A 52,764-nucleotide genomic window follows, 5' to 3' on the forward strand; every position below is an offset into this window, starting at 1 on the left:
CGGAGGCAAACGGCACGACAAAATGGCTTTCGCTGCCGTCGGTCTCTTTCACGGTAACCTGCAGGTCGCCGCTGCTGCCGGTGGGGTAGAGATCGTTAATTTCGAAGGCGCCCGGCGCGACCGTGTTCTGATAAATGACGTAGCCGTTCTGGCGAACCACCACCAGCGCGTTGCTGTGGGCCGTGCCGCGGATAATCGGCGCGTAGCCTTTCTCGCTGTCCGGCAGCATGTCGCTGTCGGATTTCAGCTCCACCCCGGTGTAGGGAACGCTGTCAAACACGTCGGCAGGGGATGAGCTCTGGCCGACGGTGATGTCGCTTTTCATTGCCACGATATCGCGTTGCGCATAGGTATAAACGGAGGTGAATTTCTGCTCCTCCTCATGGCCCGTGGTGCTGCGATTCCAGGTGGAATAGTTGCGAATGCGCCATGCGCCAACGTTCAGGCCTGGGCGCAGGTTTACGTACTGGCTGCTGTTATCCTGCTCACCGTGCTGTCGCGCGCGGCTGTGGCTGGCATTGGCGCTGTAATTAAGCAGGCCCGCAGCGATCCCTTCGTCAAACTCTTTCGGGTCAATGTAACCGCGAGGCACCTGGCCCAGCGCCGTTTGAGGGATGCTCATCAGCAGCTGCTGGTTGCGAACGCGAAAGGTGGCGGATGCCGAAGGAATGACATGTAAATCAGCACACTGGCCTTTGGCCATCAGCTGCGGAAATTTTTTGGTTTTGATGCCGAGGCTTTTTAATTCCTCAAGGCTAAAGCAAGGCTGCAGCGTGCTGTTGCCCTGCGAATCTTTCTGAAGCGTAAAGGTTACGTTGCGGGTATCAATTTTATTATTATTGATAAATACCGCGACCTCATATTTCCCCGGCGCCTGACCTGGCCCTTTTTCATAGATGGACAGATCGGTTTTACCCTGCTGGGGATTATCAATATCCAGCAGGGCAGGGTTAAAATAATCATCAGCCATAACCTGCTGCGCAAAGATCGCCATTGCCAGGCCGCAGAGAATGACCAGCAATGAAGACAATCGGCAGGTGAACGGCTTTTTATGGCTGTACATAATTATTTTATTACCGGGAAAAAATTAATGAACGGATTTCGACCAGGTATGGCTGATGCTGCCGTAGTCGGTAATAATGGAATACGTCAAGTCCGCGCCCCCGACATTACCCGGTAAGGCAAAATGCGTTTCCGTTTTCGGAACAGCCCAGGTGGCTTTCGCGACTTTATGACCATTCAGCGTAACGGTCTGGAAATTCATATAGAACGGAGTGGGGTTATTCACCACCAGATCGTTCCCTTCGCGGCGCCATTCAAGCTTATCCGCCACATCTTCTGGGCGGCCTTTTACTGCAGACGGGCGATAGAGCAATTTAATGCGGGTATTGATAGCAATTTGCAGCGTATTCACCCCCTCAACGTGCTTTGAGGAAGGGATCGCTTTAATGTTCAGCCAGTACAGGGATTCCCTGTCTTCCGGTAAATTTCCGCCCGTACGTACCACGCGCAGAACGTTATCTTCGTGCGCATCCAGACGGAAAAGCGGCGGGGTGATCAGGAACGGGGCTTTAGCCAGGTTTTTACCGCCGGAATCAACCCAGGACTGTACCAGATAATCCGTCGCATCTGGATTTGAAAGACCAAGAGAAGATTCCTTTTTATCTCCCTGATAGACCAGGCGGGTGCCGTTAATAATGACCCCAGCATGTGAAGCAGTTGCTACCAGTAAAAGCGTGCTCAGTAAATAACCGTGGCGCATAAAGATTTCTCAATGAATAGAGAAGATATTAATGCTCGCGAAAGCATTAATATCTCCGGATTGATAAGATCAGTTATAAATAACGGTGAAGGTTGAAACGGAGTTAGCGGGGCCAGCGGTAATTGCCGGGCCGGTTTGGATATAGCGTGCGCCGAACTCCAGATCGTTAACCGCCGTGCCGGAGGTTAACTGATACTGCTGAGACGGCGTATACAGGCTGACAGGCTGCTGCGAGGCATCCACCAGCTGAATCGCCACCCCTGTCGCCGCATCGGTATCTGGCGTTAAGGCAAGCGTTGAATTGTTATTCGCATCCGGTGTTCCGCCGAAGTTAATGGCGGCGGAGGTGACCGTGTCAGGACAATTCGTTAACTGAATATCAAACTTCGTTAAGGTGCTGGTAGAGCCTGCACCGGTAAATACCGTTTTAGACACTTTCCCCAGCTGTACATTTAATGGATTACTTAATCCATTTACGACCTGACAAGCAGAATCGATAATTTCGCCGGTGAAGTTTATTTGCCCTTCACCGTTCGTTGCCGCAAACGTGGATGCAGAACATCCCACCGCTGCGGCGATGATTAAACCTAAAGCAACCTTGTTCATAGCAAATCCTGATATGTTTCGGGTGAGAGCGTTGCCTGGACGTTTTCACCGTTGACCCTTAATGACTTTCCGCTGGTTATTTAATCAAAAAATGTATGAATACGAATCTGCTATAGAAATCACAAATAATTGAAAAAAAGCTTGTGTTTATTTTTTGCCATCAAAACAGAAGGTTGTCTCAAGGGATAAAAAACTAACGGCCAGCCATTCATCAGGGCTATAGTGTTAACAAGATAGGCTGTCAGGAGGAATGTCGTGGATTATCGCAAAATTATCAAAGAGGTAGGACGTGGGAAAAACCACGCCCGCGACCTGGACTATGAAACCGGTCGCGCGCTTTACACCCGTATGCTCAACGGCGAGGTACCGGACCTGGAGATGGGCGGCATCCTGATTGCGCTGCGTATCAAAGGCGAAGGCGAAGCGGAGATGCGTGGTTTCTACGAGGCGATGCAGGCGCAAACGCTGCGCTTAACGCCGCCGGTGGCAAAACCGATGCCGATTGTGATCCCGAGCTATAACGGGGCGCGCAAGCAGGCAAACCTGACGCCGCTGCTGGCGATATTGTTACATAAGCTGGGGTTCCCGGTGGTGGTACATGGGGTCAGCGAAGATCCCACGCGCGTGCTGACAGAAACCATCTTTGAACTGCTGGGCATTGAACCGACCCTCCATGCCGGCCAGGCGCAGGCAAAGCTGGAGGGGAACCAGCCGGTCTATATTCCCGTTCGTGCGCTCTGCCCGCCTTTGGAAAAGCAGCTGGACATGCGCTGGCGCATGGGCGTGCGTAACAGTGCGCACACCCTGGCGAAGCTGGCAACGCCGTTTGCTGAGGATGACGCACTGCGCCTTTCCAGTGTTTCTCATCCGGAGTACGTGACGCGCGTCGGTCAGTTCTTTGCCGAAATCGGTGGACGCGCACTGCTGATGCACGGAACAGAAGGGGAGGTGTACGCCAACCCGCAGCGTTGCCCACAGCTGATGCTGATCGATTCTGCCGGTACGCGCGTTGTGCTTGAACGCGGGGAAGAAAACAGCGATGTGATTCTGCCAGAGTCAAAAGATCCGCAGGTTACCGCGCACTGGATTACGCAGTGCCTGGCCGGGAATGTGCCGGTCCCACAGTCGATCAAGCTGCAAATGGCCTGCTGCTTGCTGGCGACAGGGGAGGTAGAGACGGTGGAAGCGGGGTTACAGCGGGTGGCACAGTCGTTTTAAGCAAAAAAAGCCCGTCCAGTGGCGGACGGGCAAGCAAGGGTAACAAACAACAGGGTCAATGAGGGTTGGAGCAGCTCACCAGAGGGTTTGGCGAGTGTACAGCATTCATTTCAGGCGATTATTTGTAGATAACCGCAGTACCGCTCAGCTTGTTATTGGTGTTAGCGGAGGTGATGGTGTATCCGCTTGCACCGGCAGCAGCGGCTTTCTCAGCCAGCTTGGCTTCCAGACCGTCCAGCGTGGTCGCGCCTTCTGCACTTACCACACCGATTTTATTCATGCTCTGGGCCTGAGTGGATGAAACAGGCTCTACGGCGAATGCGCCGAAAGACAGAGCGGACAGGGCAACAGCAGCTACAGCATATTTGATGGTTTTCATAATTAATCTCTCGCAGGTGTTTTCTGTTAAGGGGACGATGTTCCGTCGATGTGATAAGTATCACGTTTTTTCCTGAGGGATAAAATCGAAGAGAATTGACGTGGTCAGTCAAAAAAATTGAATGACAAATAACTTATTGAATATTAATAAATTCAAACCAGCGCTTTACACTTCTTGTGGATGCGCTTTACAGAAGAAAGATGAAGGGCACATTTTGCTACGCGGTTCGCTAAAAACCGTGAGCGTAAAGGTAAGTGCAGGCAGGGTTAACTTAGGTAAAGGAGAGTCAGCGTAACTGGCTATCTTTCGATCCTCTGCGATTATAACCTGAATGTGAGGCATTTTTTGAATCTTTATCCTGCTGGCAGGCAATGCATAACCTTACGCCTGGAATGGCTTTACGCCGCGCCTCCGGGATCGGCTCTCCGCATTCTTCGCACTCCTTCAAACTTTCGCCGCGCGGAATCTCACCGCGAGCGCGCGCAACCGCATCTTCAATGGTACTGTTGATCTGTTCGTTAACGGCGTCGTCATTCGCCCAACCGGAAGCCATGGCATCCTCCTTAAATCGGTTTAGACCCTGCTTTTAATATGGGGTTAAAAAATGAACAATCAAGATGAAGCGGAAATGAACTGCATCCGGCAGGCAGATGCAGTCTGGTTGTGGAGGAAAAAATTATTTATAGATGGTTGCTGTGCCGTACATATGGTTATCTCCGCCAGCGGAGTTCACGACAAAGCCTTTCGCACCTTCCTGGCGGGCTTTTTCGGCCAGTTTATTCTGCAGATCGTCCAGGTTACTTGCGCGACTTACCGAGACGGTGCCCGCCGGACGCAGTTGGCTAGTATCGGTACTTTCATTCAGTGACTGAACGGCCATCGCAGAAAATGAAGCCGTTGCCAGGGCGCCGGCGATAACAGCAAGGGTCAGGTACTTTTTCATAATCACATCCTCATGAGGAAACAACAGGTGATTCCCTTTAAGTTTAGAAGCCTGACGAGTGTGACTTAGCGCAAATATTTGATGATGATCTGCTTATTTTTTGAACGATAAAAACTGACAATTCGCTGACAGATCATAGACGTAGAGGTGTTTGATTTACGGTGTTTTTTTAAGCGCCGCAGAGAAAGATTTACCGCTGGGCCAGCACAGGGTATCTTACGCCGCTGTTTAAAGGAGAACGCCATGACTTCCCAAAAGCCGGGATTGCACCCACGAAATCGCCACCGCAGCCGCTACGACATGAACGCCCTGTGCCAGAGCTGCCCTGCGCTGCAGGACTATATTGTCCAAAACCCAGCGGGTGAGCCGACCGTCAACTTTGCCGATCCGCAGGCGGTGAAAACGCTGAACAAAGCCCTGCTGGCGCATTTTTACGGTGTGGCTCACTGGGATATTCCGGAAGGCTTTCTCTGCCCCCCTGTGCCGGGCCGTGCTGATTACGTTCATCACCTTGCCGATCTGCTTGCCGAAGATCGTGACGGCGCTGTACCGCAGCAGGCTTCCATCCTGGATATAGGCACCGGGGCAAACCTGATTTACCCGCTGATTGGCGTACATGAATATCACTGGCGCTTTACCGGGAGTGAAATCGGCGCCGAGGCCTTTGCCAGCGCGCAGGCGATTATCAGCGCGAACCCTGGCCTGAGCCGTTCCATTCGTCTGCGTCGTCAGAAAGAGGCGGCTTCCATCTTCAACGGCATAATTCATAAAAACGAAAGCTATGACGCTACGATGTGCAACCCGCCGTTTCATGATTCGGCGGCAGCGGCTCGCGCGGGCAGCGAGCGTAAACGCCGCAATCTCGGTCAGGCGGAAGACGCCGCGCTGAACTTCGGCGGGCAGCAGCAGGAGCTGTGGTGCGAGGGCGGTGAAGTTGCCTTCATCCTGCGCATGATTGCGGAAAGCCAACAGTTTGGCCGTCAGGTGAAGTGGTTCACGACGCTGGTTTCCCGCGGGGATAACCTGCCGCCGCTCTACCGCGCGCTGAGCGAAGCGGGTGCCGTAAAAGTAGTGAAAAAAGAGATGGCGCAGGGCCAGAAGCAGAGCCGCTTTATCGCCTGGTCGTTTATGGACGATAACAAACGCCGCAAATAAGGTGTTTCGTAGGCCCGGTAAGCGCAGCGCCACCGGGCATCCCGGCTACAGCGTCGGCTCCTGCGGTGGGAGCGGCGCTGCGGGCGGCGGCAGTACCTGATACGTTTGTACCGGCATCCGCACGTTCGCCAGATCGAAGTGCTTTTTCACCATGCTGTCGAGGGCAAAACGCACCGTCCATTGCTTCAGCGGCTGGGTGGTGAACGACACGCGCAGGGTAAATGCCGTGTTCGTCAGCCCGACAATCCCGGCAAATGACGGCTCGCCAATCACCAGTCCGCGAATATCCTCCATCTGCATCAGCTCTTCTACCGCATCGCGCAGCGCCTGCTTCGCTTTGTCGGCATCCTCATGACGGTCCACGTCGTAGTTCGCCACCACGGAACCTATCCCGCGCACAAAGTTGGCGAAGGTAGTGATGGATGACCACGGAATGATGTGATATGCCCCGGTATCCTGACGCACGCCTACCGAGCGAATCGACATCCTCTCCACGGTACCGGTCAGCGGCCCGATGGTCACCAGATCCCCTGTGTTCATCCCGTTCTCAAACTGGATAAAGATGCCGGTAATAATATCCTTCACCAGCGTTTGCGAGCCGAAGGAGATCGCCAGCCCCAGCGCGCCTGCACCCGCCAGCAGCGGGGCGATATTCACGCCGATTTCCGATAGCACAATCATGATGGTGATGGTGCTGATGATCACCGCCAGCGCGTTGCGGAACAGCGTCAGCAATGTGCGGGCCCGTGCGCTGGGCAGGGGCCTGCCGTGAATATCCGACACCAGACGGTTCTCGATAAGGCTCGCCAGCAGCGTCCAGCCGACGGCGGAGAAGAACAGAATCAGCGCGATACGAATTAAAATATCGACGGTCTTCTCGCCTGCACCGTTATGCAGCCAGTTCCAGAAATCAAACAGGCTCCACGCATTCAGCAGCAGCATGATCGCCACGCAGACGGTCAGAATGCGCGCCACCTTAAGCGATACCGACATCCAGCCGTTCACCCGTTTTTGCAGTTCCGGGTAACTACGCTGCACCTGCGGCGACAGGGTGATGGTTTTCGAGATCCAGCGGGACAGCAGCCCGGACACAAACGCCGCGATGCCGATAATCGCCAGGCTTTTAAACGTCGCCCCCATCATAAATTTCAGGCTGTTTCCCGGGTCGAACAGCGAGAAGAAGCACAGCACAATAAAATACGCGCTTGCCAGCCAGTGCCACACCAGCGCGAAGGCGCGGATAAACAGACTGAAGAAAGAGAGGGAACGGTCGGCCAGATGCAGCAGGCTCTCGGTGATCGCCCTTTTATTGTGAAAGATAAGGTACAGAGACCAGACGGTTATACAGAGCATAATCAGCACGTTCGCCAGCGCGCCAAACTGCACGTTAACCTGGTTGGAGATAATCGGCACGGCAACCAGCAGGCCGTATCCTATCAGCCCGCTGAGCACGCTTAGCCGCACGGCCCAGTATTTCGCGCTGTCGTCGTTGATGTTGAAAGGGCGAAGTTCAGGCACGCGCGGGCAAAAGATGACGCGCAGCACCGCTTTAAAAAATTCGATGAGGGCAAACGCATTCAGGAAGAGCGCCTGCTGGAAGGCAATGGTTTTGTTGCCCGTATTGAGGCGGTCCGCCAGCACCTGACCGACAAACAGCGTCAGGGCCAGCAGCAGTAAATCGATGATAAACGCCCCGGTAATCATGGCCGGGAGGTGCAGCCAGCTGCTTTTATGCTGATTTTTTTTCCGTCCCCAGTGGCCCATCTTCCGGTAGAGCGGCCAGGCACACAGGCGCAGCAGCCAGTAAAAAATGAATACGGCACCCGCCAGAATTGCAAACTGCGTGGCGGCTGCGGTGAAGGTGTGTGGATTAAAAGGTTTATGCGAGGTGCCAACAAGATTTCGATAGAGCTGGGCAAAACGCGACGACAGGGCTTCCCCGTAGCGGCGGCTGATGTCGGTGACGTTTTCCAGTACCGTCTTTTCCTCTTCGACCTGTGGTGGCGTAATGGTCGGAACCGGATCCTGAGGCGGCGTGGCGGCCACCTTCCTCAACTGATCGATCAGCTCCTGCCGGGAGGTGTCATTCTCAAGGACGTCGGCAAGTGCGCCATAGGCCGCTTTTTTTTGTTCTGCATCCGGCTCCGGAGGCGGCGTATTTTGCTGAGTAGCAGTTGCTCCGGTGGTGACGCCGGGGATTGCCACGGCAAGCGATGGCGTACTAAACAGGCTTATCAACAGCAGCAGGATCCACGGCACGGCGTCCTCCGACAAAAATATCGTGCAAAATGATAAGTATAGAGGGCGAGAGGTGGAGGGGAGTTTTTGGGAACAATCTGGCGTAAAAAAGCCGGGCAAGCCCGGCTCGGTATGTAGCGAGGGATCAGGAGACGTGCTGCAGGAACTCCTGCAGACGCTGGCTAGGCGGATTCGCGATCAATTCCTGCGGGTTACCGTCTTCGGCGATGCGGCCTTTATCAATAAAGATCAGGCGGGAAGCCACTTTCTCAGCAAAGCCGATTTCGTGGGTCACGATCACCATCGTCATCCCTTCTTCCGCCAGATCCTGCATGACTTTCAGCACCTCGTGGCGCAGCTCCGGGTCGAGTGCGGACGTCGGCTCATCAAACAGCATCATCTTCGGTTTCACCGCCAGCGCGCGGGCAATCGCCACGCGCTGCTGCTGGCCACCGGAGAGCTCGGAAGGGTAGTGGTGCGCACGCTCCGCCAGGCCAACCTTCGCCAGCAGATCTTTTGCCAGCGCTTCCGCCGCCGCTTTGTTGGCACCGCGCACGCGCAGTGGGCCAAACATCACGTTTTCCAGCGCCGTCAGGTGCGGGAACAGGTAGAACTGCTGGAACACCATGCCCGCTTCCTGACGAATCAGACGCTCGTCCACTTTCGGGTCGTTTACCTTCAGACCGTCAACGATCAAATCGCCGCTGGTGATCTCTTCCAGCTTGTTGATGCAGCGCAGCAGGGTCGATTTACCGGAACCGGAAGGCCCGATAATCACCACCACTTCACCCTGCTTGATATTCAGATCGATATTGTGCAGCACCTGGGTTGGGCCAAAGTGCTTGGAGACGTTTTTAAATTCAATCACAGGATTTTCATCCTTCTTTCAAGACGGCGCAGAACGAAGCTCAGTACCAGCGTAATGATCAGATAAACGACGGCGACCGCACTCCAGATTTCCAGCGCGCGGAAGTTGCCCGCAATAATTTCCTGGCCCTGACGGGTCAGTTCGGCCACGCCGATAACGATGAACAGCGATGTATCTTTAATGCTGATGATCCACTGGTTACCCAGCGGCGGCAGCATGCGGCGCAGCGCCAGCGGGAGAATAACGTGGCGGATCGTTTCGCGACGAGAAAGACCTAATGCCAGACCGGCTTCGCTGAAACCTTTATGAATCGACAGCACCGCCCCGCGGGTGATTTCCGCGATGTAGGCGCCCGAGTTGATCATAATGGTCACGACGGCCGCGCTGAACGGATCGATGCGCAGGTCGGTAAATGCCATTGGCAGGGCGAAGTAGATAAACATGACCTGCACGACAATCGGCGTGCCGCGGATCACTTCGATGAAAACCAGTGCGATGTGGTTTGCAATCCAGCCACCGTAGGTGCGGGCGAAACCGGCGACAAGACCGATAATCAACCCACCTACCAGACCCAGGACCGAAATCCACAGGGTCATTTTAGCGCCTTCAAGCAAGAGTGGAATGGCAGGCCAGATGGCGCTCCAGTCAAACTGCATGATGTATTCCTGTATACCGTGGTGAAAAACGAAAAATGTAGGCCCGGCAAGCGTGAGCGCCGCCGGGCGCTATAAACCTGAATTCAGGTAAAATTATTTAGGCTCAGTACCGAACCATTTTTTATAGATTTCGTTGTAAGTGCCGTTCTCTTTCAGCGTTTTCAGCGCGCCGTTAACTTTCGTGCGCAGATCGTCGCTGCCTTTCGGGAACGCGATACCGTACTGCTGAGCTTCCAGAGAGTCGCCTACGGCTTTGAACTTGCCGTTACCAGCCGTTTTAATGAAGTACAGGATGTTCGGCGTGTCGTGCAGAACAGCGTCAGCACGGTTGGTGCCGAGTTCCATATACGCGTTGTCAATGTTCGGGAACTGGCGCAGGTCTTTGGTTTTGATGTTCGCTTTCGCGTAATCCACGGAACCGGTGCCGCTCTTCACTGCCACCACTTTACCGTCGAGGTCTTTCACGCTTTTTACGTCGTTATTATCCGCTTTGACCATCACCAGCAGGCCGCTTTTGTAGTAGCCGTCAGAGAAGTCGATCGCTTTTTTACGTTCTTCGGTAATGGTGATGCCCGCCAGCGCCAGATCGACGTTTTTGGTTTGCAGCGCCGGGATGATGCCGCTGAAGTCCATCGGCTTCAGGGTGTAGTCCAGTTTGAGTTCTTTGGCGATAGCGGCCCACAGATCAACATCAAAACCAACGTATTTGTCACCCTGTTTGAATTCAAACGGAACGAACGCCGTGTCGGTCGCCACAACCAGTTTGTCGGCAGCCTGAGAGGACACCGCAAAAGCCAGGGTAAGTGCAGCCAGTGAAACTTTTAATACAGACTTCATAGCATTTCCTTTTATATCCACGGGGCGATCCCCTGCGAGAACGACTGGCACAATGAAAAAATCGTGCCAACTTTACAAGGTGTTGTTTTACAAAGGGGATGAAATCATACATTGCACAAAAAGCGTGGCAATGATGTCGTGTTGCACCAGCATGGAGCACCATTTTGGTGCGCTTCGTTTGGGTCAACTGACGGGGAGATATTAAGCGTAAATTCTGACGAAAAAACAATCTTCCATTAACGGTTGTGTGAGGTGATTATTACAATTTATTCACTTTTGCACCGTCTCAGGTAAAAACTGTGCACCATAAATGTGCAAAACCCTCACCAGAGGCGAGGGTTTGACAGGAAAGTCTTATGGATTACTCGATGTTAGATTCGATAAACCACAGGAACTGATCCAGGTCGCGGGACGCGGCGGTGAAGATGTCTGCGGTATCTTCATCCTTGGCTTCGCTAATCGCTTTGCGCACGTCATTGGCCACAATCGCGTAGCGGTCCGCCAGCTCTTTCAGGTGATCCTGAACGGTGTGGATATCCAGCGGGTAGCTTTTCAGCGGCGTTTTGCTGTTGATCACCTGCGTGGTCCCAAGCGCGACACCACCCAGCTGAACGGCACGTTCAGCCATCGTATCGAGGTGTGTCACCAGTGCTGTGCGGAAGCCATCCAGCATTTCATGGACGGCAATAAAGTTTGCACCGCGCATATTCCAGTGGGCCTGTTTGGTGATCAGCGAAAGATCGATGAACTGGATCACCTGGCGATTCAGCAACTCAATGGTCGCTTTTTTGTCGCTATCCGATACATCGTTACGGGTATAAAGCAGATTAGACGCTTTCGTTTTCACCAGTTTAGCGGTACTCATAATCTCATATCCTCTTGATGTTTATGTCCCAGGTAATTACGGAACTAAGTATAGCACCGGATTTTTTCTCTGCGGTCTGGCTGTGCCTATCGGTTTAATAGTAAGAAGGAGATTGATAATTTAATTTATTGAAATTAAAGGATAATTTTAAAATTGATACAGATCAATCTTAATTCGCCTGGAGGGGAATGGGTGGAGAAGGATATTTCGGTTATATGACAAACTATGTAAGAAATTATAACGGATGGCATTCTGGCCTTTATTCTGCATGGCCATGAAGCCATGCAGAATATATGGCATTAGCCGATGTCGATTTTCTCAACTTTAGGTTCAGGGCGCATGGTGAGCGTTGACCCCATTGACGCCGCGATAATTGAGCATAGCGCCAGCGTCTGGGTTAACGTCAGCGTTTCGCCCAGGAACACCATCCCGGAGATCGCCGCAAGGGCGGGCTCCATGCTCATCAGAGTGCCAAATATGCGCGTCGGCAGACGCGTCAGGGCAATCATCTCCAGAGAATAGGGGAGAGCCGTTGAAAGAATAGCGACCGCCAGCCCGATTGGCATGACTGACCATTGCCAGATAGACTCCGTGGCCTGCGCCATACCGATCGGCACAAAAACGATAGCCGCAATCACGGAACCCAGGGCGACCGTTGCCGGGCCATGCTCTTCACCCGCTCGCTGCCCGGTGAGTATATAGACAGCCCAGCAGGCTCCTGCTCCCAGCGCCAGCGCTGCGCCCGTCAGATCAATCTCAGAGACATTCTGGCCGAGCGGCAGCAGGAACCATAAACCCAGAACGGCCAGCACGACCCAGATAAAATCCACCGGACGACGTGACGAGAAAAGCGCGACCGCCAGCGGGCCGGTAAACTCCAGCGCGACGGCAATCCCCAGCGGGATGGTCTGGATGGAGAGGTAGAACATATAGTTCATTGCCCCGAGGGACAGACCATAAAAAAGCAGAGGAAGACGTTGCTCTTTTTTGAAGCGCAGACGCCAGGGTTTGAAGATGACGACCAGTATCGCCGTTCCCAGCACGATACGCAGGGCTGTTACCCCGGGCGCACCCACCAGTGGAAAAAGCGATTTTGCCAGCGAAGCACCGCTTTGGATGGACAACATGGCAATAAGTATGACGGCTACCGGCAACCAGACCGACGACGTGCGGGATAACCCAGGCATCCTTTCTCCTGTCAGCTAATGTCAAGTGGAGTAAAGGTTGCAGTGTAAAGGAAATATACAGCTACGGTTGAGACTAGGTTGAAAAAAAAGACCCGTGAAATCCGTAAAATGGTTAAGCGCTGGTGGATTTATCACCTGAAAGATTAGGAATAATCTGGATGAATGTAACGGCGCAGACGCGCAATATGGGCGTTTAGTAGGAAAAATCGCATGTGATTTGAAAGAGTTAGCTGAGGTTGGAAACGTTCTGTTACAGGAAAGGCCTCATTAGACATCACGAATCACAAAGAGTTTCGCAAAATTTTTTGATATATTTAAAACTTACGGACTTACTTGAAGCACATTTGAGGTGGTTATGAAAAAAATTGCATGTCTTTCAGCACTGGCCGCTGTACTGGCTGTTTCCGCAGGTACCGCTGTAGCTGCTACTTCTACTGTAACTGGTGGTTACGCTCAGAGCGATATGCAGGGCGTGATGAACAAAACCAACGGTTTCAACCTGAAGTATCGTTACGAGCAGGATAACAACCCGCTGGGCGTGATCGGTTCTTTCACCTACACCGAGAAAGATCGTACTGAAAACGGCGCATACAACAAAGGTCAGTACTACGGTATCACTGCTGGTCCAGCTTACCGTCTGAACGACTGGGCGAGCATCTACGGTGTTGTAGGTGTTGGCTACGGTAAATTCCAGCAGACCGAAAACCAGGGTCTGAACCGCACTGCAAGCAACAGCGACTACGGCTTCTCCTATGGCGCAGGCCTGCAGTTCAACCCAATCCAGGACGTGGCGCTGGACTTCTCCTATGAGCAGAGCCGTATCCGCAACGTTGACGTTGGCACCTGGATCGCGGGCGTAGGTTACCGCTTCTAATCACTTCGGTGAGCTAATAAAAAATCCGCCCAATGTGGCGGATTTTTTTTTAGCTTTTCCCTCTCCTTGTGGGAGAGGGTCAGGGTGAGGGCATCAGACCGCACGAGATCGCACAGCTTACTTACTCTTAATATCAAAAATATCGGTACCCAGATGGTTATAGTCAACTTTCTGTAACTTGAAGTTGGTAACGTACACTGGGGGCGCTTTCTTGTTGGAGATAAACGGGTAACCATTTTTTATCTCTTTGGCCTTAATCCCCGTCCACTGCGAGAAGAACTGCAGGAAATCATTCGCCGAGCGCCGCGCTTTGATAACGCGATGCGTTTTATCATCACTCGACAGCACCATAAACGGTACCTGGAAATTCTGCTGGAACTGGTCGTCGTGCGCCAGATACTGCACTTCTTTGCCACGCTCTTTAAACGCCAGCCCGTGATCCGAGAAATAGACCACAGAGAAGCTTTCGCCCGTGTTGCGCAGCTGATCATAAAGCTTGCTGAGCAGCTCGTCGGTTTGCGTCATGGTATAGAGATAGCAAGAGGTCTCTTTCGACTGCACAAACTCCGCGTATTTACCGCCAGTGCGATCGCAGGCCTGCGGGTGCGATCCCATCAGGTGCAGAACAATCAGCTGCGGCTGGGTGCGCTGGGTAGCAAAGACCTGCGCCGTCATCTTCAGCAGCGCCTCGTCTTTGGTGTTTTTGTCGGCTTCAAAGTCGCCGCTCTTCAGGAACTGCACTTCGTCAGCACGCTTAGCAATACTGGCGATGGCGGTGTCGTATTCGCCAATTTGCCCCTGATTGGAGAACCACCAGGTCTGAAAACCGGCGCGGTTGGCCAGCGTGACGAAATTATCCTGAAACTGAGGTTTGCCATCCACTACGCGGTTCAGCGTCAGGCCGAGCGATTTCTGCGTCGAGCCGCTGGCCGCCACATAATCAATAAACAGGGTGCCGTTGACAGAGCTGGCAAACGGTGTGTTATTCCAGTGTCCGCCGAATGCGCCCAGCGCGTCGCGACGTGCGCTCTCGCCAATCACCACCACATAGGTATGGTATTTCGGCTTAACCGCCAGCACGTTCCAGGTGTCTTTCATATTGGAAAGTTCAGCCATGCGCGCCTGCTCGTCGAGAACCTCTTTATTGTTCACGACGACGTCTTTAACGAAACGGAACACCGGATAGCCCGTATCTTTCAGCTTGAACACGCCGCCCCAGGCCAGGTTTTGCACCGGCGCAACGAAAAACGTCCCCACGCTAAACGCCAGGCACAGAGACTCTATTTTTCCCCATGATCTCTTCGCGTCTGCTTTGCGACGAACCGCGATAACGCCAAGCGCAAAGATAAAGAGGCCGACGACGTAGCTGTACCAGGGGAAGATCGTCAGGATCTCCGTCGACTCTTCCATATTGGTGGAGTGCAGCGCCAGCAGGGTGTTGAAGTTTGGCGCGCCGTAGGCCTGTCCAAACGGGAAATACATCGCAGCAATCAGCGAACAGACCCCCACCAACGCTTTCTGCACGCGCGGGGCCGCTCGCCACAGCACATGCAGGATGCAGGTGAAAGCCACTGCATAAAGCAGGCTGAAGGGATAGCCGAGCGCAAAGTTAATCAGCAGCGACTGCAAAAAGTAAAATCCCGTCCACGGGCTTAAGGCCCGGCTGCGGGTAACGATGGTCTCTATCAGGGTTACATTCATAGGTCACTATCACAAAAACGCCATGTGCTCACCCTGGCGCCAAGGGTCAAAGCCTGCCGGACAGTGCGTGGAAAGGGAATGAGAGGTCCGCTTCAGCGAGCCGCAAATTGTGCAGGGCTGCAAGAAGATAGTGCGAGCGTGAATTAAGGTCAACAGTTGCTAAACAGATGTTTTGCGAAGGGGGCTGCAAATCCGCAAAAATTATCGGGAATTGGTCAGTTTACAGCGGAAGTGTGACAGAAAAATGAAGCGGCGTACCGCAACGCCGCTTAGTGGGAAGGTTTGTCGTCCTGATGCGGTTTGTTGTTAAACATATCGCACAGCATGTTCAACAGCATTAAGCGCACTTTAAAAGGAGAGTGGGTAAACACGGTCATGCACCTCTTGAATTCGTTCATGAGACCTCCTGATGTTTGATCCCTTCGATCCGTGAAGGGTGACTGCATTACATACAGATATAGCACAGGCTATATTGTATAGCTATGGCTATTTCGTTAATTTTTTGTGCTTGTGGAGGGATGGTTTACAATGTGCGCTCTCGATACCGGGCGCTGGAAGCGTCACCCCAATGAGGAAGTACAATGAACCGTCGCGCAGGTAAGCCAACCATTAAAAAAACGACGCAACTGGTGAATGTTGAAGAACATGTCGAAGGTTTTCGCCAGGTCCGTGAAGCGCACCGGCGTGAACTGATTGATGATTATGTTGAACTGATTTCCGATCTGATCCGCGAGGTTGGGGAAGCGCGTCAGGTCGATATGGCCGCCAGGCTCGGGGTTTCGCAGCCGACGGTCGCTAAAATGTTAAAACGTCTGGCCTCGGTAGGCCTGATCGAAATGATCCCCTGGCGCGGCGTGTTTCTGACGCCGGAAGGGGAGAAGCTTGCGCAGGAGAGCCGCGAGCGCCATCAGCTTGTCGAGAACTTTTTGCTGGTGCTGGGCGTCAGCCCGGAAATTGCCCGTCGGGATGCGGAAGGAATGGAGCACCACGTTAGCGAAGAGACGCTGGTGAAGTTTCGCGAATTTACCCTTAAATATGGTCCCTCCGCTGAATGAAAATCCCTGGACTGCAGGCCCTCTCACGCGATCGTTTCTTTCATCTCTTATTAATCATTGGCGCCGGGTTAAGCCTGTTTGTGCCGTTTGCGCCACAGGCCTGGTCTGCGGCGATTGACTGGCGCACCATCATCACCCTGAGCGGGTTAATGATGCTGACCAAAGGGGTCGAGCTGAGCGGCTATTTTGACGTCCTGGGGCGTAAAATGGTGCGCCGTTTTGCCACCGAGCGCAGGCTGGCCCTGTTTATGGTGTTCTCCGCCGCGGTGCTGTCGACGTTTCTGACCAACGATGTGGCGCTGTTTATCATCGTGCCCCTCACGCTCACCCTGCGTAAGCTTTGTGAGATCCCGGTCAGCAGACTGATTATCTTTGAAGCGCTCGCCGTTAACGCCGGTTCTCTGTTGACGCCCATCGGCAACCCGCAAAATATTCTTCTTTGGGGACGTTCCGGTCTGTCATTCGCCGCCTTTACCTGGCAGATGGCGCCTCTGGCGCTGGTGATGATGCTGTCGCTGCTGGCGGTCTGCTGGTTCGCGTTTCCGGATAAAAAGCTGCAATACCATAGCGGGACCACGGGCCCGCAGTGGCAGCCGCGGCTGGTCTGGAGCTGCCTCGGGCTGTATATCGTCTTCCTGTTCGCCCTGGAGCTGAAGTATGAGCTGGCGGGCGTCCTGCTCGTCGCCGCGGGCTTTGTCGTGCTGGCGCGGCGCGTGCTGGTGAGCGTGGACTGGACGCTGCTGCTGGTCTTTATGGCGATGTTCATCGACGTGCATCTGCTTATTCAGCTTCCGGTGCTGCAAAACGTTCTGCACAGCGTCAGCACGCTGTCGCAGCCGGGGCTGTGGCTGACGGCGATTGGCCTGTCGCAGTTTATCAGCAACGTGCCTGCCACCATTCTACTGCTCAACTACGTTCCGCCGGACACGCTGCTGGCCTGGGCGGTGAACATCGGTGGGTTTGGGCTGCTGCCCGGCTCCCTGGCAAACCTGATCGCCCTGCGTATGGCCAACGACCGTCGCATCTGGTGGCGCTTCCACCTCTGGTCGATCCCGATGCTGCTCTGGGCTGCGGCGATCGGTTTCGGACTATTCCTTCTCATATAGTGCGCAATTTGTCAGTTTTTCCTGGCAAATGTATAGCAACGTCCTAGCTTTAGTGAACGGCATAGTGTGATGCCGCTCACTGACAGGACCGTTGCTGAATTATGGCAGAAGAACAAAATCCACCTGCTGACGAGCAGGATAAAAACAATAACGAGCGTAAACGCCCGGGCAAAAAACCGTTAATTATCCTTGGCATCGTGGTCATCGTGATGGTGATCGTGGCGCTGGTCTGGTGGTTTTTAACCCGCAACGAAGAAACCACCGACGACGCCTTTACCGACGGCGACGTGGTGACCATTGCCCCCAAAACGGCGGGCTACGTTACCGAGCTTCGCGTGCGGGATAACCAGCGCGTGAAGAAAGGGGATGTGCTGGTGGTGATCGATCCGCGTGATACGACCGCCCAGCGCGATCAGGCTCAGGCTCAGCTTGGGCTGGCTATCGCGCAGCTGCATCAGGCCCAGGCGCAGCTGGCGCTCTCAAAAGTGCAGTATCCAGCCCAGCGTGACGAAGCCAAAGCGCAGGTGTTGAAAGCGCAGGCCGATCTGGCGAACGCGCAGGCAGAGTACCGGCGCCAGCGCGGCGTCGACCCGCGCGCGACCACCCAGCAAAGTATTGATTCTGCGAACGCTCAGCTGCGCAGCGCCCAGGCTGGCCTTGCCAGCGCACAGGCGCAGCTGGAAGTGGCGGAGCAGGTACAGCTGCAAATCCGCCAGCAGGAGACCAACGTCGAAGCCCGCGAGCGTCAGGTCGATCAGGCCAAAGCGCAGCTGGAAACCGCGAACCTGAACCTCTCTTACACCGAAGTCCGCGCCCCGTTCGACGGCTTTGTCACCAAACGCAACGTGCAGCCCGGCACGCTGGTTCAGGCGGGCACCGCGCTGTTCTCGCTGGTCTCCCCGAACGTATGGGTGGTGGCGAACTTTAAAGAGTCCCAGCTTGAGCGCATGAAGCCCGGCGATAAGGTCAGCGTCTCCGTGGATGCCTGGCCGGATATGGAGCTTGAAGGCCATATCGACAGCATCCAGCAGGGCAGCGGCTCGCGCTTCTCCGCCTTCCCGTCGGAAAACGCCACCGGTAACTTCGTGAAGATTGTTCAGCGCGTACCGGTAAAAATCGTCATTGATAAAGGTCTGGATCCGAACAAGCCGCTGCCGCTGGGGCTGTCGGTTGAACCGAAGGTCACCGTGGAATGACGGATCATAGCCACGATAACTGGAAGCCCGCCAGTAACCCGTGGGCGGTGGCGATTGTCGTCACCCTGGCGGTGTTCATGGAAATTCTGGACACCACCATCGTCAACGTCGCGCTGCCGCACGTGGCGGGGTCGCTCTCGGCCAGCTACGACGAATCAACCTGGGTACTGACAAGCTACCTGGTGGCGAACGGCATCGTGCTGCCCATCTCGGCGTTCCTGAGCCGGCTGTTTGGCCGCAAGCAGTTCTTCCTCATTTGCATCGTGATGTTCACCATCTGCTCGTTTCTGTGCGGCATCGCCACCGAGCTGTGGCAAATCATCCTGTTCCGCGTGATGCAGGGCTTCTTTGGCGGCGGGTTGCAGCCCACCCAGCAGTCGGTGCTGCTTGATTACTTCAAGCCGGAGGACAGGGGCAAAGCGTTTGGGCTTTCCTCCATTGCGATTATCGTCGCGCCGGTGCTCGGCCCGACGCTGGGGGGCTGGATCACCGACAACTACTCCTGGCGCTGGGTGTTCTTTATCAACATCCCGGTGGGGATTGTGACGGTGCTGGCGATCTACCAGCTGCTGGAAGATCCGCCGTGGGAGAGCAAATCAAAAGAGAAGCTGACCATCGACTGGACGGGGATCGGCCTGATCGCCCTCGGTCTGGGTTGTTTGCAGGTGATGCTCGACCGGGGCGAGGATGACGACTGGTTCTACTCGAACTTTATCCGCACCTTCGCGGTGCTGACGCTGGTCGGCATTATCGGCGCAATCTACTGGCTGATGTATGCCAAAAAGCCGGTGGTGGATCTCCACTGCATGAAGGACCGCAACTTCGCGATCTCCAGCCTGCTGATGGCGGGGATGGCGATGATCCTGTACGGCAGTTCGGTGGTGATCCCGCAGCTGGCGCAGCAGGATCTGGGCTATACCGCCACCTGGTCCGGGCTGGTGCTCTCGCCCGGCGCGGTGCTGATCGTGCTGACCATCCCGCTGGTGCTGAAGCTGATGCCGGTGGTGCAGACGCGCTGGATCATCGCCTTTGGCTTTACCTGCCTGGCGGTGTCGTTCTTCTGGTCGCGCACGCTGACGCCGGATATTGACTTCGAAACCCTGGTGCTGTTCCGCAGCGCCCAGTCGATTGGTCTGGGGTTCCTGTTTGTGCCGCTCACCACCATCGCCTTCATCTCGATACCGAGACGGCTCAACGCCGATGCGGCGGCGCTGTTTACCATGTTCCGCAACGTGGCGGGATCCATCGGGATTTCTCTCTCGACGGCGGCCATCACCGAGCGCGCGCAGGCGCACAGCGCGCACCTTGCCTACCACGCCTCGCCGTTTAACGAGCAGTTCCAGCTGGCGATTCGCGAAAGCGCCCAGGCGATCCAGAACTTCACCACCCAGGTGGGCGATCCGACCGGGATTGCCACCGGGCGGATGTACCAGACGATGATCGAGCAGTCCCGCTTCCTGGCCTACATCGACGTCTTCACCATTCTGAGCGCCGTGGCCTTGCTATTGATTCCGTTTTGTTTGTTGCTCTCGCCGGTTAAGAGCGAGGGGAGTGCAGGAGCACACTGATGATACACAGACGTTTACACCCCCTGATGATAATGATGCTGCTGGTGGGCTGCGCCGTCGGGCCGGACTACCAGCAGCCTGCGCCACCCGCCGTTACGCACTGGAACGATAAGGGCGACAGCGCGGTAAAATCGCAAACCACCTCCGCCGCGACCAATCCGCGCTGGTGGAAAACCTTCGGCTCGCCGCAGCTCGACAGTCTGGTTGAACGCGCCATCGCCGGAAACCTGACGCTGCAGCAAACGGTACTGCGCATTGCCGGGGCGCGTGAACAGATTAACCAGGCGGGCGGGGCATTTTTCCCGTCGGTGAACGGCAATCTGCAGGCGACGCGCCAGCAGCTCGGGCTGGAAGGGGAGCTAAAATCCCACGGCGTATACGACCAGCTGGATAATGTCGACCCTGAACTCAGAGGCGCGCTGGGACCGCTGACGCAGCCGATTAACCTTTATCAGGGCAGCTTCGATGCCCAGTGGGAAATCGACCTCTGGGGTAAGGTGCGCCGTCAGGTGGAAGCCGCCGAAGCACAGCAGAAGGCCGCCATCGAACAGCGTAACGACGCGCTGGTCTCGCTGGAAGCGGAGGTGGCGCGCGCGTGGCTCCAGCTGCGCGGGGCGCAGAGCATTATCGCTACCCTGAACACACAGATTAAAAGCGCGCAGCAGACGCTGGACCTGACCGAAAGCCGCCAGCGCGGCGGGCTGTCGCCGCAGATGGACGTGGAAAACGCCCGGGCGCAGCTGGGTAATCTTGAAGCCCAGCTGCCGCAGTATCAGGCCCAGGAACGCCAGGCGATGAACGGGCTGGCTATTCTGCTCGGCAAGCCGCCGGGGGCGCTGGATAGCGACCTGCAATCCGCGCAGCCAATGCCCGCGCTGCCGGATATCGTGCAGACTGGTATACCGTCCACGCTGGCGCGCCGCCGTCCGGACGTGCGCGAAGCGGAGGCCAACCTTCATGCCGCCACGGCGCAGATTGGTGTCTCGGTGGCCGAGCTGTTCCCGAGCTTTACCCTCTCCGGACAGTTTGGCCTGCGCAACAGCGAATCCGGCTGGCTGACCGACTGGAGCAGCCACTTCTACAGCTTCGGCCCGCAGGTTTCGATTCCGATTTTCCAGGGCGGTCGACTGGTCTCCAGCGTCAAGGTGGCGCGCGCGCAGCAGGGAGCCGCGGTGCTGGACTATCGCCAGACGGTGCTCACCGCGCTCGGGGATGTGGAAAACGCGCTGGTGAGCTATCGCACCGACCAGCAGCGTGAGGCGGGCCTCGCGAAAACCATTGATGCCCTGCAAAACGCCTTTGACCTGGCGAGCGACAGCTATCGCCAGGGGATCGCCAGCTTTATTGACGTGCTGGACGCCCAGCGGCAACTGGCTCAGGCCGAACAGCAGCGGGCGCAGGCGCAGGTACAAAGCGCTCTCGATCTGGTGGCGCTCTACAAGGCGCTCGGCGGCGGCTGGGAGCCGTATCAGCAGGTGCAGCTCCCGGACTACAGTGTCTTTGGCGACGCCCCGCGCGGATAAATATTCAGAGGATTGGGCAAGAAACGGACAGGAACGCCACATTCGCGATGGCTGAGGGGCGGGTATAACTATCGGGTACCCAATCGACATGCGAGGATTACCTTATGCGTTATCAAAAACTGGGCAACACCGGTCTGTTCGTTTCTGAACTGTGCCTCGGCACCATGACCTTCGGCGGAGAAGGCGGCATGTGGGGCAAGATTGGTCAGCTCCAGCAGAGCGAAGCAGAACAGCTGGTGGGCCGTGCGCTGGATGCCGGGATCAACTTTATCGATACCGCGGACGTTTACTCGGAAGGGCGCTCGGAGGTGATCCTCGGGCAGGCGCTGAAAAATCTCAACGTCCCGCGCGAGAACGTGGTGGTCGCGACTAAAGTATTTGGCGAAACCGGGACGGCGGGAGTGAACTCGCGCGGCAGCTCGCGCTATCACATCATCAGCAGCGTGAAGGAGAGCCTGCGCCGCCTGCAGCTGGATCATATCGATCTCTATCAGCTTCACGGTTTCGATCCGGCCACGCCGATTGAAGAGACGCTGTATGCGCTGGATAACCTGGTGCAGCACGGCCACGTGCGCTACATCGGCGTCTCGAACTGGGCGGCGTGGCAGATAGCCAAAGCGCTCGGGATTTCCGAGCGTCTGGGGCTGGCGCGTTTTGCGTCATTGCAGGCGTACTACACCATCGCCGGGCGCGATCTTGAGCGCGAGCTGGTGCCGATGATGCAGAGCGAAGGCGTCGGGCTGATGGTCTGGAGCCCGCTGGCGGGCGGCCTGCTGAGCGGAAAATATGGTCGCGACGGGCAGAGCGAAGCCGGTAGCCGCCGTCTGGCGTTCGACTTCCCGCCGGTGGACAAAGATCGCGCCTTTGACTGCGTGGACGTGATGCGCGTGATTGCCGAAAGCAAGGGCGTCTCCGTGGCGCAAATCGCACTGGCGTGGCTGCTGCACCAGAAGGCGGTGACCAGCGTCATCATTGGCGCGAAGCGCGTTGAACAGCTGGACGACAACATTGCCGCCACCGGGATCCGCTTAAGCGAAGACGAGCTTAAACAGCTGGATGCCGTCAGCGCGCTGCCGCGTGAATATCCGGGCTGGATGCTGGAGCGGCAGGGGGAGTATCGTCGCAATCAGCTTGCGCAACAATAACGCTTCTCATCCCCGGCGGCGCTTCGCCTGCCGGGGATGATATCGAAGAAATGACGATAAGCTGCTTTTGCCGATTCAACGATGGGCTGTGGCGGTGATCAGCAGCCGTCTTTGCAGGTTGCCGCTGGGTTTTGCTCAAGGACTCTTACCAGCAGGGCTCGGGGCTCTCTGACCACATCTGTTCCAATTGACAGCACTTTGCCGTCCCTCTCCGCTGAATACTTCGCGACAACATCACCGAATGCATTTCGCTGCAGGGCGACCTCTTGTCCTGCTTTTACCGTGTCGCCGGGTTTAACGAAAACTTCCGCGAACCCACCCGTAGTTGCTCGTATGGAACTGATCGCATTACCAATATACGTTTTATTGCTGCTGGCGGTTGCGCCGATTTTGCCTTCAATCACCTTGTAATGGATCAGTACATTGAGGGCACCCTCTAAACCCCTGGCAATCATATCCTGCTGGTAAATCCTCGGTTCTCCCGTCTCGGCCGTTATCGCCGGGATACCATTTTGAATAAAGGTGGTTTCCATTGAGCCGGCTTCGCCGGGGTCTTTCTTAATTTGATCTGCCGGAAAAAGTTCCGCAATTGTCCGGGCATCCGCATTGCGGTAGTCGGCATAAATGAACAGCGGATAAGCCGTTCCGGTAGACTGGGTGTGATAGTCAATCGCCAGGTCGACATTCCCCTTGTAAACCTTGTTCCACATCATCCATGCCTGACGCTCAGCAGGGTTACCCGTTTCTTTTCCTGGATGGACGCGGTTGTAGTCGATCGTTTCACCCCCATCGGTTGAAACAGACCATGTCCGGGAGACTCTCTCAAGGCCAGAACGGTTTGGGCCAATGATGCCAATAACGCTGCCGTTCATTTTTTCGGGGTCCAGTTGTTCCATCACTTTTTGTACGATGCGCACACCGTTTAGCTCATCCCCGTGGACGCCCGCCTGCAGAAGGACTTTCTTCCCGTCTGTTTTCCCTTTTGCCACCATTATGGGGACATACCAGCGCTGTCCCGTTCCGGTCTCAACCCCCTCGAACATGAAGCGATGTTGTCCGGCTGGCAGGTCTGATACATCCAGCGTAGAGATAACCGGCACTCCCTGCACTTTATCACCCGTATACACCGTTGCCGCGTGAGTCATTGAGCCGGGCAACGCTAAGCTGAGAGCGAATGCGATACGGCGAGTAGATATCTTCATGAGCGTCATTTTCCATTTGATAGGGTTGAGATTTTTATGTTCCGGCCTGAGCCGTGGTTCGTGCGCATTAAGTTAATAATGATTTTATGAGGCCAGCCAGTGGCACGAGCGGGAAATGTGATTCTGCATAGGCTAACGCTCAGGCCTGAATAACAGGATTTCGCTATTCATTTTTCCTGCTCAGCGCTTCTTTCCGACATTCCTCACAAAAAACGTTCCTCCCCTTTGATCGAAATTTCATCTCCGACTATATGACTAGTCATATCATTTAAATGACTAGTCATATAGGAGGCAACCATGAATCAATCACTGCCAGCCAACTTCTTATGGGGCAACTCGGTGTCGAGCATGCAGACGGAAGGGGCCTGGAATGAGGGCGGAAAGGGGATGTCGGTGTACGACATTCGCGAAGCTGGAGAAAACATCTCCGACTGGAAAGTGGCCACCGACTCCTACCACCGCTACCGGGAAGATTTCGACCTGATGCAGGATCTGGGCATGAACTGCTACCGCTTCCAGATCTCCTGGAGCCGCGTCTGCCCGCAGGGCGACGGCGCGTTCAACGACGAGGGCATCGCCTTTTACGACCGCTTTATTGACGATCTCATCGCCCGCGGCATCGAGCCGATGGTCTGCCTCTACCACTTCGACATGCCGCTGGCGCTGGCGCAGGAGTACAACGGCTTCAACGATCGCCGCGTGGTGGAGGCTTTTATCCGCTACGGCAAAAAGATGATCGACTGCTTCGGCGACCGGGTGAAGTACTGGCTGACCTTTAACGAGCAGAACATCTTTCATATGCCGGAAGCCTTCCGCATTTCCGGCTATATGAAAGGCGAGAAAACCCTGCGCGAGCTGTATGAGCTTCAGCACCATGCGATGGTGGCGCACATGTCGCTGACCGAATACCTGCACCAGACGAAACCGGGTCAGCTAATGGGCGGCATGCTGGCGCACCAGCTGATCTATCCGGCCACCTGCAAGCCGCGCGATATCTTCTGCGCCCAGCAGTATGACGAATTCCTCAACCAGAACCTGCTGCGCGTCTTTGCAGGCCAGGGCTACAGCCCGGCGGTGATGGCGGTGGTAGAGCAGGAGGGCTTCGGTGATATCTATCGCGCCGACGATCTCGCTCTGTTTGCCCGCACGAAAAACGACTTTATGGCCTTCAGCTACTATGCCAGCAAAACGCTGGACAGCGATGCGATCCCGGAAGGCACGCCGGTCAACTATTACCTGCTGCACGGTGAGAAAAATAACCCCTACCTGAAAGCCACCGAGTGGAACTGGCAGATCGATCCGCTGGGCTTTCGCACCATCATCACTCGCTATGCCAACGACTGGCGGATGCCGGTCTTCCCGATTGAAAACGGTATTGGGGTAATTGAGTCCTGGGACGGGGTCAACCCGATTGAGGACACCTACCGCATCGACTACCACCGGGCGCATATCGAGGCCATGAAGGAAGCCATGTTCGAGGATGGCGCAGAGGTCATTGGCTATCTCGGCTGGGGGTTAATTGACATTCTTAGCTCGCAGGGGGACATGCGTAAGCGCTACGGCGTGGTCTATGTCAACCGCGAGAATCACGACCTGAAAGACCTTAAGCGCGTGCCGAAGAAGAGCTACGCGTGGTTAAAACAGGTTATCCATACCAACGGACGCGAGATGTAAGCCGTACGCTGCCGGGCCGTTTTTGTGACTGATTGATGGGAACACTCCGCTATGTCTGAAGCAAAAATAACACCGCACATGCAGTCTTTTGTCGACAAATTTGTTGAGTTCTCGGCGCGCCTGGCAAACCAGGTGCATCTGCGCTCCCTGCGCGACGCCTTCGCCACGGTGATGCCGATTTTCATCCTCGCCGGTCTGGCGGTGCTGGTGAACAACGTGGTGTTCCCGTGGATTTTTGAGGGCGACACGCTCACACAGTTTAAGGTCTGGGGCGAGGCAATTATTAACGGCACGCTGAACATCGCCGCGCTGCTGCTGGCGCCGATGATTGCCTGGTCGCTGGCGCGCAACAAAGATTTCGACAATCCGGTCTCGGCAGTGGTTATCGCCGTCAGTAGCTTTATCATCATGATGCCGATGCGCTTACAGGTTACGCCCGTTGGCAGCGACGCTGCGGTCAGCGTGACGCAGGTGCTGACGTTCGCCAATATCGGCTCCACCGGGATTTTCGCCGGGGTGCTGATTGGCCTGCTTTCCACCGAGCTGTTCATCGCCATTTCGCGGCTGAAGGCGCTGCACATTTCGCTGGGGGAAAACGTGCCCCCGGCGGTGAGCAAATCCTTTACCGCGCTGATCCCAACCATTCTTACCTTGTCGGTGTTCGCCGTGCTGGCGGCGCTGCTGGCGAACGTGCTGCATACGGATCTGATCCATCTCATTACGACCTTTATCCAGCAGCCGCTGCGGCTGATCAACACCAGCCTGCCGGGGACGATTTTCATCTACAGCTTCGGCAACTTCCTGTTCACGCTCGGCATTCATCAGTCGGTGGTCAACAGCGTGGTGCTGGAGCCGTTTTTGCTGATCAACACCAACGAGAACATGCTGGCCTTCGCCAACGGACAACCGATCCCGCACATCATCAACAACATCTTTGTGCCGACGTTTGGCATGGTGGGCGGTACGGGCAGCACGATCTCGCTGCTGATCGCCATCTTTATCTTCTCGCGGCAACAATCGGCGAAGCAGGTGGCGCGTCTGTCGTTGGCACCTGGCTTGTTCAACATCAACGAGCCGGTGATTTTCGGCCTGCCGATCGTCTTTAACCTGCCGCTGATGATCCCGTTTGTGCTGCTGCCCGCCATCGGCATTTATTTTGCGTGGCTCTGCACCACGCTGGGGTTAATGTCCCGCTGCGTGGTGATGATCCCGTGGACCACTCCGCCGATCCTCAGCGCCTGGCTGGCGACGGCGGGGGACTGGCGCGCCGTGGTGGTCCAGTTGGCAATCATCGTATTTGGTGTATTCTTCTACCTGCCTTTCCTCAAAATTGCCGAGCGAGTGGCCTTGAAAAACAGCGGGATAGAAAACTAACAGAAAGGAAGGACGATGGCGGCGAAGTACATCACCATAGCGCGGGAAATTAAGAAACGCATTATCAGCCAGCAGTACGCCGCCAACGAACCCCTGCCGGATCAGTTTGCACTGGCGGCGGAGTTCAGTACCAGCCGGATGACTATTCAGCAGGCGATGCGCCAGCTGATCGTCGAAGGGCTGGTCTACACCCGTCAGGGGCAGGGGACGTTCATCCGCAAAAACTTCCTCCAGCTCTCGCAGTGGGATCTCTCCGGCAGCGACTACTTTGGCGCGACCAAAACCTGGGCGCATCTGGGTACGGTGACGAGCCAGGTGGTGCATTTCGAACTGCGCTTCCCGAACGAAAAAGAGCAGGCGTCGCTGATGATTAACGCCGATGCGCCGATCTACGACTTCATTCGCCTGCGTCTACTGAACGGCGAACCGATGTCGCTGGATTCCACGGTGATGCCGATGAATCTGGTGCCGGGGCTGACGAAAAACCACCTTGAAGGGTCAGTGTTTCAGTACGTTCAGGAAACCCTGGGGCTGAAAATTATGGGATCGTATCGGGTCGTGCGGGCGCTAAAGCCCAGCGCGCTGGACAGAGAGCATCTGGTCTGTGAGGAAACCGATCCGGTGCTGGAGGTGGAGCAGGTCATTTATCTGGAAGATGGCACGCCGCTGGAGTATGCCCACTGCCACTATCGCTACGACCACGGCGGGATTGTTATCGTGAATAACGGATAAAAAAAAGCGGGCCTCGAGGCCCGCTTTTTTGATGCGCGTGATTAGTTCAGACGCACCGGCATACCGGAACGGTTCTGAATCGCCTGGTCGACGATGGTGGTTTCCACGTCTGGCTGAGAGGTCACGGACTGCACCGCGCTGTTCAGCGTAATCGGCACGATCTCGTTGTTGTTGATCTGGTCTTCGCTGGTGGAGAGCGGGTTGTGCACTTCGATGTAGCGGCTGCCGTCTGGCTCAGACGTCGCTTTCACCGGTTCGTTGATGAACTGCACGCGCGTACCGACCGGCACGTTTTCGAACAGGAACTTGATGTCGTCGTTACGCAGGCGCACGCAGCCGTGGCTCACGCGCAGGCCGATACCGAAGTTGGCGTTGGTGCCGTGGATGGCGTACAGACGACCAATGTACAGCGCGTACAGGCCCATCGGGTTATCCGGGCCGGCTGGCACAACGGCGGGCAGCGGCTCGCCCGCAGCGATGTATTCCGCGTGCATTTTTGCCGTCGGCGTCCAGGTTGGGCCTGCTTTCTTACGCTCTACTTTGGTGGTCCAGTTCAGCGGGGTGTCTTTACCCAGCTGGCCGATACCGATTGGCAGCACGATAACGGTGTTGGTGCCTTTCGGGTAGTAATACAGACGCATTTCGGCGCTGTTAATCACGATGCCTTCATGAACGGTATCCGGCAGGATCAGCTGCTGAGGAATATTCAGCACGGTACCTGCTTTTGGCAGATACGGGTCAACGCCCGGGTTCGCTTCCAGCATGTTGGACAGGCCCAGCTGGTACTGCGCGGCGAAATACTCCAGCGGCTGAGAGTTACCCTCAGGCACCGTCACCACCTGGTTTTGACCCACCAGACGGCTTCCGTCTGTCGGCAGGGGATACGTCACCGCAGACGCGGTCTTACAAAAACCTACTACGGCTAACGCCGCCGCAAAAAGCGTTGTTAATTTCATGTTCATGTTGTGCGAGGTATCTAAGCCATTCAGGCGATGAGTTGATAAGTCTGAATCTGTGATGGGAGCGCATTATATGTGCATTCCCGCTAACAGGGAATTCAGATGTGTACGAAATCACATTTTTTTCGATTTTGTTAAAGTTTAGTGGATTGCCGCAACACGGGATCTCAATTCGGAATTGTGGCATAATGCCGTGTTTATCACACTTTTCGCAGGAATCTCTCCGTGTTAGTTACCAGCAACGTCACTATGCAGTTTGGCAGTAAGCCGCTGTTCGAAAACATTTCCGTCAAATTTGGCGGCGGCAACCGTTACGGCCTGATTGGTGCCAACGGTAGCGGAAAATCCACCTTTATGAAGATCCTCGGCGGCGATTTAGAGCCGACGCTGGGCAACGTGTCGCTCGATCCGAACGAGCGTATCGGTAAGCTGCGTCAGGATCAGTTCGCCTTCGAAGAGTTCACCGTGCTCGACACAGTGATCATGGGGCACGCGGAGCTGTGGGAAGTGAAGCAGGAGCGCGATCGTATCTACGGTCTCGCCGAAATGAGCGAAGAAGACGGCTATAAAGTGGCCGACCTGGAAACACAGTACGGCGAAATGGACGGCTACTCCGCGGAAGCGCGTGCGGGCGAACTGCTGCTGGGCGTCGGTATTCCGGTTGAACAACATTATGGCCCGATGAGCGAAGTCGCGCCAGGCTGGAAGCTGCGCGTGCTGCTGGCGCAGGCGCTGTTCTCTAACCCGGACATCCTGCTGCTCGACGAACCAACGAACAACCTGGACATCGATACCATCCGCTGGCTGGAGCAGACGCTGAACGACCGCGACAGCACCATGATCATCATCTCGCACGACCGTCACTTCCTGAACATGGTCTGTACGCACATGGCGGATCTGGACTACGGTGAGCTGCGCGTATATCCGGGCAACTACGACGAGTACATGACGGCAGCCACCCAGGCGCGTGAACGTCTGCTTGCCGACAACGCCAAGAAGAAAGCGCAGATTGCGGACCTGCAATCCTTCGTGAGCCGCTTCAGCGCCAACGCCTCTAAATCCCGTCAGGCAACATCGCGTGCCCGTCAGATCGACAAAATCAAGCTGGAAGAGGTTAAAGCCTCCAGCCGTCAGAACCCGTTCATTCGCTTTGAGCAGGACAAGAAGCTGTTCCGTAACGCGCTGGAAGTTGAGGCGCTTACCAAAGGCTTTGATGAAGGCCCGCTGTTTAAAAACTTCAACCTGCTGCTGGAAGTGGGCGAGAAGATTGCCATTCTGGGCGCCAACGGCGTGGGTAAATCTACCCTGCTGAAAACCCTGGTGGGTGAACTGCAGCCGGACAACGGCACCGTGAAATGGTCCGAGAACGCGCAGATTGGCTACTACGCGCAGGATCATGAGTACGAGTTCGAAAATGACCTGACCGTCTTCGACTGGATGAGCCAGTGGAAGCAGGAAGGTGACGACGAGCAGGCGGTGCGCAGCATTCTGGGGCGTCTGCTGTTCAGCCAGGACGACATCAAAAAGCCCGCCAAAGTGCTCTCCGGTGGTGAAAAAGGCCGCATGCTGTTCGGCAAGCTGATGATGGAAAAACCGAACATTCTGGTGATGGACGAACCGACCAACCACCTGGACATGGAATCGATCGAATCGCTGAACATGGCGCTGGAGATGTATCAGGGCACCCTGATCTTCGTCTCTCACGACCGTGAGTTCGTCAGCTCCCTGGCGACCCGCGTGATCGAAATTACGCCAGAGCGCGTGGTGGACTTCAGCGGTAACTACGAAGATTACCTGCGCAGCAAAGGTATCGACGGCTAATTTCCCGTCGTCTTTCACGCTGCAGATGCGTTGGCTGCACCTGTTCACCCCGGTCACTTACTTATGTAAGCTCCCGGGGATTCACAGGTTTGCCGCCTTCCTGCAGCGCGAAATACTTAGGGAAAGGCGTCGTGCCTTTATCCCCTCTCCCCGTAGGAGAGGGTTAGGGTGAGGGCATCTGGCCGCACTACACCAGCCACTCGCTCCCTTCAACCCCGTTCACCCGCAGCGTACGTTTTTCCCCCGCAGGTAACGACACCTTAAGCGCCTTCCACGCCGGACGATAATCCCCGCGCGCGTTGACCTTCAGGTTGATGGTTGCGCCATCACACTCCATTTCCCATTCCACCCACAGCGCATTGCCGTTCTGGTAGCCCCAGCTTTCGCCGTCGTCTTCAAATAGCAGCCCCGTGGTTGTGCCGACGCCTTTAACCGGGAACAGCTTCAGCTCGCGGGTCGAATCTTTTTCAGCACTCACATGCGTGATGCGCTCGCTCAGCGGCAAACCGGCCCCGGCGCGCACCAGCAGCGGCAGTTTTTCCAGCGGCGCATCAAGGACAATGGATTGCCCGCCCGCATACCACGCGTGGGTGTAAAAATCGTACCAGCCCGTTTCGTTATCCGGCAGCCAGACGCGGCGCTCGCGCTGCCCGGCTTCGACGACGCTGGCGACCAGCAGGTCGCGGCCCAGCAGGAAGTCATCGCACTCTTCGAAGGTCTGCGCGTCGTGCTCGTGGTCGAGGAAGGTCGGGCGCAGCATCGGCTCGTCGTCGGCGTGCGCCTGCCAGAGCAGGGTGTAGAGATACGGCAGCAGGCGGTAGCGCAGCTCAATCGCGCCGCGAATGGCAGGCGTGACGCCCGGATACATCCACGGCTCGTTCACCGTGTGGTCATCGTTCCACGAGTGAATGGTAAAGCGCGGGTGCATTACGCCGTTCTGCACCCAGCGCACGAACAGCTCGGCGTCCGGCTTGTCGCCGGAGAAACCGCCGACGTCGTGCCCGACGTTGAACAGCCCGGACAGGCTCATGCCCAGCCCCATGCGGATGTTATAGCGCAGGGTGTCCCAGTTAGTGCGGTTGTCGCCGCTCCAGGTCTGAACGTAGCGCTGCATCCCGGCGCAGCCGGAGCGGGAGATGAGATACGGGCGTTTTTCCGGCGCAAAGCGCTGCTGCGCTTCCAGCGAGGCGCGCATCATCAGCAGCGGCATCACCGGGCGAATATGCTTGATGGCGATCTCCTTGCCGAAGCCAAAGCAGCGGGCTTCCCCGTCCCACACTTCATACTCGTTGTTGTCGTTCCAGGTGGAGTCGATACCCATCTCCAGCAGCTGCGTGGTCACGCCGTTCTGCCACCACTGCACCGTCAGCGGGTTGGTGAAGTCGAGGTGCGAGCCTTCGTCATCCCAGAAGCTGGAGCGTTCCGGTGCATCGGTTTCTGAATCGCGAATGAACAGACCGCTCTCCGCCACTTCACCGTAGCGCGGATGATCCTGCAGCAGGCACGGCTTGATGTTTGCGGCCAACTTTAATCCCGCGTCGTGGAACGCCTGGCTCATCGCCTTCGGCTGCGGCACTTTGTCGTAGTTCCAGTTGAAGACGTAGCGCTTGCCGTTGATGGAGGTATAGCCGGATGAGAGCTGGAACGAATCGCACGGAATGGCGTGCTCTTCGCACAGGCGGATGAAGTTCATCAGCTGATTCTGCGCGTCCGGTGCGTCGGTGTAGTGCATGGTCGAGCCGCTGTAGCCCAGGCTCCACTTCGGCCCAAACAGCGTTTTCCCGGTCAGGCGCACAAAGGCTTTGGTGACGTCCAGCGCGCGCTTGCCGGTAAAGAGGTAGTAATCAATATCACCCGCTTCCGCCTGCCAGCGGCGATAGGCGGTGTGATAGTTGTCGATCTCGTTGCCCAGATCCAGCCAGCAGCTGCTCAGGTTGTCGTAGAACAGGCCGTAGCTCACGTCGTCGCGGCGGGTAAGGGTGAACGGAATGTGCTTGTAGAGCGGGTCGGTGCTGGCGGCGTTATAGCCCATGGCGTCCAGGTTGCGCATCTCGTAACGTTTGCCGTTGCGCTGCAGATCGCCCGCTTTCTCGCCCAGCCCGTAGAAACGCTCGTCCTTGCGGCGGCTGAGATAGTGCGCCACGCCGTCGCCGTGGGCGTTCAGCAGGTAGGCGCTGGTCGGGCGATCCTGGACCAGCGGCTGCCATTCGCCCGCATCATTGCGGTAGTGCCACTCCAGCCACAGGGGCTGGTGGACGGTGACGCGCAGCTGCTCGGTTGCCACCGTCACTGTGTCATCCTGCTGCGTCAGGGTCCAGGCCGGGCAGGAGAAACCGCTCAAGTCGTCACGACGACGGCCTTCCCACGGCACGTCTTGTTCCGGCGCGATGCTCCAGGTGCGGTCCAGCGCCAGCTCGCCTTTGCGCTTAATCAGCACGCGGAACAGGTTCTGTTCCAGCACGTACAGGCACAGGCGGTGCTGATTATCCACCAGCAGCTCCAGATGATTCGCAGACTGCTTATCAACGGTCCAGTTTTTCAGGGTTTTCATATGCAATACATCCACTATCAGGCGCGCTTAGCGCGACGTTCAGCAATAAATGCCACCAGGAAGAGAGCGCCAATCAGGTCAAAAAAGCCCATGGCAATAAAAAGCGGGTTGAAGCCGATTTTGTCGGCGGTCACCCCGATTAACAGGGAAAACAGGAAGCTGGCGATCCACGCCGCCGAGCCGCGCATGCCGTTGACGGTCGCCATCTGGCCTTTGTCAAACGACTCCACGACCAGGGCACTCAGCATGCAGGAGATGATCTGGTGCCCGAAGCCGCCGATGGAGATCAGCACGATGGTGATATACGGGTCGCGGGTCACGGCGACGATGGCCAGAGAAATCATCAGAAACGCGCCGGTGACGGAGCTTGCCACCACCGAGTTCACGCGGGAGCAGCCGAACCAGCGGGTGTACAGGCGCGTCAGGTAGCCGCTTGCCACGCTGCCGAGGTCGGCGGCGAGGAAGGGCAGCCAGGCAAACATCGCGATCTGCTTCAGGTCCATGCCGTGCTCTTTGGCGAGGTACAGGGGCACCCAGAAGCTCAGCACCGCCCAGGCGGGTTCTGCCATAAAGGCCGGGATGGCGATACCGTAGAAGCGTTTGTTTTTCGAGACGGTTTTCAGCGCGGTCAGGAAGGGCAGCTTGACCGGTGCGGGTTCGTTATCCTGCTTGATAAACGCCAGCTCGTCGCGGCTCAGGTTCGGGTGCTGTTCCGGGTTGTGGTAGAACGCCCACCACAGGATCACCCACAGCAGCGCCAGCACGCCGGTAAACATAAACGCGCCCTGCCAGCCGAACGAGGCGTGAGCAAAGTAGATGATAGGCGGGGCCAGCATCGCGCCGATGGAGAAGCCCACGCCCGCCCAGCCGGCGGCAACGGGACGCTCTGATTTCGGGAACCATTCGCCGATGGTTTTGGCATTCGCTGGCGTGGCGGCAGCTTCGGAAGCACCCATAAAGAAGCGCAGAATCGCGAGATGTAGCCAGCTTCCGGCACCCGCGTGGAAGATACACATCAGCGCCCAGATCCCGGCGCAGACCATAAAGCCAATCTTCAGGCCGATAACGTCGATCAGCCAGCCGCACAGGGGCTGGAAAATGGTGTAGGCGATCTGAAACGCGCCGACTATCCAGGAGTACTGCTCGGTGGTGATCCCGAGGCTCTCTTTCAGTTCCGGGGCGAGGATCCCCAGTGAGTTACGGGTAATGTAGTTAACGGTGACGCCAAGTAAAAACAGCACCAGCACGTACCAGCGCAAATTCTTAATGACGCGACGGGTTTTGCTTGTCGCAACGGTGTTATTGATGTCCTGACTCATTTTACTCTCCACAAGACGGACGGTAAGGGGACGGAGGTTCAGGTGTCACACAGATTGTTATGCCTTTGATTTCTATCCGCTTAGAATGCTTAAGTTGCTATACAACTAGTATGGAAGCTGTGTGACAAGTTCACCTTAGGGAAGAAAATGAGAGGGCAAAAGTGGATTTTGTGCAAAATTTCTCATAATTGACGTAAACCCTCTGGCATGATGGTCTTTATATCAGTTATTGCCTGATGAACACGCTATGAAAATTTTTTCATTTCGCAAATGGAGCCAGATCACAAAATGGACAAAAGGCTAAAAATCACCGAAATTGCCGCCCGTACCCAGCTCTCCATCAGTACGGTTTCCCGTGTGCTGGCAGGCAAAGCGAATACCAGCGAAAAGGCGCGGGCTAAGGTGCTGGCGTGCGCGCGGGAGCTGGGGGTAATGGACGGCATGGCGGCGGGGCGTCTGCTGCTTAACAGCCTGGTGGTTTTTGCCCCTCAGCGTGCCTTCGACGAGCGGTCCGACATCTTTTACTACCGCGTGATCCAGAGCGTGAGCAAAGGGCTTGCCTCGCACGAGGTGCGGCTGCGCTACTGCGCGCTGGAGGAGAACGACAGCGACGCCCAGATTTTTCTGGCACGCATGAACGAGCCGGATACCCAGGCGGCCATTCTGCTCGGTATCGACGATCCGCATATCCACGATCTGGCGGTGGATGTGGGGAAACCCTGCATGCTGATTAACTGCCGGGACCGCCGCATGCGCCTGCCTGCCGTTGCCCCGGATCACCGTGCTATTGGCGAGCGGGCGGCGGAGTACCTGTTCGAGATGGGGCACCGCGAGGTGATGAACGTGCTGTGCCTGCGTCGCTACACCATGGAGCTGCGCCTGGCGGGGATCCGCGACGCGTGGCACGCTCATAATCTCAGGTTTAACGACAGGCGCGATCTGCTGGTGGTGCCAAGCTTCAGCGCCAGAGAGACGGAGCAACTGGTGAGCGAGTGGCTTAACCAACAGAAGGGAAAAGACCTGCCGACGGCGTTCCTGGTAGGCGGGGACTTTATGGCGGCAGGCACCATCAGCGCGCTGCAAAATCACGGTCTGCGCGTGCCGCAGGACGTCTCGGTGATGAGCATTGACGGCTTTAATCTGGCGGCGATCCAGGATGTGCCCTTAACGGCGGTGCATGTTCCCCGCGACGAGCTGGGAACGGAAGCGGTGCATATGCTCCAGCAGCGGCTGATGCGCCCGGACGCGCCGTCAGGAACATTGCTGCTGAACGGCACGCTGGCCGTGCGGGAATCAGTACGGCGGATACGTCAGGGGAAACGACGCACCGCCGTGGAGCGGGAAGGGCTGTACGACAGTTAAGCCATGCCCAGCGCGCGCTTACCGTGGATGTTGAGATCGTTCACGGTAAAACGGTCCTGCCAGCTTTTTTCATAATCCTCGCGCGGGAAGTCTCCCGGCGACGCGCCGGTTTCCAGCGCTTCCTTGACCTTTTTCGCATAGGCGAGGTTCTTCTCGCACATTGGCGCGGCGGGGATGTACATCACGTTGCCCCAGCCCTGCTGATTTTCCACCGGCGCGACGGAGTGGATCACGTCGCAGTGCCACCACACGGAATCACCGGCTTCCAGCGCCGGAATACTGGTCAATGCTTCGACAAGCAGCGGGTGCCACTTCTCGGAAATCGGCAGCACGCGCCCCGGCGCCACGCCGCAGAGTTCGTCTTCCGGCACGTCGTCCAGCAGCGGACGCAGCAAAATGTAGGCCATTGCTTCCGGGATCGGCACCACGTGCAGCAGCCCCTGGCCGGGGATCATGTCCGACAGCGCCGTCCAGCCCTGGAAGGTGCGGAACACCGAGCACTTGGTGGTGTTATCCACGGTGTATTCTTCCACTTCGGTACGGTGCGCGGCGTTCCACGGATCGTATTTCTCGACGTTGCCGTCAAACACGCGGGCAAACACCTGCTGGTAAGCCGGCAGCAGCCAGCGCTCCAGCGCGCCGGAATCGGTATGCGCCCCCAGCCCTTTGGAGGTGGTTCCCGGCGGACGGCGGCGAATGCGGTCCGGATAAATCACGCTGACGTCAGGGTTAAACCACTGCTTGCCGTTGCTCTCGAATGTCCATAAACGGTTCAGGAACGACTGCACCTGCGCCATCTCTTCACTCTGGCGCGCCTGCATTTGCGCCTGGGACCAGTAGATCGGGTAAATCTCCGGGCGGGAGGCGGTTAAGGTGCCGAAGAAGTTGTCGCCCGGCCCTTTGTACACCTCGTCAAACTTGTTCAGATCGAGGTAGTCGAGCATCGACCGATCCCACGCCAGCGCCTGCTCGCGGGGGAAGTGACCTTTAATCACCGCGCAGCCGCGGCGCTTAACGGCCTCGCGCTGAGCGTCAGTAATCGTGCCGTTTTTCACATCTGCAAACGGAATCACCGGCCAGACGGATTCGCCTTTATTTTTCAGGGCGTTGATCTCCGCCACGCGGGTGGCGATTTTATCGCTGAGCTTGTCGAACACCGCCTGCACGTCGCCGATCTGCGCGCGTAACTCACGTTTTAACTGACGGATTGCCGCTTTGTGGTCCGCCGGCAAGGTTTCACTGGTAAAGGTCATAACTGCCTCTCATCTTTCATTCGAAAGTAAAAATATCTACAAGTGATACTTTAAGTTAAAAATAAGTTAATGCAAGTTTAAAAACTTGACGCAAGCCACAGGTCGGAAAAAGAGTGAGAGGCCGGAGCGGGGCTCCGGCGAGGAAAGGATCAGACGTCGAAAGGAGAGTGGTTGTCGAGCACTGCCTGAATGACGTTCAGCGCGCCCTGATGGTTGTTGTCGTCGGTGCTGTAGCGGCTAATGTCTTTAATGCTCTGCGCCGCGTTGCCCATCGCAAAAGCGTATTTCACCAGCTTCAGCATCTCGGCATCGTTGCCGCTGTCGCCAATGCCGACGCACTCCTGCGGGGAGATTTTCCAGCGTTTCAGCAGGCGGCTAATGCCGTTGGCCTTGTGCAGGCCGGGGATAATCAAATCGACAAAACCGAAACCGCTGGTGACGGGCTTCATGATGCCGTCCAGGGAGACGTGCAGTTTATCGACCAGGTTCGGGATATCGCTGTCCGGCAGGTTCAGGGAGAACTTAAACAGCACGTCATCGATTTCGCGGTAATCGCTGATGCGTTTTAAGCGGTGATAGTGCTTTGACATCAGCGCCACGAAGGCGTCCGGGGCTTTGTCGCTGACGTAGGCGCTCTCCAGACCGCAGGCTACAAAGTTCAGCCCTTCGTCTTTCAGCAGTTCGCCAATAACGATCTGCGACTCATGGCGGGTCAGCTCGCCGTGGAAAACCTGCTCGCCGTGGTCAAACACCAGCGCGCCGTTCTCCGCCACGAAGGAGATCTGCTCTTTCAACTCGGGGAAGAAGGAGATGAGCTGGTAATACTGGTTGCCGCTGGCGACAACGAATTCAATATCGCGGGCTTTAAGCTGCTCAAACTGTGCCTGGAAGCGGTCACGATCGTACTGCTTGGCATCATCAAGGAAAGTTCCGTCCATATCGGTGACGATAACTTTAACGGTCATACTGTGCTCCTGGGTCACTGCGTTTTGAAACATTCTAATAACAAGGTGACGGGGAGCACAAATTTAATTTCGAATGAAAGTCAGAATGCCCGGTAAGCGCAGCGCCACCGGGCGTTTTCTTACAGCGTATGCTCAGTACGGGCGATAATATCGTCCTGCGCATCCGGCGACAGGGCGGTGAAGAACGCCGAGTAACCCGCAACGCGTACCACCAGGTCTCGATACTGGTCAGGGTGTTTCTTCGCCTCCAGCAGCGTTTCGCGCGAGACAATGTTGTACTGAATATGCCAGCCCTTGTGCACCTCGAAGAAGGTGCGCAGCAGCACCATCAGCTTCTGGCGATCGCTGTCGTTTTCCAGCGTTGACGGGTTCAGCTTCTGGTTCAGCAGCACGCCGCCGAGAATCGCCTCGGTAGGCAGTTTACCCACGGAACCGATGACCGCCGTTGGACCAAGGTGGTCGGTTCCGGAAGCCGGGCTTGCCCCTTCCGCCAGCGGGGTGTGGGCCTTACGTCCGTCCGGCGTGGCCATCGTTGCCGCGCCGAACGGCACGTTCGCGGAGATAGACGACGTGCCCGCGTAGTAGTTACCGCCAATCGGGCCGCGGCCGTAGCGCGGGTTGTGGTACTGCTTCAGCTCTTCAATGTAGGTCTGATAGGCTCGGGTCAGCAGCATATCCACGCTGTCGTCGTCGTTACCGTACTTCGGCGCGCCGTTGATCAGGCGCTGGCGCAGCTGCTCGTGGGTCAGCCCGTCGAAGTCATCCGCCAGCGCCGCCGCCAGCAGCTGCTGACCGATAGCACCCTGCTCAAAGACCAGCTTTTTCACCGCCGCCAGGCTGTTGCCGAGGTTGGCGATACCGACCTGCAGGCCGGAGACCCAGTCATACTTCGCGCCGCCCTGCTTGATGCTTTTCGCGCGCTCGATGCAGTCGTCCACCAGCGCCGAGCAGAGAATGTCGTGGACGTTCTCTTCCAGCATGGTATCCACCACGTACTCGATCTCGATGGATTTGCGGGTGTAGTAGCGGATCTGGCTGTCCCACGCCGCCATCACCTCATCGAAATTGTCGAAGTTCCCGGCAGAGAGCGCTTTCTCCTGCGGCAGGAATACCTTGCCGCTGGTGGCGTCGCGGCCGCCTTCCAGCGCGGCGAGCATCACGCGGGCAAAGTTGATAAAGCTCATGCCGGTGCAGCGGTAGCCCCACTTGCCGCCCACCGCGGTTTCGATGCAGCCGATGGCCGCGTAGTCGTAGGCATCATCGCGCTCAACGCCGAGCTTGATGAATTCCGGGATCACGATTTCGTCGTTGTTAAAGGCAGGCATCCCGAAGCCGCAGCGGATCACCTGCACGCAGGCGTCGAGGAAGTCGTTGCTCATGCCCGCATGGTAGCGCACGCTCAGGTTTGGCTGGGTAGAGCGCAGGCGACCGCAGGATTCCAGAATCGCGTAGGAGAGCGGGTTCACCGCGTCCATCGGCTCGCCGTTAACCAGCTTCTGACCGCCGATGGTAACGTTCTGGTACAGCGGGCTGCCGGCAGAGGCTTTGGAGTGCGAGCCGGAGCGGATCTTGTTCACTTCCAGCAGCTTCAGCCAGCAACTGTGCAGCAGCTCGATGGCGTGCTCGCGGTCCAGGCTCTGGTCCAGCTCCACGTCGCGGCGGTAGTACGGATAGAGATACTGGTCCATCCGCGCAAACGACACGGAGTGGCCGTTGGACTCAATCTGCAGGATCAACTGAATGAAGTAGCACAGCTGCAGCGCCTGCCAGAAGGTTTTTGGCGGCTCGTGGGCAATCACGTCGCAGTTTTCCGCCATCGCCAGCAGCTCGTCGCGGCGGCTTTCGCGGGTTTCCGTAGACGCCATCTCACGCGCCAGGTCGGCGAAGCGTTTGATGTGCAGGCTGACGGCTTCCAGCACGATATCAATTGCCTTCAGGAACTGATCGCCGTGCAGGTCTTCCAGCACCGTCAGGTTGATGCGCGAGCGGCGCTCGTCCACTTTGGCGCGCAGGCCGTCGAGACCTTTCTCCAGCACCAGCGGGAAGTTTACCGCCAGGTGCGCGTCGCCGGAGGTCATGTTGCCTTCGGCTTTGATGATGCCGGTTTCCAGCAGGCCTTTCTGCTCGTCGGTGAACATGCCGTAGCAGCGGTCCTGCACCGTCTGGCCGCGCCACCACGGGCAGATTTCATGCAGCACACGCTTGTTCTCTTCGCTCACCGCGAAGCCCGCACCCGGACGGTCCGCCAGATCGTCAATCTCTTTCTCAATCCAGGAGACGGTATATTCCGGGAAGATCGGCGCAGCGCGCACTTCGCTGGCCTGGTTGCCGATAATCAGCTCGTCGTGCTTGATCCAGATGGTGCGTTCCGCCAGGTGATGTGCCAGCGCCAGGGCGCGACGCACCGGGATCGGCTTGTCCATGTGCTGCTGGTACATTTCGGTGTAATGCTGCGCGCGCTCGGTACAGACCGGCGGCTTGACGATATGCACCAGCGCCATTTTATGCGCTTTAATACGTTCGCTAAGGGTGTTGAGATTCAGGGTGGTCATAGGTTTATCCTCGTAAGGTCGCGGTTAACCCTTTCTGGCAGGCGTACTGCTGCGCGAAATCCAGCAGGGCAGGGTTATCCAGCGGTTTGTCAGGGGCAGAGTAAGGTTGGCCGAGCAGGGTGTATTTGTTCATGCCCAGCGTGTGATACGGCAAAAAATGAATATCATCGACGCCGAGTTCGTCGGCAGCGAAGTTGGTAATGGCTGTGATGGACGCTTCATCGGCGTTAAAGCCCTGGATCAGCGGCACGCGGATGGTGATCTTTTTCCCGGCAGCGGCGAGGCGCTTCAGGTTGTCCAGGATCCGTTTGGCCGAACCGTCGGTCCACTGTTTGAACACCGCTCCGTCGACGTGCTTAAGGTCGGCAAGGAACAGATCGACGTACGGTAATGACGGCTCGATATAGTGCCACGGCACGTGAAGGCAGGTTTCGACGGCGGTGTGGATACCCTGTTCGTGGCTGGCCTTGAACAGGGCGTGCGCCAGCTCCGGGTTCATAAACGGCTCGCCGCCGGAGAGGGTGATCCCGCCGCCGCTGCGGTCATAAAAGGGTTTGTCGCGCAGCACGGTGGCCATGATCTCGTCCACCTGCTTCTCTTCACCGCAGACGGTAAGCGCCTGCGTTGGACAGCAGTCGGTGAGGGTGTTAAGCGTCTCTTCACTCAGCTTTTCGCGGTGGATGACCAGGCCATTGAGCGCGCGTTCGATACAGCCCGGTGCCGCCAGCTGACACAGGTCGCAGCCTTCCAGACACAGGCGCGCGTCAAACAGCACGTCCCGGCTGCGCGAGCGGCTTTCCGGGTTCTGGCACCAGCGACAGCCCAGCGAGCAGCCTTTCAGGAACACCACGGTTCGAATACCGGGGCCGTCGTGGGTGGAATAACGCTGAATATTGAAGATCATATTTTTGCCCTCAAGTTGCATATGAAGATTAAATGACTTTCGAATGAAAGTTATCTTGATGCAGGTCAACTCTTGAGCAGGTTTTATCGTGATAGGGTAAGTGCAGGCTAATTTTGAGGGTGACATCATGGAACTTTATCTCGACACATCTGACGTTGCGGCAGTCAAAAAGCTGGCGCGTATCTTCCCGCTGGCGGGCGTGACCACCAACCCAAGCATTGTTGCTGCCGGTAAAACGCCGCTCGACGAGCTGCTGCCCGCGCTGCACGACGCGATGGGCGGTAAGGGCCGTCTGTTTGCGCAGGTAATGGCAACCACCGCCGAAGGGATGGTGGAAGACGCGCGCAAGCTGCGTGCTATCATTAACGACCTGGTGGTGAAGGTGCCGGTGACCGCAGAAGGGCTGGCGGCCATTAAGATGCTGAAAGCGGAAGGGATCCCGACGCTGGGCACGGCGGTGTATGGCGCTGCGCAGGGGATGCTGTCCGCCCTGGCCGGAGCTGAGTATGTGGCCCCTTACGTTAACCGCGTGGACGCGCAGGGCGGGGACGGGATCCAGACCGTTGTGGAATTACAGCAGCTGCTGACGCTGCACGTGCCGCAGTCAAAAGTGCTGGCCGCGAGCTTTAAAACCCCGCGTCAGGCGCTGGACTGCCTGGTGGCAGGCTGCGAGTCCATCACGCTGCCGCTGGACGTGGCGCAGCAGTTTATTACTTCCCCTGCGGTGGATGCGGCGATCGTGAAGTTTGAGCAGGACTGGCAGGGGGCGTTTGGACGGATATCTATCTGACGCGGTTGCCGGGTGGCGCTGACGCTTACCCGGCCTACGTTCGAGCCGTTGTAGGTCGGGTAAGGCGAAGCCGCCGCCCGACTTTTTACTGACTACACACCTCACACCCCGGGTTACGCATCAGCTTCATCTCGCGGAACTGGCAGGTCATCGCGTCATACATCACGATTTTCCCCGCGGCAGGCGTGCCGTAGTGCGCCAGCACTTTGATCGCTTCCATCGCCTGCAGGGAGCCAATCACGCCGACCAACGGCGCCATCACGCCCGCCTCGACGCAGGTCAGCGCATTCTCGCCAAACAGACGGCTCAGGCAGCGGTAGCAGGGTTCACCCTCCGCGTACGTGAAGACGCTGATTTGCCCCTCCATGCGGATTGCCGCGCCGGAGACCAACGGGATTTTGTGGGCAAAACAGCCCGCGTTCAGCTGGTTACGGACCGCGACGTTATCGGTGCAGTCGAGCACCAGATCGTGCTGCGCAATCTGCGCGAACAGCGCGTCGTCATCCAGCATCGCGTCAATCAGGGTGAACTGAACGTTGGGGTTGATGCGCGCCAGCGCCGTGCGGGCAGAGTCCACCTTCGGCTGGCCAACCGTCGCGTCGCTGTGCAGCGTCTGGCGCTGCAGGTTGGACACCGAGACGGTATCGAAATCCAACAGCGTCATCCTGCCCACGCCCGCCGCCGTAAGATACTGCGCGGCGGCGCAGCCCAGCCCGCCGAGACCGACGACCAGCACTTTGGCTGCCTTAAGCGCTTCCTGCCCCTCAAAGTCAAACCCGCGCAGCACGATCTGGCGGTTGTAGCGCATCATCTCCTGGTCGCTCAGCTCCACCGTCATGTCAGCCTCCGAACAGGTGGTTAAAGCGCTCAACCTCAACCCATTCGCCGGCTTCCACGTTGCCACGCTCGCGCTCCAGCACGATGAAGCAGTTACCCAGACTGAAGGAGCTGAAAATGTGCGAGCCCTGATGTCCGGTGGTGCTCACTTCGAGCTCACCGTCCGCGCCGCGGACCAGAATGCCGCGCTGGAAATCGAGACGACCCGGCGATTTTTTCAGCCGCGTAGCGGCACGCACGCGCAGGCGTTCCGGCAGCGGGCTGGCTTTGTTGCCGGAAAGCTTCGCCAGCAGCGGGATCGCCAGCTGGTAGAAGGTGAGTGCCGCAGAGACCGGGTTACCCGGCAGGCCGCAGAACCAGCTGTGCGGAAGCTTGCCAAACGCGAACGGTTTGCCCGGCTTAATCGCCAGCTTCCAGAAGGCGATTTCGCCCAGCTCTTCAAGAAGGGTTTTAGTGTAATCCGCTTCGCCCACGGAGACGCCGCCGGAGCTGATGACCACGTCGGCGGATTTGTCCGCCTCGATAAATGCCGCGCGCAGTTTTTCCGGGTCGTCTGGAATGATGCCGAGGTTAATCACCTCGCAGCCCAGCTGCTCTAGCATCAGGTGTACCGCCAGGCGGTTGGTGTCATAAATCTGGCCGTCCTGCAGCGGCTGGCCCGGAAGCTGCAGCTCGTCGCCGGTGGAGAAGACCGCCACGCGCACCTTGCGGACAACGTCAACTTCCGCGATGCCGAGCGACGCCAGCACCGGCAGTTCACCTACCGTCAATTTCTGCCCGGCGGCAAAAACGGTCGCGCCGAGGGTGATGTCTTCGCCCGTGCGGCGGATGTTCTGACCCGCTTTAACGTTCGCGGTAAAACGTACCCCGTCGTCGGTCTGCTCGGTCTCTTCCTGCATCACCACGGCGTCGCAGCCCTGCGGAACCGGCGCGCCGGTCATGATGCGCACGCAGGTGCCCGCAGGCCATTCGCCGCCAAACGGCTGGCCCGCAAAGGCTTTACCCGCCACCGGCAGGGCGTTACCCGTCTGGAGATCCGCCAGGCGCACCGCGTAACCGTCCATCGCGGAGTTATCGAACCCCGGCACGTTCATCGGCGAGACGATATCGCGCGCGGCAATACGACCAAAACAGCGCACAAGCGGCAGCGTCTCAACGTCATGCAGCGGAGAAATACGGTCAAGCATCTGCGAGATTGCCGTCTCAAGCGGCATCAGTCCGGCGGTAAAATCCATGGTGGGCTCCTGCGGAGTAACAACGAAAGCACCCATTATGGCAGAAAAGTGCGGCTAACTGTATGACCCGATGGGTGTACGCTTTACATCACTGTTGCGTCTTTCTATATTCAAAAATCATCTGAAGTTTCATCGACGATAATGATATTTATAGAAAAAGCCGCGAATCAGGCTAACGGGTGATGCGAATGGTTAATGCGGTAATCGCAATTCATGGCGGCGCAGGGGCAATCACCCGTGCACAGTTCAGTCCCGAGCAGGAAAAGCGCTACATTGACGCGCTGTACGCCATTGTGGAAACGGGCCAGAAAATGCTGGAAGCGGGCGAGAGCGCGCTGGATGTGGTCACCGAGGCGGTGCGCCTGCTGGAAGAGTGTCCGCTCTTTAATGCCGGAATAGGTTCGGTCTTTACCCGGGATGAAACCCACGAGCTGGACGCCTGCGTGATGGACGGCGTCACCCTGAAGGCGGGCGCCGTGGCGGGGGTGAGCCATCTGCGAAATCCGGTGCTGGCGGCGCGTCTGGTGATGGAGGAGAGCCCGCACGTTCTGCTGGCGGGCGCTGGGGCGGAAAAATTTGCCTTTGAGCACGGAATGGAACCGGTATCGCCGGATCTGTTTTCCACGGAAGAACGCTATCAGCAGCTGCTGGAAGCCCGTACGGCGGGCATAACGCAGCTTGACCATACTGCGCCGCTGGATGAAACCACCAAAATGGGCACGGTTGGCGCGGTGGCGCTCGATAAAGCCGGTAACCTCGCGGCGGCGACGTCAACGGGCGGCATGACCAACAAGCTGCCGGGACGCGTCGGCGACAGCCCGCTGCCCGGCGCGGGCTGCTATGCCAATAACGCCACGGCGGCGGTGTCGTGTACCGGCACCGGGGAAGTGTTTATTCGCGCCCTCGCGGCCTACGACATCACCGCGCTGATGGATTACGGCGGTTTAAGCCTGAGCGAGGCCTGCGAGCGCGTGGTGATGGAAAAATTACCTGCCCTGGGCGGCGTCGGCGGGCTGATTGCGGTCGATCGTGAGGGCAACGTGGCCCTGCCGTTCAACAGCGAAGGCATGTACCGCGCCTGGGGTTATGCCGGTGATGAGCCGAGCACGGGCATCTATCGTGAATAAGGGGGCAGCGCGTGCCGCACACTGAAGAACTGGACAACCGCGAGGTGCTGGCTGTCCATCAGCTGAATATTGCGTTTCAGGAAGAGCGGCAGTTCATCCCCGCAGTACAGAATTTATCGTTCTCGCTCAGACGCGGCGAGACGCTGGCGATTGTTGGCGAATCCGGCTCCGGTAAATCGGTCACCGCGCTGGCGCTGATGCGCCTGCTGGAACAGACGGGCGGGCAAATCAGCAGCGAGAAAATGCTCCTGCGCCGCCGTAACCGTCAGGTCATCGATTTAAACGAGCTGAGCGGCGCGCAGATGCAGGGCGTGCGCGGGGCGGATATTGCGATGATCTTCCAGGAGCCGATGACCTCCCTGAACCCGGTGTTCCCGGTCGGGGAGCAAATTGCCGAGTCCATCCGGCTGCATCAGGGGCTGAGCGGCGATGAGGCGCTCAGGGAAGCGAGACGCATGCTGGAGCTGGTGCGCATTCCGGAGGCGCAGGCCATTCTGGGGCGCTACCCGCATCAGCTTTCCGGCGGCATGCGCCAGCGGGTGATGATTGCCATGGCGCTCTCCTGCCGTCCGGCGGTGCTGATCGCCGATGAGCCGACGACGGCGCTGGACGTGACGATTCAGGCGCAGATCCTGCAGCTCATCAAAGTGCTGCAGCAGGAGATGGAGATGGGGGTGATTTTCATCACCCACGATATGGGCGTAGTGGCTGACATCGCCGATCGGGTGCTGGTGATGCATAAGGGCAATGCTGTGGAAACCGGTGCGGTCGAGCAGATTTTCCATGCCCCCGAGCATCCTTACACCAAAGCGCTGCTGGCGGCGGTGCCGCGGCTTGGGGCAATGAACGGCAGCGATTTGCCGCGTCGTTTTCCGCTGATTTCCCTGGAGGCGACAGAGCCGCAGGAGGATGAAGGCGAGCAGGACACCGTGGTGTCGGGCAAACCGATACTCGAAGTGCGCAATCTGGTGACCCGCTTTCCGCTGCGCAGCGGAATTTTCAACCGCCTGAAGCGCGAAGTGCATGCAGTGGAAAACGTCAGTTTCGATCTCTGGCCGGGTGAAACGCTGGCGCTGGTAGGAGAGTCCGGCTGCGGGAAATCCACCACCGGGCGGGCGCTGCTCAGGCTTGTGGAGACCCAGGAGGGGACGATCACCTTTAACGGTGAACGTATCGACACCCTGCCAGATAATAAATTACAGGCGATACGGCGAGATATTCAGTTTATCTTCCAGGATCCGTATGCCTCTCTCGACCCGCGCCATACGGTAGGGTACTCAATTATGGAGCCGCTGCGGGTGCATAACCTGCTCGACGGCGAGGCGGCGCAGCGTCGCGTGGCCTGGTTGCTGGAGCGCGTTGGCCTGAAGCCGGAACACGCCTGGCGTTATCCGCACGAGTTTTCCGGCGGGCAGCGGCAGCGTATCTGCATCGCCCGCGCGCTGGCGCTGAACCCGAAAGTGGTGATTGCGGATGAATCCGTCTCGGCGCTGGATGTCTCTATCCGGGCGCAAATCATCAACCTGTTGCTAGATTTACAGCGGGATATGGGGATCGCCTTCCTGTTTATCTCGCACGATATGGCGGTGGTTGAGCGCATCAGCCATCGCGTGGCGGTGATGTTTATGGGGCAAATCGTGGAAATCGGGCCGCGAAGAGCGGTGTTTGAGAACCCACAGCATCCGTACACCCGCAAGCTCATCGCGGCGGTCCCGGTTGCCGATCCGGCGCATCGTCACGGGCAGCGCGTGCTGCTGCAGGATGAAATGCCGAGCAATATTCGTAAACGCGGCGAAGCCGTGGAGCGCGTGGCGCTGCGTGAGGTCGGGCCAGGTCATTTCGTGGCTCCGCCGCGCCAGGACAATGCCTTCTCACGGTTATAACTTACAACAGGCAGGAGAACACAATGGTTACATTTGTAGCGCGTAGATGGTTGTTAGCCGCGAGCGTGACGGCAGCCCTGGCCGCTGCCCCCGCGTTCGCCGCCAAAGACGTGGTGGTTGCCGTCGGCTCCAACTTCACCACGCTCGATCCGTACGACGCCAACGACACGCTCTCCCAGGCGGTGGCGAAATCGTTCTATCAGGGGCTGTTTGGTCTCGACAGAGAGATGAAGCTGAAAAATGTGCTGGCGGAGGGGTACACCGTATCCGACGACGGGCTGGTCTATACCATCAAGCTCCGTTCCGGCGTGAAGTTCCAGGACGGGACTGATTTCAATGCGGAGGCGGTAAAGGTCAACCTCGACCGTGCCAGCAATCCTCAAAACAGCCTCAAGCGCTATAACCTGTATAAAAATATCGCCAGCACCGAGGTAGTTGACCCGGCAACGGTAAAAATCACTCTGAAAGAGCCATTCTCCGCGTTTATCAATATTCTGGCGCATCCGGCGACGGCGATGATCTCGCCCGCCGCGCTGAAAAAGTACGGTAAAGAGATCGGTTTCCACCCGGTGGGAACCGGGCCGTACGAGCTGCTCACCTGGAACCAGACCGATTTTGTGAAGGTGAAAAAATTCGCGGGATACTGGCAGCAGGGGCTGCCGAAGCTGGACACCATCACCTGGCGCCCGGTGGTGGATAACAACACCCGCGCGGCAATGCTGCAAACCGGCGAGGCGCAGTTTGCCTTCCCCATCCCGTATGAGCAGGCCGCCATTCTGCAGAAAAACAGCAAGCTGGAGCTGGTTGCCAGCCCGTCTATCATGCAGCGCTACATCAGCATGAACGTCACGCAGAAGCCGTTCGATAACCCGAAGGTGCGTGAAGCCATCAACTATGCCATTAACCGTCAGGCGCTGGTGAAGGTCGCTTTTGCGGGTTATGCCACCCCGGCCACCGGCGTGCTGCCGCCGTCTATCGCGTATGCGCAAAGCTATCAGCCATGGCCGTACGATCCGGCTAAAGCGCGCGAGCTGCTGAAAGAGGCGGGTTTCCCGAACGGCTTCAGCACCACGCTGTGGTCGTCGCATAACCACAGTACCGCGCAGAAGGTGCTGCAGTTTACCCAGCAGCAGTTGGCGCAGGTGGGTATCAAGGCGCAGGTGACCGCGATGGATGCCGGGCAGCGTGCGGCAGAAGTGGAGGGGAAAGGGCAGAAAGAGAGCGGCGTGCGGATGTTCTACACAGGCTGGACCGCCTCGACCGGTGAAGCCGACTGGGCGCTGTCGCCGCTGTTTGCCTCGCAGAACTGGCCGCCAACCCTGTTCAACACCGCGTTTTACAGCAATCCGCAGGTGGACAAAGACCTGGCCGATGCCCTGAAAACCACCAAACCGGAAGAGAAAGCCCGCCTCTACAAGGACGCGCAGGACATTATCTGGAAAGAGTCGCCGTGGGTACCGCTGGTGGTGGAGAAACTGGTCTCAGCCCATAATAAAGCGCTGACCGGGTTCTACATCATGCCGGACACCGGCTTTAGCTTTGACGATGCGGATTTAAAATAAACCTCATGCTGAATTATGTTTGTAAACGTCTGCTGGGGCTTATCCCGACGCTGCTGATAGTGGCGGTGCTGGTGTTTTTGTTTGTCCACATGCTGCCGGGCGATCCGGCGCGCCTGGTAGCCGGGCCCGAAGCGGATGCCACCGTCATTGAGCTGGTGCGTAAACAGCTGGGCCTCGACCAGCCGCTGTATATGCAGTTTCTGCACTATATGTGCAACGTTCTGCAGGGCGACTTTGGTATTTCAATGGTGTCGAGGCGTCCGGTGTCGGAGGAGATTGCCAGCCGCTTTATGCCCACGTTCTGGTTAACGATTGCCAGCATGGGCTGGGCGGTGGCGTTTGGGCTGGGCGCGGGGATTATTGCGGCCGTCTGGCGCAACCGCTGGCCGGACAAGCTCGGCATGGCCCTGGCGGTGACCGGCATCTCCTTCCCGGCATTCGCGCTGGGGATGCTGCTGATGCAAATCTTTTCCGTTGAACTGGGCTGGCTGCCGACCGTCGGGGCCGATACCTGGAAGCATTACATTCTGCCCTCCATGACGCTGGGCGCTGCCGTGTCGGCGGTGATGGCCCGCTTTACCCGCGCCTCGTTCGTGGACGTGCTGAGCGAAGATTATATTCGCACCGCGCGGGCGAAAGGAGTCAGCGAGAAGTGGGTCATTCTCAAGCACGGGTTCCGCAATGCGATGATCCCGGTGGTGACGATGATGGGGCTGCAGTTTGGTTTCCTGCTGGGTGGCTCTATCGTCGTGGAAAAGGTCTTCAACTGGCCGGGGCTGGGGCGTCTGCTGGTCGATTCCGTCGAGATGCGCGACTACCCGGTGATTCAGGCGGAAGTCCTGCTTTTCTCGCTGGAGTTTATTCTTATCAACTTAGTGGTGGACGTGCTCTACGCCGCCATTAACCCGGCCATCAGGTATAAGTAAGATGCGATTGTTGAACTGGCGGCGTCAGGCCGTTTTGAACGCGATGCCGGGGCTGAAACCGGAGCATGTCCGTACCCCGTGGTCCGAATTCTGGCGACGTTTTCGCCGTCAGCCGGTCGCAATGGCGGCGGGGCTGTTCGTGCTGGTGCTAATTGCCGTGGCGATCGTTGCGCCGTGGGTAGCGCCGTTTGATGCGGAAAACTACTTTGACTACGACCGCCTGAACGACGGCCCCTCAATGCTGCACTGGTTCGGCGTGGACTCGCTTGGCCGCGATATCTTCAGCCGCGTGCTGGTGGGGGCGCAAATTTCTCTCGCCGCCGGGGTTGTCGCGGTGCTGATCGGCGCGGCTATCGGTACCGTGCTGGGGCTCGTCGCCGGGTATTATGAAGGCTGGTGGGACCGCATCATCATGCGCATCTGCGACGTGCTGTTTGCCTTTCCCGGCATTCTGCTGGCGATTGCCGTTGTCGCCATTATGGGCAGCGGTATGGCCAACGTTATTATCGCGGTGGCGGTCTTTTCGATTCCGGCCTTTGCCCGCCTGGTGCGCGGCAACACGCTGGTGCTGAAGCAGCAGACATTTATCGAGTCGGCCCGCAGCATGGGGGCCAGCGATACCACCATTCTGTTCAGCCATATTCTGCCCGGGACGGTGTCGTCCATCGTGGTCTATTTCACCATGCGTATCGGCGTGTCGATTATTTCGGCGGCCAGCCTGTCGTTTCTGGGGCTAGGGGCACAGCCTCCGACGCCGGAATGGGGCGCGATGCTGAACGAGGCGAGGGCCGATATGGTGATTGCGCCACACGTGGCGATCTTCCCGAGCCTGGCGATTTTCCTGACCGTGCTGGCGTTTAACCTGCTGGGGGATGGACTGCGCGACGCGCTGGATCCGAGGATTAAGGGGTAGTGCAGTGAAATGTGCCGGGTGGCGGCTACGCCTTACCCGGCCTGTAAAAGATGTGCAGTGAGATTAAACCCGGCTACCCCACAGGTCATACTCGTCCGCGTTTTCAACTTTGACGCGAATAATATCACCCGGCTTAACGTTGGTTTCGCCGTTCAGGTACACCGCGCCGTCGATTTCAGGGGCGTCCGCCATGCTGCGGCCAATCGCGCCTTCTTCGTCCACTTCGTCGATGATAACCATGATCTCACGGCCCACTTTTTCCTGCAGACGCTCGGCAGAAATCTGCTGCTGCAGCTGCATGAAGCGGTTCCAGCGCTCTTCCTTAACCTCTTCCGGCACCTGGTCTGCCAGCTCGTTGGCGGTTGCGCCTTCCACCGGGCTGTACTTGAAGCAGCCGACACGGTCCAGGCGCGCTTCTTTCAGGAAGTCGAGCAGCATCTGGAAGTCTTCTTCGGTTTCACCCGGGAAGCCGACGATAAAGGTGGAGCGCAGGGTCAGGTCCGGACAGATTTCACGCCACTGCTTGATGCGCGCCAGCTGGCGGTCAACGGAGCCAGGACGCTTCATCAGCTTCAGGATACGCGGGCTGGCGTGCTGCAGCGGGATGTCCAGGTATGGCAAGATTTTGCCTTCCGCCATCAGCGGGATGACGTCGTCAACGTGCGGGTACGGGTAAACGTAGTGCAGGCGCGTCCAGATACCGAGTTTGGACAGCTGCTCGCATAGGCCCACCATGCTGGTTTTCACCGGCTCGCCGTTGTGGAAACCGGAGCGGTGTTTAACGTCTACGCCGTAAGCCGAGGTGTCCTGGGAAATCACCAGCAGCTCCTTCACGCCCGCATCGGCCAGACGTTTCGCTTCCGCCAGCACTTCGCCAATCGGACGGCTCACCAGATCGCCACGCATCGACGGGATGATGCAGAAGGTGCAGCGATGGTTGCAGCCTTCAGAAATTTTCAGGTAGGCGTAGTGACGCGGCGTCAGCTTCACGCCCTGTTCCGGCACCAGGCTCAGGAACGGGTTGTGCTTTGGTTTTGGCACGTAGTGATGAACATGTTCCAGCACCTGCTCGTAGCTGTGCGGGCCGGTGATCTCCAGCACCTTCGGGTGCACTTCGCGGATTTGGTCCACTTTCGCGCCCAGGCAGCCGGTCACGATCACTTTGCCGTTTTCGGTCAGCGCTTCACCGATCGCTTCCAGTGACTCCTGGACCGCGCTGTCGATAAACCCGCAGGTGTTAACGATCACCATATCGGCGTTATCGTAGCTTGGCACCACGTCATAGCCCTCGGTGCGCAGTTCGGTCAGGATGCGTTCTGAATCCACCAGGTTTTTCGGGCAGCCCAGGGAGACGAAGCCGATTTTCGGCTGGTGCGTAACATTGCTCATAGGTTAAAAATTGTTCGATTTTTGGAGTGGTCAGGGCAGGAATTCTACAGAGGTTGGCGGGAAAATTGTACTGAAGAATTGCGGTTAGCGCGGCTTTTCGATATTACCTGATTTTTCTTGTTTTGAAACGGTGTTTTACTTAGAAGTAGTGCTTATTGATAGTGTGGTTATTGCATGTAAAATGGCCTGTTGGATTATTTTTATAATAAGTAGAAGGACTTATGGCAAGAGGATACATTTTGCATATGTATGACCCCACCACTTGTGGTGGTCGTGTGCTGGAAGGAGCATCAAACAGAAGAACCAACGGCATATCAGTTGCCCGAATGGGTGACCGGGTATCATGTGGTAAAGATGGCAATACTTACCGCATCGTCGGTGGCATTGGATGGATTAAAACGGATGGTCGCCTTGTTGCAGGCAGTCTGGACAGTTTCAGCAGTTGTCCCTGTAATGCAAAAATCATCCCGCAGATAACCGTTCAAACCTATGAATCACGCAGCGAATCCAGAACGTCGGCACCGATAACGGCAACCACACCGCCGACAATTT

46 protein-coding genes (1 of these 46 running past the window's edge) are annotated in these 52,764 nt (G+C 57.2%); 21 read left to right on the forward strand and 25 right to left on the reverse strand.

All coding sequences use genetic code 11. The features are described 5' to 3' along the window. The 3 genes from INF73_RS00275 to INF73_RS00285 all read right to left on the reverse strand — a co-directional run. Positions 1–1,063: the beginning of a fimbria/pilus outer membrane usher protein gene (locus INF73_RS00275; protein ID WP_193541546.1), read on the reverse strand. It extends 1,481 nt beyond the left edge of the window; only the first 1,063 of its 2,544 coding nucleotides appear in the window; the start codon lies at positions 1,061–1,063; its stop codon lies beyond the left edge, outside the window. Between the two features lie 24 nt (positions 1,064–1,087). Further along, positions 1,088–1,762 carry a molecular chaperone gene (locus INF73_RS00280; RefSeq protein ID WP_193541544.1) on the reverse strand — a complete coding sequence of 225 codons (675 nt, stop codon included), beginning with the start codon at positions 1,760–1,762 and terminating at the stop codon, positions 1,088–1,090. A gap of 69 nt (positions 1,763–1,831) precedes the next feature. Next, positions 1,832–2,368, reverse strand: coding sequence for a fimbrial protein (locus tag INF73_RS00285; protein ID WP_028012440.1), 537 nt, complete (start codon positions 2,366–2,368; stop codon positions 1,832–1,834). A gap of 255 nt (positions 2,369–2,623) precedes the next feature. Between INF73_RS00285 and ybiB the strand changes: the two genes are divergently transcribed. Beyond that, positions 2,624–3,586: a DNA-binding protein YbiB gene (gene ybiB / locus INF73_RS00290; protein WP_193541542.1), complete on the forward strand. Its 963-nt coding sequence runs from the start codon at positions 2,624–2,626 to the stop codon at positions 3,584–3,586. A 118-nt stretch (positions 3,587–3,704) separates the two neighbouring features. On the opposite strand, the gene ybiJ is transcribed toward ybiB, so the two are convergent. The 3 genes from ybiJ to mcbA all read right to left on the reverse strand — a co-directional run bounded on the left by ybiJ (position 3,705) and on the right by mcbA (position 4,908). After that, on the reverse strand, positions 3,705–3,965 hold the full coding sequence (gene ybiJ / locus INF73_RS00295; protein WP_014883102.1) for a DUF1471 family protein YbiJ: 261 nt from the start codon (positions 3,963–3,965) through the stop codon (positions 3,705–3,707). A gap of 286 nt (positions 3,966–4,251) precedes the next feature. Next, the gene (locus tag INF73_RS00300; RefSeq protein WP_045259965.1) at positions 4,252–4,518 is read right to left on the reverse strand and encodes a DksA/TraR family C4-type zinc finger protein; all 267 of its coding nucleotides are present in this window, start codon (positions 4,516–4,518) and stop codon (positions 4,252–4,254) included. A 123-nt stretch (positions 4,519–4,641) separates the two neighbouring features. Continuing rightward, complete coding sequence (gene mcbA, locus INF73_RS00305; protein WP_028012443.1) at positions 4,642–4,908, reverse strand: DUF1471 family periplasmic protein McbA; 267 nt, start codon at positions 4,906–4,908, stop codon at positions 4,642–4,644. 243 nt (positions 4,909–5,151) lie between these two features. Between mcbA and rlmF the strand changes: the two genes are divergently transcribed. Continuing rightward, positions 5,152–6,063, forward strand: coding sequence for a 23S rRNA (adenine(1618)-N(6))-methyltransferase RlmF (gene rlmF, locus INF73_RS00310; protein ID WP_193541540.1), 912 nt, complete (start codon positions 5,152–5,154; stop codon positions 6,061–6,063). Between the two features lie 45 nt (positions 6,064–6,108). On the opposite strand, the gene ybiO is transcribed toward rlmF, so the two are convergent. The 6 genes from ybiO to rhtA form a co-directional block, all read right to left on the reverse strand. Then, a complete protein-coding gene (gene ybiO, locus INF73_RS00315) occupies positions 6,109–8,322 on the reverse strand; it encodes a mechanosensitive channel protein (protein ID WP_193541583.1) in 2,214 nt (737 codons plus the stop codon). Positions 8,323–8,446: 124 nt separating this feature from the next. Beyond that, complete coding sequence (glnQ, locus tag INF73_RS00320) at positions 8,447–9,169, reverse strand: glutamine ABC transporter ATP-binding protein GlnQ (RefSeq protein ID WP_028012446.1); 723 nt, start codon at positions 9,167–9,169, stop codon at positions 8,447–8,449. Beyond that, on the reverse strand, positions 9,166–9,825 hold the full coding sequence (gene glnP, locus INF73_RS00325) for a glutamine ABC transporter permease GlnP (RefSeq protein WP_003858462.1): 660 nt from the start codon (positions 9,823–9,825) through the stop codon (positions 9,166–9,168). The genes glnQ and glnP overlap by 4 nt, the downstream gene beginning before the upstream one ends. A 93-nt stretch (positions 9,826–9,918) precedes the next feature. Beyond that, positions 9,919–10,662 (reverse strand): glutamine ABC transporter substrate-binding protein GlnH, encoded by a 744-nt coding sequence (gene glnH, locus INF73_RS00330; protein WP_014831177.1) that lies wholly within the window; start codon positions 10,660–10,662, stop codon positions 9,919–9,921. Positions 10,663–11,023: 361 nt separating this feature from the next. Then, positions 11,024–11,527 carry a DNA starvation/stationary phase protection protein Dps gene (gene dps / locus INF73_RS00335; RefSeq protein ID WP_008501171.1) on the reverse strand — a complete coding sequence of 168 codons (504 nt, stop codon included), beginning with the start codon at positions 11,525–11,527 and terminating at the stop codon, positions 11,024–11,026. A 299-nt stretch (positions 11,528–11,826) separates the two neighbouring features. Further along, a complete protein-coding gene (rhtA, locus tag INF73_RS00340) occupies positions 11,827–12,714 on the reverse strand; it encodes a threonine/homoserine exporter RhtA (protein WP_193360032.1) in 888 nt (295 codons plus the stop codon). Positions 12,715–13,069: 355 nt separating this feature from the next. Here rhtA and ompX point away from each other — a divergent pair, with 355 nt between their 5' ends. Next, a complete protein-coding gene (ompX, locus tag INF73_RS00345) occupies positions 13,070–13,588 on the forward strand; it encodes an outer membrane protein OmpX (protein WP_028012448.1) in 519 nt (172 codons plus the stop codon). Positions 13,589–13,705: 117 nt separating this feature from the next. Here the strand turns inward: ompX and INF73_RS00350 are convergent, their stop codons facing one another. Both INF73_RS00350 and mntS read right to left on the reverse strand, forming a co-directional pair. Continuing rightward, on the reverse strand, positions 13,706–15,289 hold the full coding sequence (locus INF73_RS00350) for a phosphoethanolamine transferase (protein WP_193541537.1): 1,584 nt from the start codon (positions 15,287–15,289) through the stop codon (positions 13,706–13,708). 269 nt (positions 15,290–15,558) lie between these two features. After that, positions 15,559–15,687, reverse strand: a complete 129-nt coding sequence (gene mntS / locus INF73_RS00355; protein WP_014831181.1) for a manganase accumulation protein MntS — start codon at positions 15,685–15,687, stop codon at positions 15,559–15,561. A gap of 183 nt (positions 15,688–15,870) precedes the next feature. On the opposite strand from mntS, the gene mntR reads away from it, so the two are divergent. The 6 genes from mntR (at position 15,871) to INF73_RS00385 (ending at position 22,882) form a co-directional block, all read left to right on the forward strand. After that, complete coding sequence (gene mntR, locus INF73_RS00360; RefSeq protein WP_008501176.1) at positions 15,871–16,344, forward strand: manganese-binding transcriptional regulator MntR; 474 nt, start codon at positions 15,871–15,873, stop codon at positions 16,342–16,344. Beyond that, a complete protein-coding gene (locus INF73_RS00365; RefSeq protein WP_049136963.1) occupies positions 16,341–17,450 on the forward strand; it encodes an anion transporter in 1,110 nt (369 codons plus the stop codon). Before mntR ends, INF73_RS00365 begins: the two co-directional genes overlap by 4 nt. Before the next feature lie 101 nt (positions 17,451–17,551). Next, positions 17,552–18,646 carry an HlyD family secretion protein gene (locus INF73_RS00370; protein ID WP_028012452.1) on the forward strand — a complete coding sequence of 365 codons (1,095 nt, stop codon included), beginning with the start codon at positions 17,552–17,554 and terminating at the stop codon, positions 18,644–18,646. Continuing rightward, a complete protein-coding gene (locus INF73_RS00375; RefSeq protein ID WP_028012453.1) occupies positions 18,643–20,214 on the forward strand; it encodes a DHA2 family efflux MFS transporter permease subunit in 1,572 nt (523 codons plus the stop codon). Before INF73_RS00370 ends, INF73_RS00375 begins: the two co-directional genes overlap by 4 nt. Next, the gene (locus INF73_RS00380) at positions 20,214–21,737 is read left to right on the forward strand and encodes an efflux transporter outer membrane subunit (RefSeq protein WP_193541536.1); all 1,524 of its coding nucleotides are present in this window, start codon (positions 20,214–20,216) and stop codon (positions 21,735–21,737) included. The genes INF73_RS00375 and INF73_RS00380 overlap by 1 nt, the downstream gene beginning before the upstream one ends. Positions 21,738–21,841: 104 nt before the next feature. Next, a complete protein-coding gene (locus INF73_RS00385; protein WP_155026413.1) occupies positions 21,842–22,882 on the forward strand; it encodes an aldo/keto reductase in 1,041 nt (346 codons plus the stop codon). Between the two features lie 98 nt (positions 22,883–22,980). On the opposite strand, the gene INF73_RS00390 is transcribed toward INF73_RS00385, so the two are convergent. Continuing rightward, positions 22,981–24,084 (reverse strand): succinylglutamate desuccinylase/aspartoacylase family protein, encoded by a 1,104-nt coding sequence (locus INF73_RS00390; protein ID WP_155026414.1) that lies wholly within the window; start codon positions 24,082–24,084, stop codon positions 22,981–22,983. Between the two features lie 297 nt (positions 24,085–24,381). Here INF73_RS00390 and INF73_RS00395 point away from each other — a divergent pair, with 297 nt between their 5' ends. Genes INF73_RS00395 through INF73_RS00405 form a run of 3 tightly spaced genes read left to right on the forward strand, consistent with a single transcriptional unit; the run spans position 24,382 to position 27,864 of the window. After that, a complete protein-coding gene (locus tag INF73_RS00395) occupies positions 24,382–25,758 on the forward strand; it encodes a glycoside hydrolase family 1 protein (RefSeq protein WP_155026415.1) in 1,377 nt (458 codons plus the stop codon). A gap of 51 nt (positions 25,759–25,809) precedes the next feature. Next, positions 25,810–27,132, forward strand: a complete 1,323-nt coding sequence (locus INF73_RS00400; protein ID WP_136486299.1) for a PTS sugar transporter subunit IIC — start codon at positions 25,810–25,812, stop codon at positions 27,130–27,132. A 15-nt stretch (positions 27,133–27,147) separates the two neighbouring features. After that, a complete protein-coding gene (locus INF73_RS00405; protein ID WP_025912880.1) occupies positions 27,148–27,864 on the forward strand; it encodes a GntR family transcriptional regulator in 717 nt (238 codons plus the stop codon). A gap of 41 nt (positions 27,865–27,905) precedes the next feature. Here the strand turns inward: INF73_RS00405 and ldtB are convergent, their stop codons facing one another. After that, positions 27,906–28,826, reverse strand: a complete 921-nt coding sequence (ldtB, locus tag INF73_RS00410) for a L,D-transpeptidase (RefSeq protein WP_008501186.1) — start codon at positions 28,824–28,826, stop codon at positions 27,906–27,908. A 222-nt stretch (positions 28,827–29,048) separates the two neighbouring features. Here ldtB and INF73_RS00415 point away from each other — a divergent pair, with 222 nt between their 5' ends. Next, positions 29,049–30,644, forward strand: a complete 1,596-nt coding sequence (locus INF73_RS00415; protein WP_047368156.1) for an ABC-F family ATPase — start codon at positions 29,049–29,051, stop codon at positions 30,642–30,644. 187 nt (positions 30,645–30,831) lie between these two features. Here the strand turns inward: INF73_RS00415 and INF73_RS00420 are convergent, their stop codons facing one another. Then, entirely contained in the window at positions 30,832–33,195 is a 2,364-nt protein-coding gene (locus INF73_RS00420; protein ID WP_155026416.1) for a TIM-barrel domain-containing protein, read from the reverse strand. Between the two features lie 17 nt (positions 33,196–33,212). Next, complete coding sequence (locus INF73_RS00425; protein WP_028012467.1) at positions 33,213–34,514, reverse strand: MFS transporter; 1,302 nt, start codon at positions 34,512–34,514, stop codon at positions 33,213–33,215. A 288-nt stretch (positions 34,515–34,802) separates the two neighbouring features. On the opposite strand from INF73_RS00425, the gene INF73_RS00430 reads away from it, so the two are divergent. Further along, on the forward strand, positions 34,803–35,876 hold the full coding sequence (locus INF73_RS00430) for a LacI family DNA-binding transcriptional regulator (protein ID WP_060572581.1): 1,074 nt from the start codon (positions 34,803–34,805) through the stop codon (positions 35,874–35,876). Here the strand turns inward: INF73_RS00430 and INF73_RS00435 are convergent. The 4 genes from INF73_RS00435 to INF73_RS00450 all read right to left on the reverse strand — a co-directional run bounded on the left by INF73_RS00435 (position 35,873) and on the right by INF73_RS00450 (position 41,550). Further along, entirely contained in the window at positions 35,873–37,129 is a 1,257-nt protein-coding gene (locus INF73_RS00435; protein WP_045259977.1) for a DUF1479 domain-containing protein, read from the reverse strand. The two genes, INF73_RS00430 and INF73_RS00435, sit on opposite strands and share 4 nt — an antisense overlap. Positions 37,130–37,278: 149 nt before the next feature. Further along, on the reverse strand, positions 37,279–38,094 hold the full coding sequence (locus INF73_RS00440) for a Cof-type HAD-IIB family hydrolase (RefSeq protein WP_059357999.1): 816 nt from the start codon (positions 38,092–38,094) through the stop codon (positions 37,279–37,281). A gap of 119 nt (positions 38,095–38,213) precedes the next feature. Further along, positions 38,214–40,646: a formate C-acetyltransferase/glycerol dehydratase family glycyl radical enzyme gene (locus INF73_RS00445; RefSeq protein WP_193541534.1), complete on the reverse strand. Its 2,433-nt coding sequence runs from the start codon at positions 40,644–40,646 to the stop codon at positions 38,214–38,216. A 4-nt stretch (positions 40,647–40,650) separates the two neighbouring features. After that, positions 40,651–41,550 (reverse strand): glycyl-radical enzyme activating protein, encoded by a 900-nt coding sequence (locus INF73_RS00450; protein WP_193541532.1) that lies wholly within the window; start codon positions 41,548–41,550, stop codon positions 40,651–40,653. Positions 41,551–41,677: 127 nt separating this feature from the next. On the opposite strand from INF73_RS00450, the gene fsa reads away from it, so the two are divergent. Continuing rightward, the gene (gene fsa, locus INF73_RS00455; protein ID WP_193541530.1) at positions 41,678–42,340 is read left to right on the forward strand and encodes a fructose-6-phosphate aldolase; all 663 of its coding nucleotides are present in this window, start codon (positions 41,678–41,680) and stop codon (positions 42,338–42,340) included. Between the two features lie 85 nt (positions 42,341–42,425). Here fsa and moeB read toward each other — a convergent pair whose 3' ends face one another. Together moeB and moeA are read right to left on the reverse strand one after the other, a co-directional pair. Then, positions 42,426–43,178, reverse strand: coding sequence for a molybdopterin-synthase adenylyltransferase MoeB (moeB, locus tag INF73_RS00460; RefSeq protein WP_193541528.1), 753 nt, complete (start codon positions 43,176–43,178; stop codon positions 42,426–42,428). A gap of 1 nt (position 43,179) precedes the next feature. Continuing rightward, positions 43,180–44,412, reverse strand: a complete 1,233-nt coding sequence (gene moeA, locus INF73_RS00465; RefSeq protein ID WP_193541526.1) for a molybdopterin molybdotransferase MoeA — start codon at positions 44,410–44,412, stop codon at positions 43,180–43,182. Positions 44,413–44,600: 188 nt separating this feature from the next. Here moeA and iaaA point away from each other — a divergent pair, with 188 nt between their 5' ends. From iaaA to gsiD, 5 genes are read left to right on the forward strand one after another with little or no spacing between them, the layout of a single operon-like run. Continuing rightward, entirely contained in the window at positions 44,601–45,539 is a 939-nt protein-coding gene (gene iaaA / locus INF73_RS00470) for a beta-aspartyl-peptidase (protein ID WP_193541523.1), read from the forward strand. Between the two features lie 11 nt (positions 45,540–45,550). Beyond that, positions 45,551–47,422, forward strand: coding sequence for a glutathione ABC transporter ATP-binding protein GsiA (gene gsiA, locus INF73_RS00475; protein ID WP_193541521.1), 1,872 nt, complete (start codon positions 45,551–45,553; stop codon positions 47,420–47,422). A gap of 23 nt (positions 47,423–47,445) precedes the next feature. Next, positions 47,446–48,984 (forward strand): glutathione ABC transporter substrate-binding protein GsiB, encoded by a 1,539-nt coding sequence (gene gsiB / locus INF73_RS00480; protein WP_041910691.1) that lies wholly within the window; start codon positions 47,446–47,448, stop codon positions 48,982–48,984. A gap of 5 nt (positions 48,985–48,989) precedes the next feature. Further along, positions 48,990–49,910 carry a glutathione ABC transporter permease GsiC gene (gene gsiC / locus INF73_RS00485; RefSeq protein WP_045630942.1) on the forward strand — a complete coding sequence of 307 codons (921 nt, stop codon included), beginning with the start codon at positions 48,990–48,992 and terminating at the stop codon, positions 49,908–49,910. A gap of 1 nt (position 49,911) precedes the next feature. Further along, a complete protein-coding gene (gsiD, locus tag INF73_RS00490; RefSeq protein WP_028012480.1) occupies positions 49,912–50,823 on the forward strand; it encodes a glutathione ABC transporter permease GsiD in 912 nt (303 codons plus the stop codon). A 63-nt stretch (positions 50,824–50,886) separates the two neighbouring features. Here gsiD and rimO read toward each other — a convergent pair whose 3' ends face one another. After that, positions 50,887–52,212 (reverse strand): 30S ribosomal protein S12 methylthiotransferase RimO, encoded by a 1,326-nt coding sequence (gene rimO, locus INF73_RS00495; protein ID WP_045259986.1) that lies wholly within the window; start codon positions 52,210–52,212, stop codon positions 50,887–50,889. A gap of 245 nt (positions 52,213–52,457) precedes the next feature. Here rimO and INF73_RS00500 point away from each other — a divergent pair. After that, positions 52,458–52,764 (forward strand): PAAR domain-containing protein (locus INF73_RS00500; protein WP_227413027.1); only part of this gene is annotated, 307 nt, incomplete at its 3' end.

Origin of the sequence: Enterobacter cloacae complex sp. P6RS (assembly GCF_014982245.1) — a bacterium.
Lineage (GTDB): Bacteria > Pseudomonadota > Gammaproteobacteria > Enterobacterales > Enterobacteriaceae > Enterobacter > Enterobacter bugandensis.

Excerpts from the sequence above, each read along its gene's own strand:
- INF73_RS00280 (WP_193541544.1), bottom strand. The coding sequence starts at position 1,762 with ATGCGCCACGGTTATTTACTGAGCACGCTTTTACTGGTAGCAACTGCT.
- INF73_RS00285 (WP_028012440.1), bottom strand. The coding sequence starts at position 2,368 with ATGAACAAGGTTGCTTTAGGTTTAATCATCGCCGCAGCGGTGGGATGT.
- ybiJ (WP_014883102.1), bottom strand. The coding sequence starts at position 3,965 with ATGAAAACCATCAAATATGCTGTAGCTGCTGTTGCCCTGTCCGCTCTG.
- INF73_RS00300 (WP_045259965.1), bottom strand. The coding sequence starts at position 4,518 with ATGGCTTCCGGTTGGGCGAATGACGACGCCGTTAACGAACAGATCAAC.
- mcbA (WP_028012443.1), bottom strand. The coding sequence starts at position 4,908 with ATGAAAAAGTACCTGACCCTTGCTGTTATCGCCGGCGCCCTGGCAACG.
- rlmF (WP_193541540.1), top strand. The coding sequence starts at position 5,152 with ATGACTTCCCAAAAGCCGGGATTGCACCCACGAAATCGCCACCGCAGC.
- glnP (WP_003858462.1), bottom strand. The coding sequence starts at position 9,825 with ATGCAGTTTGACTGGAGCGCCATCTGGCCTGCCATTCCACTCTTGCTT.
- glnH (WP_014831177.1), bottom strand. The coding sequence starts at position 10,662 with ATGAAGTCTGTATTAAAAGTTTCACTGGCTGCACTTACCCTGGCTTTT.
- dps (WP_008501171.1), bottom strand. The coding sequence starts at position 11,527 with ATGAGTACCGCTAAACTGGTGAAAACGAAAGCGTCTAATCTGCTTTAT.
- rhtA (WP_193360032.1), bottom strand. The coding sequence starts at position 12,714 with ATGCCTGGGTTATCCCGCACGTCGTCGGTCTGGTTGCCGGTAGCCGTC.
- ompX (WP_028012448.1), top strand. The coding sequence starts at position 13,070 with ATGAAAAAAATTGCATGTCTTTCAGCACTGGCCGCTGTACTGGCTGTT.
- INF73_RS00350 (WP_193541537.1), bottom strand. The coding sequence starts at position 15,289 with ATGAATGTAACCCTGATAGAGACCATCGTTACCCGCAGCCGGGCCTTA.
- mntS (WP_014831181.1), bottom strand. The coding sequence starts at position 15,687 with ATGAACGAATTCAAGAGGTGCATGACCGTGTTTACCCACTCTCCTTTT.
- mntR (WP_008501176.1), top strand. The coding sequence starts at position 15,871 with ATGAACCGTCGCGCAGGTAAGCCAACCATTAAAAAAACGACGCAACTG.
- INF73_RS00365 (WP_049136963.1), top strand. The coding sequence starts at position 16,341 with ATGAAAATCCCTGGACTGCAGGCCCTCTCACGCGATCGTTTCTTTCAT.
- INF73_RS00370 (WP_028012452.1), top strand. The coding sequence starts at position 17,552 with ATGGCAGAAGAACAAAATCCACCTGCTGACGAGCAGGATAAAAACAAT.
- INF73_RS00375 (WP_028012453.1), top strand. The coding sequence starts at position 18,643 with ATGACGGATCATAGCCACGATAACTGGAAGCCCGCCAGTAACCCGTGG.
- INF73_RS00380 (WP_193541536.1), top strand. The coding sequence starts at position 20,214 with ATGATACACAGACGTTTACACCCCCTGATGATAATGATGCTGCTGGTG.
- INF73_RS00385 (WP_155026413.1), top strand. The coding sequence starts at position 21,842 with ATGCGTTATCAAAAACTGGGCAACACCGGTCTGTTCGTTTCTGAACTG.
- INF73_RS00390 (WP_155026414.1), bottom strand. The coding sequence starts at position 24,084 with ATGAAGATATCTACTCGCCGTATCGCATTCGCTCTCAGCTTAGCGTTG.
- INF73_RS00395 (WP_155026415.1), top strand. The coding sequence starts at position 24,382 with ATGAATCAATCACTGCCAGCCAACTTCTTATGGGGCAACTCGGTGTCG.
- INF73_RS00400 (WP_136486299.1), top strand. The coding sequence starts at position 25,810 with ATGTCTGAAGCAAAAATAACACCGCACATGCAGTCTTTTGTCGACAAA.
- INF73_RS00405 (WP_025912880.1), top strand. The coding sequence starts at position 27,148 with ATGGCGGCGAAGTACATCACCATAGCGCGGGAAATTAAGAAACGCATT.
- ldtB (WP_008501186.1), bottom strand. The coding sequence starts at position 28,826 with ATGAACATGAAATTAACAACGCTTTTTGCGGCGGCGTTAGCCGTAGTA.
- INF73_RS00420 (WP_155026416.1), bottom strand. The coding sequence starts at position 33,195 with ATGAAAACCCTGAAAAACTGGACCGTTGATAAGCAGTCTGCGAATCAT.
- INF73_RS00425 (WP_028012467.1), bottom strand. The coding sequence starts at position 34,514 with ATGAGTCAGGACATCAATAACACCGTTGCGACAAGCAAAACCCGTCGC.
- INF73_RS00430 (WP_060572581.1), top strand. The coding sequence starts at position 34,803 with ATGGACAAAAGGCTAAAAATCACCGAAATTGCCGCCCGTACCCAGCTC.
- INF73_RS00435 (WP_045259977.1), bottom strand. The coding sequence starts at position 37,129 with ATGACCTTTACCAGTGAAACCTTGCCGGCGGACCACAAAGCGGCAATC.
- INF73_RS00440 (WP_059357999.1), bottom strand. The coding sequence starts at position 38,094 with ATGACCGTTAAAGTTATCGTCACCGATATGGACGGAACTTTCCTTGAT.
- INF73_RS00445 (WP_193541534.1), bottom strand. The coding sequence starts at position 40,646 with ATGACCACCCTGAATCTCAACACCCTTAGCGAACGTATTAAAGCGCAT.
- INF73_RS00450 (WP_193541532.1), bottom strand. The coding sequence starts at position 41,550 with ATGATCTTCAATATTCAGCGTTATTCCACCCACGACGGCCCCGGTATT.
- fsa (WP_193541530.1), top strand. The coding sequence starts at position 41,678 with ATGGAACTTTATCTCGACACATCTGACGTTGCGGCAGTCAAAAAGCTG.
- moeB (WP_193541528.1), bottom strand. The coding sequence starts at position 43,178 with ATGACGGTGGAGCTGAGCGACCAGGAGATGATGCGCTACAACCGCCAG.
- moeA (WP_193541526.1), bottom strand. The coding sequence starts at position 44,412 with ATGGATTTTACCGCCGGACTGATGCCGCTTGAGACGGCAATCTCGCAG.
- iaaA (WP_193541523.1), top strand. The coding sequence starts at position 44,601 with ATGGTTAATGCGGTAATCGCAATTCATGGCGGCGCAGGGGCAATCACC.
- gsiB (WP_041910691.1), top strand. The coding sequence starts at position 47,446 with ATGGTTACATTTGTAGCGCGTAGATGGTTGTTAGCCGCGAGCGTGACG.
- gsiC (WP_045630942.1), top strand. The coding sequence starts at position 48,990 with ATGCTGAATTATGTTTGTAAACGTCTGCTGGGGCTTATCCCGACGCTG.
- gsiD (WP_028012480.1), top strand. The coding sequence starts at position 49,912 with ATGCGATTGTTGAACTGGCGGCGTCAGGCCGTTTTGAACGCGATGCCG.
- rimO (WP_045259986.1), bottom strand. The coding sequence starts at position 52,212 with ATGAGCAATGTTACGCACCAGCCGAAAATCGGCTTCGTCTCCCTGGGC.